The 55,440-nt window shown below is 63.1% G+C and carries 57 protein-coding genes; 16 read left to right on the top strand and 41 right to left on the bottom strand.

Annotation, left to right across the window (positions count from 1 at the left end):
* Positions 1-170: 170 nt before the first annotated feature.
* The gene (locus M1D43_RS18120; RefSeq protein WP_027989162.1) at positions 171-1,919 is read right to left on the bottom strand and encodes a cytochrome c biogenesis protein DipZ; all 1,749 of its coding nucleotides are present in this window, start codon (positions 1,917-1,919) and stop codon (positions 171-173) included.
* Between the two features lie 172 nt (positions 1,920-2,091).
* On the bottom strand, positions 2,092-2,766 hold the full coding sequence (locus M1D43_RS18115; RefSeq protein ID WP_014527572.1) for a type 1 glutamine amidotransferase domain-containing protein: 675 nt from the start codon (positions 2,764-2,766) through the stop codon (positions 2,092-2,094).
* A gap of 193 nt (positions 2,767-2,959) precedes the next feature.
* Here M1D43_RS18115 and M1D43_RS18110 point away from each other — a divergent pair, with 193 nt between their 5' ends.
* The 3 genes from M1D43_RS18110 to M1D43_RS18100 all read left to right on the top strand — a co-directional run bounded on the left by M1D43_RS18110 (position 2,960) and on the right by M1D43_RS18100 (position 5,041).
* Entirely contained in the window at positions 2,960-3,892 is a 933-nt protein-coding gene (locus M1D43_RS18110; protein ID WP_498814355.1) for a LysR family transcriptional regulator, read from the top strand.
* Positions 3,893-4,033: 141 nt separating this feature from the next.
* Entirely contained in the window at positions 4,034-4,747 is a 714-nt protein-coding gene (locus M1D43_RS18105) for an SDR family NAD(P)-dependent oxidoreductase (protein WP_010975106.1), read from the top strand.
* A 54-nt stretch (positions 4,748-4,801) separates the two neighbouring features.
* Positions 4,802-5,041: a tautomerase family protein gene (locus tag M1D43_RS18100; RefSeq protein WP_014527574.1), complete on the top strand. Its 240-nt coding sequence runs from the start codon at positions 4,802-4,804 to the stop codon at positions 5,039-5,041.
* A 68-nt stretch (positions 5,042-5,109) separates the two neighbouring features.
* On the opposite strand, the gene pqqE is transcribed toward M1D43_RS18100, so the two are convergent.
* From pqqE to M1D43_RS18070, 6 genes are all read right to left on the bottom strand, one after another.
* Positions 5,110-6,237, bottom strand: a complete 1,128-nt coding sequence (gene pqqE, locus M1D43_RS18095; RefSeq protein ID WP_014527575.1) for a pyrroloquinoline quinone biosynthesis protein PqqE — start codon at positions 6,235-6,237, stop codon at positions 5,110-5,112.
* Positions 6,234-6,530 carry a pyrroloquinoline quinone biosynthesis peptide chaperone PqqD gene (gene pqqD / locus M1D43_RS18090; protein ID WP_003528708.1) on the bottom strand — a complete coding sequence of 99 codons (297 nt, stop codon included), beginning with the start codon at positions 6,528-6,530 and terminating at the stop codon, positions 6,234-6,236. Before pqqD ends, pqqE begins: the two co-directional genes overlap by 4 nt.
* On the bottom strand, positions 6,527-7,297 hold the full coding sequence (pqqC, locus tag M1D43_RS18085) for a pyrroloquinoline-quinone synthase PqqC (protein ID WP_003528710.1): 771 nt from the start codon (positions 7,295-7,297) through the stop codon (positions 6,527-6,529). The genes pqqD and pqqC overlap by 4 nt, the downstream gene beginning before the upstream one ends.
* Positions 7,294-8,205 carry a pyrroloquinoline quinone biosynthesis protein PqqB gene (pqqB, locus tag M1D43_RS18080; RefSeq protein ID WP_003528712.1) on the bottom strand — a complete coding sequence of 304 codons (912 nt, stop codon included), beginning with the start codon at positions 8,203-8,205 and terminating at the stop codon, positions 7,294-7,296. The genes pqqC and pqqB overlap by 4 nt, the downstream gene beginning before the upstream one ends.
* A 41-nt stretch (positions 8,206-8,246) precedes the next feature.
* A complete protein-coding gene (gene pqqA / locus M1D43_RS18075) occupies positions 8,247-8,342 on the bottom strand; it encodes a pyrroloquinoline quinone precursor peptide PqqA (RefSeq protein ID WP_003528714.1) in 96 nt (31 codons plus the stop codon).
* Between the two features lie 282 nt (positions 8,343-8,624).
* Positions 8,625-9,566: a LysR family transcriptional regulator gene (locus tag M1D43_RS18070; RefSeq protein ID WP_014527576.1), complete on the bottom strand. Its 942-nt coding sequence runs from the start codon at positions 9,564-9,566 to the stop codon at positions 8,625-8,627.
* A gap of 101 nt (positions 9,567-9,667) precedes the next feature.
* Here M1D43_RS18070 and M1D43_RS18065 point away from each other — a divergent pair, with 101 nt between their 5' ends.
* Genes M1D43_RS18065 through M1D43_RS18025 form a run of 9 tightly spaced genes read left to right on the top strand, consistent with a single transcriptional unit; the run spans position 9,668 to position 18,898 of the window.
* Positions 9,668-10,717 carry a class 1 fructose-bisphosphatase gene (locus tag M1D43_RS18065; RefSeq protein ID WP_014527577.1) on the top strand — a complete coding sequence of 350 codons (1,050 nt, stop codon included), beginning with the start codon at positions 9,668-9,670 and terminating at the stop codon, positions 10,715-10,717.
* Between the two features lie 10 nt (positions 10,718-10,727).
* Complete coding sequence (locus tag M1D43_RS18060) at positions 10,728-11,597, top strand: phosphoribulokinase (protein WP_003528721.1); 870 nt, start codon at positions 10,728-10,730, stop codon at positions 11,595-11,597.
* A gap of 10 nt (positions 11,598-11,607) precedes the next feature.
* Positions 11,608-13,692 (top strand): transketolase, encoded by a 2,085-nt coding sequence (gene tkt, locus M1D43_RS18055; RefSeq protein ID WP_014527578.1) that lies wholly within the window; start codon positions 11,608-11,610, stop codon positions 13,690-13,692.
* Between the two features lie 2 nt (positions 13,693-13,694).
* On the top strand, positions 13,695-14,774 hold the full coding sequence (gene fba, locus M1D43_RS18050) for a class II fructose-bisphosphate aldolase (RefSeq protein WP_010975101.1): 1,080 nt from the start codon (positions 13,695-13,697) through the stop codon (positions 14,772-14,774).
* Positions 14,775-14,806: 32 nt separating this feature from the next.
* Positions 14,807-16,267 (top strand): form I ribulose bisphosphate carboxylase large subunit, encoded by a 1,461-nt coding sequence (locus M1D43_RS18045; RefSeq protein ID WP_010975100.1) that lies wholly within the window; start codon positions 14,807-14,809, stop codon positions 16,265-16,267.
* Positions 16,268-16,308: 41 nt separating this feature from the next.
* Positions 16,309-16,698, top strand: coding sequence for a ribulose bisphosphate carboxylase small subunit (locus M1D43_RS18040; RefSeq protein WP_027989161.1), 390 nt, complete (start codon positions 16,309-16,311; stop codon positions 16,696-16,698).
* Positions 16,699-16,709: 11 nt separating this feature from the next.
* Complete coding sequence (gene cbbX / locus M1D43_RS18035; RefSeq protein ID WP_010975098.1) at positions 16,710-17,645, top strand: CbbX protein; 936 nt, start codon at positions 16,710-16,712, stop codon at positions 17,643-17,645.
* On the top strand, positions 17,642-18,328 hold the full coding sequence (gene rpe / locus M1D43_RS18030) for a ribulose-phosphate 3-epimerase (protein ID WP_014527581.1): 687 nt from the start codon (positions 17,642-17,644) through the stop codon (positions 18,326-18,328). Before cbbX ends, rpe begins: the two co-directional genes overlap by 4 nt.
* A 3-nt stretch (positions 18,329-18,331) precedes the next feature.
* Positions 18,332-18,898 carry a thioredoxin family protein gene (locus M1D43_RS18025; RefSeq protein ID WP_014530810.1) on the top strand — a complete coding sequence of 189 codons (567 nt, stop codon included), beginning with the start codon at positions 18,332-18,334 and terminating at the stop codon, positions 18,896-18,898.
* A 353-nt stretch (positions 18,899-19,251) separates the two neighbouring features.
* On the opposite strand, the gene gfa is transcribed toward M1D43_RS18025, so the two are convergent.
* The 9 genes from gfa to M1D43_RS17980 form a co-directional block, all read right to left on the bottom strand.
* Entirely contained in the window at positions 19,252-19,821 is a 570-nt protein-coding gene (gene gfa / locus M1D43_RS18020) for an S-(hydroxymethyl)glutathione synthase (RefSeq protein WP_010975095.1), read from the bottom strand.
* Positions 19,822-19,941: 120 nt separating this feature from the next.
* Complete coding sequence (locus M1D43_RS18015) at positions 19,942-20,733, bottom strand: ABC transporter permease (RefSeq protein WP_003528734.1); 792 nt, start codon at positions 20,731-20,733, stop codon at positions 19,942-19,944.
* A complete protein-coding gene (locus M1D43_RS18010) occupies positions 20,730-21,458 on the bottom strand; it encodes an ABC transporter ATP-binding protein (RefSeq protein ID WP_027989160.1) in 729 nt (242 codons plus the stop codon). The genes M1D43_RS18015 and M1D43_RS18010 overlap by 4 nt, the downstream gene beginning before the upstream one ends.
* Positions 21,455-22,078 (bottom strand): ABC transporter ATP-binding protein, encoded by a 624-nt coding sequence (locus tag M1D43_RS18005; protein ID WP_014527583.1) that lies wholly within the window; start codon positions 22,076-22,078, stop codon positions 21,455-21,457. Before M1D43_RS18005 ends, M1D43_RS18010 begins: the two co-directional genes overlap by 4 nt.
* Positions 22,075-22,836 (bottom strand): ABC transporter permease, encoded by a 762-nt coding sequence (locus tag M1D43_RS18000; protein WP_014527584.1) that lies wholly within the window; start codon positions 22,834-22,836, stop codon positions 22,075-22,077. The genes M1D43_RS18005 and M1D43_RS18000 overlap by 4 nt, the downstream gene beginning before the upstream one ends.
* Positions 22,829-23,800 carry an ABC transporter substrate-binding protein gene (locus M1D43_RS17995; RefSeq protein ID WP_014527585.1) on the bottom strand — a complete coding sequence of 324 codons (972 nt, stop codon included), beginning with the start codon at positions 23,798-23,800 and terminating at the stop codon, positions 22,829-22,831. The genes M1D43_RS18000 and M1D43_RS17995 overlap by 8 nt, the downstream gene beginning before the upstream one ends.
* 54 nt (positions 23,801-23,854) lie before the next feature.
* A complete protein-coding gene (locus tag M1D43_RS17990; protein ID WP_014527586.1) occupies positions 23,855-24,298 on the bottom strand; it encodes a cupredoxin domain-containing protein in 444 nt (147 codons plus the stop codon).
* A 39-nt stretch (positions 24,299-24,337) separates the two neighbouring features.
* On the bottom strand, positions 24,338-25,312 hold the full coding sequence (locus M1D43_RS17985; RefSeq protein ID WP_014527587.1) for a YVTN family beta-propeller repeat protein: 975 nt from the start codon (positions 25,310-25,312) through the stop codon (positions 24,338-24,340).
* A 1-nt stretch (position 25,313) separates the two neighbouring features.
* Positions 25,314-26,501 (bottom strand): ABC transporter substrate-binding protein, encoded by a 1,188-nt coding sequence (locus M1D43_RS17980; RefSeq protein WP_010975089.1) that lies wholly within the window; start codon positions 26,499-26,501, stop codon positions 25,314-25,316.
* Between the two features lie 126 nt (positions 26,502-26,627).
* Here M1D43_RS17980 and M1D43_RS17975 point away from each other — a divergent pair, with 126 nt between their 5' ends.
* Positions 26,628-27,149, top strand: a complete 522-nt coding sequence (locus M1D43_RS17975; RefSeq protein WP_010975088.1) for a DUF3280 domain-containing protein — start codon at positions 26,628-26,630, stop codon at positions 27,147-27,149.
* A 173-nt stretch (positions 27,150-27,322) separates the two neighbouring features.
* Here the strand turns inward: M1D43_RS17975 and M1D43_RS17970 are convergent, their stop codons facing one another.
* The 7 genes from M1D43_RS17970 to M1D43_RS17940 all read right to left on the bottom strand — a co-directional run bounded on the left by M1D43_RS17970 (position 27,323) and on the right by M1D43_RS17940 (position 33,669).
* Entirely contained in the window at positions 27,323-27,868 is a 546-nt protein-coding gene (locus M1D43_RS17970; RefSeq protein WP_498814348.1) for a PQQ-dependent catabolism-associated CXXCW motif protein, read from the bottom strand.
* Positions 27,865-28,731, bottom strand: coding sequence for a substrate-binding domain-containing protein (locus M1D43_RS17965; RefSeq protein WP_014527590.1), 867 nt, complete (start codon positions 28,729-28,731; stop codon positions 27,865-27,867). The genes M1D43_RS17970 and M1D43_RS17965 overlap by 4 nt, the downstream gene beginning before the upstream one ends.
* Positions 28,688-29,218, bottom strand: a complete 531-nt coding sequence (locus M1D43_RS17960; RefSeq protein ID WP_027988613.1) for a c-type cytochrome, methanol metabolism-related — start codon at positions 29,216-29,218, stop codon at positions 28,688-28,690. The genes M1D43_RS17965 and M1D43_RS17960 overlap by 44 nt, the downstream gene beginning before the upstream one ends.
* 77 nt (positions 29,219-29,295) lie before the next feature.
* Entirely contained in the window at positions 29,296-31,101 is a 1,806-nt protein-coding gene (gene xoxF5 / locus M1D43_RS17955) for a lanthanide-dependent methanol dehydrogenase XoxF5 (RefSeq protein ID WP_010975084.1), read from the bottom strand.
* 177 nt (positions 31,102-31,278) lie between these two features.
* Positions 31,279-31,689, bottom strand: a complete 411-nt coding sequence (locus M1D43_RS17950; RefSeq protein ID WP_010975083.1) for a c-type cytochrome — start codon at positions 31,687-31,689, stop codon at positions 31,279-31,281.
* A 13-nt stretch (positions 31,690-31,702) separates the two neighbouring features.
* The gene (gene fghA / locus M1D43_RS17945) at positions 31,703-32,533 is read right to left on the bottom strand and encodes an S-formylglutathione hydrolase (RefSeq protein ID WP_013850139.1); all 831 of its coding nucleotides are present in this window, start codon (positions 32,531-32,533) and stop codon (positions 31,703-31,705) included.
* 8 nt (positions 32,534-32,541) lie between these two features.
* Positions 32,542-33,669 carry an S-(hydroxymethyl)glutathione dehydrogenase/class III alcohol dehydrogenase gene (locus tag M1D43_RS17940; protein WP_010975081.1) on the bottom strand — a complete coding sequence of 376 codons (1,128 nt, stop codon included), beginning with the start codon at positions 33,667-33,669 and terminating at the stop codon, positions 32,542-32,544.
* Between the two features lie 169 nt (positions 33,670-33,838).
* Between M1D43_RS17940 and M1D43_RS17935 the strand changes: the two genes are divergently transcribed.
* On the top strand, positions 33,839-34,480 hold the full coding sequence (locus tag M1D43_RS17935; protein WP_010975080.1) for a hypothetical protein: 642 nt from the start codon (positions 33,839-33,841) through the stop codon (positions 34,478-34,480).
* Between the two features lie 128 nt (positions 34,481-34,608).
* Here M1D43_RS17935 and M1D43_RS17930 read toward each other — a convergent pair whose 3' ends face one another.
* Entirely contained in the window at positions 34,609-35,667 is a 1,059-nt protein-coding gene (locus M1D43_RS17930; protein ID WP_013850141.1) for a quinoprotein relay system zinc metallohydrolase 2, read from the bottom strand.
* A gap of 173 nt (positions 35,668-35,840) precedes the next feature.
* Here M1D43_RS17930 and M1D43_RS17925 point away from each other — a divergent pair, with 173 nt between their 5' ends.
* A complete protein-coding gene (locus M1D43_RS17925; protein ID WP_014527592.1) occupies positions 35,841-36,653 on the top strand; it encodes a quinoprotein dehydrogenase-associated SoxYZ-like carrier in 813 nt (270 codons plus the stop codon).
* Positions 36,654-36,726: 73 nt separating this feature from the next.
* On the opposite strand, the gene M1D43_RS17920 is transcribed toward M1D43_RS17925, so the two are convergent.
* From M1D43_RS17920 to M1D43_RS17860, 13 genes are all read right to left on the bottom strand, one after another.
* Positions 36,727-37,080 (bottom strand): hypothetical protein, encoded by a 354-nt coding sequence (locus M1D43_RS17920; protein ID WP_010975077.1) that lies wholly within the window; start codon positions 37,078-37,080, stop codon positions 36,727-36,729.
* Positions 37,077-37,748 (bottom strand): hypothetical protein, encoded by a 672-nt coding sequence (locus M1D43_RS17915; protein WP_010975076.1) that lies wholly within the window; start codon positions 37,746-37,748, stop codon positions 37,077-37,079. Before M1D43_RS17915 ends, M1D43_RS17920 begins: the two co-directional genes overlap by 4 nt.
* Positions 37,749-37,854: 106 nt before the next feature.
* A complete protein-coding gene (locus tag M1D43_RS17910) occupies positions 37,855-40,098 on the bottom strand; it encodes a PAS domain-containing hybrid sensor histidine kinase/response regulator (RefSeq protein WP_010975075.1) in 2,244 nt (747 codons plus the stop codon).
* A complete protein-coding gene (locus tag M1D43_RS17905) occupies positions 40,095-41,264 on the bottom strand; it encodes an FIST signal transduction protein (RefSeq protein ID WP_010975074.1) in 1,170 nt (389 codons plus the stop codon). The genes M1D43_RS17910 and M1D43_RS17905 overlap by 4 nt, the downstream gene beginning before the upstream one ends.
* A gap of 44 nt (positions 41,265-41,308) precedes the next feature.
* On the bottom strand, positions 41,309-41,998 hold the full coding sequence (locus M1D43_RS17900; RefSeq protein ID WP_014527594.1) for a response regulator: 690 nt from the start codon (positions 41,996-41,998) through the stop codon (positions 41,309-41,311).
* A gap of 225 nt (positions 41,999-42,223) precedes the next feature.
* A complete protein-coding gene (locus M1D43_RS17895; RefSeq protein WP_003532080.1) occupies positions 42,224-42,433 on the bottom strand; it encodes a hypothetical protein in 210 nt (69 codons plus the stop codon).
* 111 nt (positions 42,434-42,544) lie between these two features.
* On the bottom strand, positions 42,545-42,907 hold the full coding sequence (locus M1D43_RS17890; RefSeq protein WP_014527595.1) for a MurR/RpiR family transcriptional regulator: 363 nt from the start codon (positions 42,905-42,907) through the stop codon (positions 42,545-42,547).
* Positions 42,907-43,524 (bottom strand): dual specificity protein phosphatase family protein, encoded by a 618-nt coding sequence (locus M1D43_RS17885; protein WP_013850145.1) that lies wholly within the window; start codon positions 43,522-43,524, stop codon positions 42,907-42,909. Before M1D43_RS17885 ends, M1D43_RS17890 begins: the two co-directional genes overlap by 1 nt.
* Before the next feature lie 61 nt (positions 43,525-43,585).
* Positions 43,586-44,470: an inositol monophosphatase family protein gene (locus M1D43_RS17880; RefSeq protein WP_014527596.1), complete on the bottom strand. Its 885-nt coding sequence runs from the start codon at positions 44,468-44,470 to the stop codon at positions 43,586-43,588.
* Positions 44,471-44,523: 53 nt separating this feature from the next.
* A complete protein-coding gene (locus M1D43_RS17875; RefSeq protein ID WP_014527597.1) occupies positions 44,524-45,654 on the bottom strand; it encodes an ABC transporter substrate-binding protein in 1,131 nt (376 codons plus the stop codon).
* A gap of 22 nt (positions 45,655-45,676) precedes the next feature.
* Positions 45,677-46,801 carry an ABC transporter substrate-binding protein gene (locus M1D43_RS17870; protein ID WP_003532070.1) on the bottom strand — a complete coding sequence of 375 codons (1,125 nt, stop codon included), beginning with the start codon at positions 46,799-46,801 and terminating at the stop codon, positions 45,677-45,679.
* Between the two features lie 41 nt (positions 46,802-46,842).
* Complete coding sequence (locus M1D43_RS17865; RefSeq protein ID WP_003532068.1) at positions 46,843-47,976, bottom strand: ABC transporter ATP-binding protein; 1,134 nt, start codon at positions 47,974-47,976, stop codon at positions 46,843-46,845.
* Positions 47,976-49,826, bottom strand: a complete 1,851-nt coding sequence (locus M1D43_RS17860) for an ABC transporter permease (RefSeq protein ID WP_015008681.1) — start codon at positions 49,824-49,826, stop codon at positions 47,976-47,978. The genes M1D43_RS17865 and M1D43_RS17860 overlap by 1 nt, the downstream gene beginning before the upstream one ends.
* Positions 49,827-50,335: 509 nt before the next feature.
* On the opposite strand from M1D43_RS17860, the gene M1D43_RS17855 reads away from it, so the two are divergent.
* Positions 50,336-51,322, top strand: coding sequence for a LacI family DNA-binding transcriptional regulator (locus M1D43_RS17855; RefSeq protein WP_003532065.1), 987 nt, complete (start codon positions 50,336-50,338; stop codon positions 51,320-51,322).
* A 50-nt stretch (positions 51,323-51,372) separates the two neighbouring features.
* Here M1D43_RS17855 and M1D43_RS17850 read toward each other — a convergent pair whose 3' ends face one another.
* From M1D43_RS17850 to M1D43_RS17840, 3 genes are all read right to left on the bottom strand, one after another.
* Positions 51,373-53,016 carry a Na/Pi cotransporter family protein gene (locus M1D43_RS17850; protein ID WP_498814344.1) on the bottom strand — a complete coding sequence of 548 codons (1,644 nt, stop codon included), beginning with the start codon at positions 53,014-53,016 and terminating at the stop codon, positions 51,373-51,375.
* Between the two features lie 83 nt (positions 53,017-53,099).
* Positions 53,100-54,818: a metallophosphoesterase family protein gene (locus M1D43_RS17845; protein WP_027990001.1), complete on the bottom strand. Its 1,719-nt coding sequence runs from the start codon at positions 54,816-54,818 to the stop codon at positions 53,100-53,102.
* Positions 54,812-55,429, bottom strand: coding sequence for a dual specificity protein phosphatase family protein (locus M1D43_RS17840; protein ID WP_014527600.1), 618 nt, complete (start codon positions 55,427-55,429; stop codon positions 54,812-54,814). Before M1D43_RS17840 ends, M1D43_RS17845 begins: the two co-directional genes overlap by 7 nt.
* Positions 55,430-55,440 lie beyond the last annotated feature (11 nt).

The raw sequence follows: 55,440 nt of genomic DNA, 5'->3' as shown, positions 1-55,440 counted from the left end.
ACAGCATGGACGGAATGTCGCCGTCAACGCCGCGCGGATGCCGCTGGAGGTGCTGGGGCGGCGAAGAGGGCGGCAATCTCGACGGTTCGCGTGGATCCGTATCCCAGGCGCAGGTGCCAGTACCACGAGGTAAAGCCGGTTACAGGAATGTGCATGAACTCTCCTCTTCTTCATCCGAACGTAAAAACGAATGCTTCGACGCCGGGTTCGAGAAAGCGGATCTCGAACGTTCGTTCCCGCACCTCCCCCGACTGCCGTACGAGCTGATAGAGGCGCGTCTCTCCCACCGTTCCATAGCCGTCGGAATCAATGTCCGAACCGTGATCCGGGCCCGGTGCAGCACCGTCGACCTTCACCTGAAAGCGCACCCTCCTGCCGTTTTCCCCAGGGCCGAGGACAAGGTGCAGATCGCGCGCGCTGAACCTGTAGGTGATTGCGCCCCCGGCGCGATTGAGTGTCGCCTGCTCTGCACCAACCGTCCAGTTGCCGGCGAGGCTCCATTGATTGAGCCGAGGCTCGCCGGCGGTATACTCGTGCGCCGCATCGGCTGCGACACGCTCCGGCGACACGAAGTTCGAAGCACGCATGTAGCCGACATAATCCTCGCCGGACTGGAGATTGGCGAGATCGGGCGCGGCTTCGGCACCCGTCGCATCCGGCTGCACGAAACCATTGTCGCCGCGGCGGCTCCCCGCCGCTTCCGCCAGCAGCTCCTGTATGACGCGCTCCGACCGCGCATAATCGCCCTCGCCGAAGTGATGGTGTCTGATCCGCCCTTCTGCATCGATGAAATAGTGCGCGGGCCAGTAGCTGTTGCCGAAGGCGCGCCAGATCGCGAAATCGTTGTCGATCGCAACGGGATAGCGGATATCGAAATCCGTCACTGCGCTCCTGACGTTGGCGATGCGCTTTTCGAAGGCGAATTCAGGCGCATGCACGCCGATCACCACCAGCCCCTGGTCCCGATACTTCTCGGCCCAGGCGCGGACATAGGGGATCGTACGGATGCAGTTGATGCAGGAGTAGGTCCAGAAATCGACGAGAACGACCTTGCCGCGCAGCTGTTCCACGCTCAAAGGCTTCGAGTTGACCCACTCGACGGCGCCGTCCAGCGGCGGGAACATGCCTTCCACCGGCAAGTCGCTGCGGTAGGCCGGTCCCTCGCCGCCGACGGCAGTTGACGCCCTGTCCTCGACGGAGTCGCCCCGCACACCGTCGAGGAGCGACTGCTCGATGGCCGCGGTGCTTGCATAGGAGAGGCGCGCAAGCTGCCCCGTATCGAGCCCGAGCGCGATTGCGGCAACGCCTGCAAGCACGGCAATGCCGAGGCCCTGCCGGAGCCGCTCGCCAAGGCCGAGTGAGCGCTTCATCGCCGCAAACACTCTCCCTCCGGCAAGAACGGCCAAGGCCAGCGAAGTCGCCGCACCGGCAGCATAAGCCGCCAGCAGAAGCGTGGTCTCGACATTGGCACCGTGCAGGGCGGCGCCGGTCAGCACCAGGCCCAGAATTGGGCCCGCGCAGGGCGCCCAAAGAAGTCCGGTTGCAACACCGAGAAGGAGCGACGCTCCGACGCTCGGCGGCTGACCGGCCATTTTTTGTGAGAGCCGGCCGCCGAGTGCGACGGCCGGACGAGTGAACAGGGCCGCGGCCCGCGTCGAAAGCAGGGTCACGCCGAAACCGGCCAGCACTGCGATCGCCGCATACCGCCCGGCCACATTCGCCTGTACCGCCCAGTCACCACCAAGCGCGGCGAGTGTGGCCACGCCCGCGAATGTGAGAACCATGCCGATGAGCATCGGAAGAACGCTCCTGGCGAAGGGCTGGCCGGCCCGCGAAAACACGAAAGGCAAGACCGGGAGGATGCAGGGGCTGAGGATTGTCAGCGCACCTGCGAGATAAGCTATTGTGAAAAGGATCATTTTCGTCCCTCTGCATTGGACCTGCGCCTCTTGCGGCGGCGGTCGCGCTTGACACGCGGAGCATGGGACCAGAGCGAGGTATCCCGATTGTGTCTCGTAACAAGGGGATCTGTATCGAATTGCAGAAGGCCGCACGGGCCTTCTGCAGCGTCATGCCACCCGACGAGGAAGACTACTGCAGAAGCTTCAGCAGTTCGCTGGCGGCGGAAGTGGACGAAGACGGGTTCTGGCCGGTGACCAGCCTGCCGTCCACAACCGTGAAGTCGGCCCAATCCTCGGCCTTCTCGTAGCGCCCGCCGAGGCGCTTCAGTTCGTCTTCGACCAGGAAGGGCACGACATCGGTCAGTTGAACGGCCTCCTCTTCGGAATTGGTGAAGCCCGTGACGCGCCTTCCCTTGACGATGGGCTCGCCGAGATGAGTGACCTGCGTCAGGACAGCCGGGCCATGGCAGACGGCGGCGACCGGCTTGCCCGCGTCGTAGAAGCCTTCGATAAGGGCGATGGAATTCCTGTCATTGACGAGGTCCCACATCGGACCGTGTCCGCCCGGATAGAACACCGCGTCGTAGTCCTCCTGTTTGACTTCACCTAGCTTCAAAGTATTTGCCAATGCTTTCCTGGCGGCGGGGTCGTCCTTGAACCGCCCCATCGCTGCAGTCTGGCTGGCTGGCTCGTCGCTCTTGGGATCGATCGGCGGCTGGCCGCCCTTGGGCGAAGCGAGCGTGACTTCTGCCCCGGCGTCCTTGAACACGTAATAGGGCGCAGCAAACTCCTCCAGCCAGAAGCCGGTCGGCTTGCCCGTGTTGCCGAGCCGGTCATGCGAAGTCAGAACCATCAGGATCTTCATGGTCATTCTCCTTCGTTGAGGCGTTTCCAAACGCAGGATCGCGCGGATACGCAGCCTATTCTCGAGCCGTGACCGTATATTGGCGAGGCTCCCGCAGGATGGCCGGCCAGTACAGCTTTGCCATCATTGCGTATTGCCGTTTTGGGGTGAATACTCGCTCTACAGCAGTCACTGTCCCGGAGATCGGCAGAATATGGACCGCATCGATGCAATGAAAGTTTTCGTCGCGGCGATCGACGAGGGCAGCCTCGCCGGGGCGGCCCGCCGCCTGAAGCGCTCGCCGACGGCGGTGAGCCGCGCCTTGAGCTTCCTGGAAGCGCATGTGGGCGTCGAGCTTCTGCATCGGACGACCCGCACCCTCAAACTGAGCGAAGCAGGCCAACGCTATGCGGCCGCCTGCCGACGGGTACTGACCGATCTCGAGGAAGCGGACATGCTCGCAGGAGGGGAACGCTCCGCCCCTCGCGGGATGTTGACGATTTCCTCGCCACCAATCCTGGGGGAGGAGATACTTCGCCCCATCCTGGATGATTTCCTCGATCTCTACCCGACCGTTTCGGTCCGCCTTCTTCTCCTCGATCGCTTCGTCAACCTGGTGGACGAAGGCCTCGACATTGCGCTGCGCATCGGTCAACTGGCGGATTCATCGCTCATCTCCACCCGGCTCGGCGGCGATGTGCGGCGCGTCGTAGTCGCCTCGCCTCGCTACCTCGCCAATCACCCCCGCATCGGAGAACCGGCCGATCTCGCCAAGCACCAAATCCTGGCCTTCACCAATTTCGGTCTGGAGGCCTGGAGCTTCACACCGGCGAAGGGCTCTTCCATCCCCAGAACGATCCAGTTTACGCCGAGGTGCATAGTCAACAGCGTGCGCGCCGCCGCCGCGTCGGCGGCTGCCGGGCGCGGCCTGACGCGGCTTTATTCCTATCACGTCGCGGAATATGTAAGAGACGGGCGCCTCGAAATCGTGCTCGCCGATGCCGAGCATCCGCCCCTGCCGGCGCATCTCATCGCACCGCAGGGCCGCATGTCGGTCCCCAAGGTCCGCGCATTTGTCGACTTTGCGGCGCCGCGTCTGCGCTCCGAATTTGCGCGCATGGCAGCGGAGGCTGGCACGCTTACCTGATTGTGCCGATATTCGGTTGAGTGTCGATCAAATAGCGGCAATTCTCCCAAGAGACGCATCGATCTAATTTCGATTGCACCAACGCCGAGGGCGGAGGGCGGACGCAGGAAGCGGCCGCTGCAATCGAGAAAGGATCACATCATGCGTAACCAACAGAAAGTCGTCGTCATCACCGGCGCCTCCCAAGGCATCGGCGCCGGACTGGTTCGCGCCTATCGTGACCGGAACTACCGCGTCGTCGCGACCTCCCGGTCCATCAAGCCGAGCGCCGACCCGGATATCCATACCGTCGCCGGCGACATCAGCAAACCGGAGACCGCCGACCGGATCGTGCGCGAGGGAATCGAGCGCTTCGGCCGCATCGACTCTCTGGTGAACAATGCCGGCGTTTTCCTCGCCAAGCCGTTCGTCGAGATGACCCAGGAGGATTACGACCACAATCTCGGGGTGAACGTCGCCGGCTTCTTCCACATCACCCAGCGAGCCGCGGCGGAAATGCTGAAGCAGGGTTCGGGTCATATTGTCAGCATCACCACCAGCCTCGTCGATCAGCCGATGGTGGGCATGCCCTCAGCGCTCGCGTCGCTCACCAAGGGTGGCCTGAACGCGGTGACCCGGTCGCTGGCGATGGAGTTTTCCAGAAGCGGCGTTCGCGTCAACGCGGTTTCCCCCGGGGTAATCAAGACCCCGATGCATCCGGCTGAGACCCATTCGACGCTCGCCGGCCTGCACCCGGTCGGCCGGATGGGCGAAATTCGCGACGTCGTGGATGCCGTCCTCTACCTCGAACATGCGGGATTCATCACGGGCGAGATCCTCCATGTCGACGGCGGTCAGAACGCCGGACGCTGGTAAACGGCATATCGGCCCCGCGACGAAACACGAACCAAAGCCGCAAAGGAGACTGTCATGCCTATCGTCACCGTACAGGTTACCCGCGAGGGAAGCGCACCCGGCCGCAACTCGGTCACCGCAGAGGAGAAGGCCGCGATCATCAAGGGCGTCAGCGAAGTGCTCCTTGATGTCCTGAACAAGCCGCTCGAATCCACCTATGTGGTTATCGAGGAAGTCGAGCTCGATAACTGGGGCTGGGGTGGCCTCCCGACAGTGCAATTCCGCCGGCAGCGCGACGAGACGGCCCGATCCTGAAGCCGGCAAAATCTGCCCGCCACGCTTCACCGTTTCCAACCGGTGAAGCGTGCCGACACCGTTAACGGTTATGCCCGGCCGCGATAATTCATCGGCACGACCGACGGTGCCGAAAGCTGTTCCACTTCGAGCGTCAGGCGATCGCGAAGCGGAGACCGGATGCAAACCGGGTCCGTTGCGCTCGCGTCGCCGGCAAGCGCCATCGCCTGGCAGCGGCAGCCGCCGAAATCCACCTTCTTGCGCTCGCAGCTCCGACAGAGCTCCGGCATCCAGTCCTCGCCGCGATAGGCATTGAACGCATTGCTCTCGTACCAGATGCTGGAAAGCGAGTTTTCGCGCACGTTCTCGAAAGAGAGGCTCGGAATGGTTTCGGCGGCATGGCATGGAAGCACCCGCCCGGACGGCGTGATGTTCAAGCCGACGCGGCCCCAGCCGCCCATGCAGGCCTTCGGATACTTCGAATAATAATCGGCGGGCACATAGTCGATCACCAATATGCCCTGATATTTCTCGCGTGCTTCGGCGACGCTTCGCGTAGCGCATTCGACCTGCTCGCGGGTCGGCATGAGAACCTCTTTGTTGCGCTCGGCCCAACCGTGAAACTGCACGGTGGCGACTTCGATGCGGCGCGCCTTCAGCCGGATAGCCAGCTCAATCATCTCATCGATCTCGCCCATGTTCTGCCTGTGGCAGACGGCGTTCAGCGTCAGCGGTATAGCGGCATCGGCCGCCCAGCCTGCAACCGCCATTTTCCGTTCATAACCGCCTTTGTACCCGCCGATCCGATCGGCGCTTTCGGGAGAAACGCCCTGGATGGAAAGTTGGATATGGTCGAGTCCGGCATCGGCGAGGCTGTTCATCCTCGCCTCCGTCAGTCCCACGCCGGAGGTGATCAGGTTGGTGTAAAGGCCGAGCGAACTCGCCGCCTGCGTCAATTCGACAAGGTCCCGACGCGCGGCAGGCTCCCCGCCGGACAGGTGCAGATGCAGGACGCCGAGATCGGCGGCTTGCGCGAAGACGCCTGTCCACTCCTCTGTCGATAGTTCTTCCTTGGCTTGCGTCAGGGCGATCGGATTGGAGCAATAGGGGCAGGCGAGCGGGCAGCGATGCGTCAGTTCCGCCAGCATGGCCATCGGCGGAAGAATGCGCGGCAAGGTGCGGGCAGTTTCGGCTGGCCGGGCGATAGTGTCGCTCATTGGACGATCTCCAGCATGCGGCGGACGGAGAGCTCCTGGACGAAAGTCCTGACATCCTCGGCGATCTCTTCGACGGGGGCGTCGAACTTCTCGGCAAAGTCGGCGGCGATCCGGTCGAGGTTCCGTTCGCCATCGAGAGCCTGAACGATGGCGACGGCGATGTCGTCCACGGCCATGGCGCGCTCCGGAGCCAGCAGCACTGTCTGGCCGCGGACCGGATCCTCATGCAGCCGGACCCCTCGTGCCAGCTTGACGACGCTCGATCCTGAAATCACGGGCGCGTCGGCCGTCATTCCGCGGCCTCCCGCGCTCTCGGCTCGCGGATCACCCCCTCCCGGCCGTCCCAGGCCCCCGGCGGAATGCGCCCCGGCGTGACATAGGCCGAATAAAGTGCATCGAGCTGGGCCCAGAGAACATCCGTCTTGAAGGTGAGTGCCTGAGCGGCCGCGTCCTGCTTTTCCCGCGTGTCGGCATGGTCAAGGACATAGGCGAGGCCGAACTCGACATCCCGGGGCGCCTCCGCCAGCCTCTGGCGGAAATAGGCGAGTGCGGCGTCATCGGCGAAGGCGTAGTGCTCCAGCAGCCCGGCAATGCGCTCCGAGTGGATCTTCGGCGCAAAAAGCTCCGTCAGCGAGGAGGCCACCGCCTCGAGCAGCGGCTTCTCACGCACAAAGGAAACATAGGCGTCCACGGCAAACCGGGTCGACGGCAGTACGCCCCTTGCGGAGCCGACATAGGCTGGATCTAGTCCCACGGCCTCGGCGAGACGCAGCCAGCGCCGGATGCCGCCGCCCTCCTCGACGCCGCCGTCGTGATCTTCGATGCGGGAGCGCCAGGCCCGGCGCATATCCGGGTCGTCGCAACGCGACAGAAAGGCCGCATCCTTCATGGGGATGCGGCTCTGGTAATAATAGCGGTTGATCACCCAGGCGCGGACCTGCGTCGTCGTGCAACCGCCGCCATGGAGCATCGCATGAAACGGATGCTTGTCATGGTAGCGCTCCTTGCCGATCTCCAGCAGGCGGGCATGGAAAGCTTGTCTGTCAGTTGCCGTCGTCACAGCCGGACCTCCATGCCGTCATAGCCGATCTCGAAACCGCGGGCCTCGACGCGCTCTCGCTCGCTGCCGGCCCGCCAGATCGGGTTGGTGTTGTTGATATGGACATAGATCTTTCTGCGAATGTTCAAGAGATCGAGCGCGTCGAGGCTGCCACCTTCCCCGTCGATCGGCATGTGGCCCATGCGACGGCCTGTCTTGCGGCCGGTCCCGGTCAGGATCATCTCGTCATCGGAAAAGAGCGTGCCGTCGAAGAAGACAGCATCGGCATCGCGCAGGCGCGCGGCGAGGCTATCCGTCATCATGGCGCAGCCAGGAACATAATAGACCCGCCTGCCGGCGGCCTCCAGTTCGAGCCCGACCGTGTGCTCGCCCTCGATGCCCAGATCGGGCTCGCCGTCCTCGAGAAAGAGGGGCACCTTGCCCGGAACGGCGAAGAGCCGTGCATCGAGGCCCGACAGCGGAGAGAAAGCCTCATCGATTTCGATGGTCTTTCTTGACACCAGTTCCGGATCGAGGACCTGGAAGACCGGATTGTCGGAGACGATCCGGCCGACTGCGCCGGTCGAAAATAGGGTGAATGCCTGCTTCTCCCGCAAAACGAGAAGCCCTGCCAGATGGTCGATGTCGCCATTCGTCAGCACCACACTCTCGATGGGGCTGTGGCGCAGCCGGCGTGGCTGAAGCGGGCAATTGTCTTGAACCTGCTGGCGGATGTCCGGGGAGGCGTTGAAGACGGTCCAGCTCTCGCCGTCGAGGCTCACCGCAAGCGACGACTGGGTTTGCGGTCTGAGGCCGGAGGCCGGATCGCGCGCCATCGCGCAGTTGCGACAGCCGCAATTCCATTGCGGGAGACCGCCGCCGGCGGCGGCCCCCAAGACGATGATGCGAAGATCGGACGTTTTGTTCACCGGGATACCTGATGCCTTACCGATCCTCGTCAAGCTGGCCTTCAGAAGAGGATCGGTTCATCCCCGTCCGCAGGAGCATAGCGGGTGATTTCCATAGCGCAGCTGACTTCGATGAATTTCGGTTTATGCCAGGCCATACTTCCTCCATTCGCCCGTGGGGTCGTTGTGCTCGCTCCCGTTCCGGCAGGCGCCCTTGCGGTCGGGGCGGGCATGAAACCAGGCAGGACCTGTAGCAGTCCTGCCCGGGTCAAGGCGCCGGAGCGGCAGTTCGCTGCTCCGGCAGAGCCCGGCGGCGCCGTGGCCGGGCTTTAGGCATCGTAAAATCTCCTCTTGGGCGCATGGTAGCAAGCGATGTGGTGCCCCACAATTACGACCTAGGTGTCGGTCGACGCCGCTTTCCGCCCGCATGAAGCTCGCATCTAGCCAAATGCGTTGGCCGGATAAGGCTTGCTGACCACAGGCAGATAGCGCGCGCCGGATGCCAGCACGAACCGCTCGAAAGCCTGCATAGCCGGGGTGGCGACACGGTCCAGGCGCGACACGGTGAACCACTGCCGGCGGATCGGCGTGTCGATCACATCGAGGATCACGAGCCTGCCGAGCTTTACCTCCTGTTCTATCGTATGCGCCGAGATGAAGGCGATACCGAGACCGGCAATGACGGCCTGCTTGATCGTCTCGTTCGAAGCGATCTCTGTGCCAAGCTCCTCGAGCTCGTGCGGTGTGTCGCTCAGGAAGATTTCGAGCGATATCCGGGTTCCCGATCCTTTTTCGCGCACCAGGAACTGTTCCTGCGCGATCCGCTCCCGTGAAATCTCCAGCACGCCTGCGAGCGGGTGACCGGCCGGGGCGATGAAGACCAGAGGATGATCGCCGAACACCTGCGCCCTCACCTCGAAATCGCGCGGCGGCCGCCCCATCAGAGCGATGTCGATCTCGTGGTCCCGCAGTTTGGCGATGATTTCGGCACGGTTGCCGATGAAGAGATTTATCTCCACGGCGGGGACCTGATCGCGAAAGGCAGCAATCAGCTGCGGCGCGAAATATTTGCCGGTCGACACGACCCCGAGGCGCAACCGCCCGGTTCTGAGGCCCTTGATGGCGTCGATCGAATCCTCGAGGGCGGTAAGGCTGTCCTCGATCGCCCGCGCAGCCTCGAGAAAGGCGAGGCCGTAGGCCGTGGGCACCATGCCGCCGCGCGTGCGGTCGAAGAGCGCAATGCCGGCGTCCCGTTCCAGATGCTGGATCTGCAGGGTGAGCGCCGGTCCGGTCAGTCCCAAGGCTTCGGCGGCAAGGTTGATCTTCCCCAACCGGCAAACGGCTTCGACGGTGCGGAGCTGGCGAAAGGTCACATTGCGCATGCGCCAAAGTAAGGAAATCTAACTTATGAAGTCAAATGAATAAATTTTACAAACTCCCCTTTTGCGCCATCCTTCCCTCGACAGCGTGTGGAGGAGACATCATGTCAGGCGCGACTCTCGAAGCTTACCTCGCTTCATGCACGGCCCGCGGCGACGACCTTTCAGGGGACGTCGCCGCCGTGATCCAGAGGCTGGCGAAGGCCGCCCTTGACATCCGCAAGCTCGTCAACCAGGGAGCGCTCGGCACCGCTTTCAACGGCACCCACGGCGGCAGCAACACGGATGGCGATCTGCAGAAGGATCTCGACATCCTGTGCGACGACCAATTCCTGACGTGTCTGCAAGGCGCCCCCGTCGCATGCTACGCCTCGGAAGAACTGGAAAATCCGGTTCTGCTCGACCCGTCGGCGCGCCTCGCAGTTGCCATCGACCCGCTCGACGGCTCTTCGAACATCGATAACAACGTTTCCATCGGCACGATCTTCTCGGTGCTTCCCGCCGCCAAGGGGCCGGACGTGGACCCCTCCCAGTCCTTCCTGCAACCTGGAAACCGGCAACTGGCGGCGGGCTTCTTTATCTACGGACCGCAGACCGCTCTGGTCCTGTCGCTCGGCAAGGGGACGGAGATCTTCATCTTCTCCAGCAGGCTCGGATGTTTCGTCGAGGCCTACAAGTCGGCCATCATCCCGGAGCGCTCGCACGAATTCGCCATCAACATGTCGAACTACCGGCACTGGGAAGAAGCGATCCGGCTCTATGTCGACGACTGCCTGGCAGGCTCCGAGGGCCCGCGCGAGCGGGATTTCAACATGCGCTGGATCGCCTCGCTCGTCGCGGAAACCTATCGCATCCTCATCCGCGGCGGGATCTTTCTCTATCCCGCCGACGGCCGGAAGGGATATAGCCAGGGCCGGCTGCGGCTCGTCTACGAGGCCAACCCGATCGCCTTCATCATCGAGAATGCCGGCGGCGCGGCCACCACGTCCATCGACCGCATTCTCGATCTCGTTCCGGAAAATCTGCACCAGCGCGTGCCTCTGGTTTTCGGTTCGCGCCGCGAGGTGGCGCGCATCACCCGCTATCACGTCGACCCGAACATGATTGGCGAACGCGCTCCGCTCTTCGGCAAGCGCGGTCTGTTCCGGGCCTGAGGAGAAAAATATGTCGGCCAAATTCCCCATCATCTCCATCACGGGTTCGTCCGGCGCCGGAACCACGACCGTCAAGGACACCTTCGAGAAGATATTCAAGCGCGAGAACATTTCGGCGTCCTTCATCGAAGGCGATGCCTTTCATCGCTTCGACCGGGAAACCATGCGCAGCAAGATAGCGGAGGAGAAAGCCCGAGGCGTCGACTTCACGCATTTCTCCGCCGAGGCGAACGAACTGGAAATCCTTGAAAGCGTCTTCGCCGAATATGGCCGGCGCGGGGTCGGCCGCACCCGTCACTACGTGCACGACGAGGCCGAGGCCGCGAAATTCGGTTCGGACCCCGGCACGTTCACCGACTGGGAAGAATTCCGCGACAGCGATCTCCTCTTCTACGAGGGGCTGCATGGCTGCGCCGTCACCGACACGGTCAATCTCGCCCAGCATTGCGACCTGAAGATCGGCGTCGTGCCCGTGATCAATCTCGAATGGATCCAGAAGATCCATCGCGACAAGGCGACCCGCGGCTACTCCACCGAGGCCGTGACCGACACCATCCTGCGGCGCATGCCCGACTACGTGAACTATATCTGCCCGCAATTCTCCCTGACGGACATCAATTTTCAGCGCGTACCGATCGTCGACACATCCAATCCCTTTATCGCCCGCTGGATACCGACGCCGGCCGAATCCATCCTGGTCATCCGCTTCGCCAAGCCACAAAGCATCGATTTCCCCTACCTGCTGTCGATGCTGCACAACAGCTACATGTCGCGCGCCAATTCCATCGTGGTGCCGGGCGACAAGCTCGATCTCGCCATGCAGCTGATCTTCACCCCGCTCATCCACAAGCTGCTCGAGCGCAAGCACCGCATGTCGTGAGGAGGACATCATGAATGTTTCGCAGCAGATCGGACCGCGCGCCGCCGCCTCGGAGCGCAGCATGGCCGATGCCATCCGGTTTCTTTCCATGGATGCCGTCGAGAAGGCCAATTCCGGTCACCCCGGCATGCCGATGGGCATGGCCGACGCGGTGACGGTCCTCTTCAACCGCTTCATCAGGATCGATCCGTCACACCCCGACTGGCCGGACCGCGACCGTTTTGTGCTTTCGGCCGGCCATGGCTCGATGCTGCTCTATTCGCTCCATCACCTCATCGGCTTCGCCGATATGCCGATGGCCGAGCTTTCATCCTTTCGCCAGCTTGGCTCGAAAACGGCCGGCCACCCCGAATATGGCCATGCCCTCGGTATCGAGACCACCACCGGCCCGCTCGGCCAGGGGATCTCGACCGCTGTCGGCATGGCGATCGCCGAACAGATGATGGCCGCCCGCTTCGGCAGTGCGCTCTGCAACCACTTCACTTACGTGGTAGCCGGAGACGGCTGCCTGCAGGAGGGGATCAGCCACGAGGCGATCGACCTTGCCGGACATTTGAAATTGCGCAAGCTCGTCGTGCTGTGGGACGACAACCGGATATCGATCGACGGCTCGACCGATCTCTCCACCTCGATGAACCAGCTTGCGCGTTTCCGCGCCGCCGGCTGGGACGCGCAAGCAGTCGACGGCCACGACCCCGACGCGGTGGAAAAAGCGATCGAACGGGCGCGCCGGACCCGAAAGCCGTCGCTGATCGCCTGCCGCACCCGTATCGGCAAGGGTGCCGCCAGCATGGAGGGCTCGCACAAGACCCACGGCGCGGCGCTCGGCGAAAAGGAGATCGCTGCCACACGCGAAAAACTCGGCTGGCCGCATCCGCCCTTCTTCGTTCCGCCCGAGATCAAGGCCGCCTGGGAAAAGGTGGCGACGCGGGGCCGCACGGCCCGCGAGGCGTGGGAAATCCGCCTTGACGCTTCGCGCTCGAAAAAGCGCTACGAGCAGACCGTAGAGCGGCAGCTCGACGGCGAGGTCGGCGATCTGCTTGCAAGATTCCGGGGCGCGCATCGCACAAGGGCTACGAAGGTCGCGACGCGTCAGGCCTCGCAGATGGCTCTGGAGGTCATCAACGGCGCCACCGCTTTGACCATCGGCGGCTCGGCCGACCTGACCGGTTCGAACCTGACGCTGACCTCGCAGACCCAGCCCATCTCGCCGGGTAATTTCAAGGGCCGCTACCTGCATTACGGCATCCGCGAGCACGGCATGGCGGCCGCCATGAACGGCATCGCGCTCCATGGCGGCTTCATCCCCTATGGGGGCACTTTCCTGGTCTTTTCCGACTATGCCCGCGGTGCGATGCGCCTTTCGGCCCTGATGGGCCTGCCGGTCATCTATGTGCTGACCCATGATTCCATCGGGCTCGGCGAAGACGGACCGACGCACCAGCCGGTCGAGCATCTGGCCATGCTGCGCGCCACGCCCAACCTCAACGTCTTCCGGCCGGCCGACATCATCGAGACGGCGGAATGCTGGGAGATCGCGATTGGCGAGAAGAACACGCCGAGCGTCCTCGCCCTTTCGCGGCAGGCCCTGCCGATGCTGCGCCGGACGGACGGGAACGAGAACCTGTCGGCGCTCGGGGCCTATGTCCTGATGGAGGCGCGCGGCGACCGGGACATCACGCTTCTCGCCACGGGATCCGAAGTCGAGATCGCCGTTGCCGCAGCGGAGCGCCTGCAGGCCGAAGAACGCATAGCAGCGGCGGTGGTCTCCATGCCGTGCTGGGAGAAGTTCGAGGCTCAGGACGCGGCCTATCAAAGGCAGGTCCTCGGAGATGCACCGCGCATCGCCATCGAGGCGGCGGGCCGCCTCGGCTGGGACCGTTGGATGGGCCCCGACAGTGCTTTCGTCGGGATGACAGGCTTCGGTGCCTCGGCACCGGCCGGAGACCTCTACCGCCATTTCGGCATTACCGCCGACCATGTCGTCGCAGAAGCCCTGGAGCTCCTCCGCCGGGCATGCCCGGAAACGCCGCCCATAGGTGCCCGGACCGGCAAACCGGTCGCCCACATCGTCAGATCATCCGAGGAGGCATGACAATGGCCCGCATCACGCTTCGCCAATTGCTCGATCACGCCGCCGAACGCAGCTATGGCGTGCCGGCATTCAACATCAACAACATGGAACAGGGGCTTGCGATCATGGAGGCGGCGCGAGCCTCAGATGCTCCCGTGATCCTCCAGGTCTCGCGTGGCGCCCGCTCCTACGCAAACGACGTCATGCTCGCCAAGATGATGGAAGCTCTGGAAGAGATGTATCCGGACATTCCGCTCTGCATCCACCAGGATCACGGCAACAATGTCGCGACCTGCCTCACGGCGATCCAGCACGGATTCACCTCGGTCATGATGGACGGCTCGCTGAAGGAGGATGCCAAGACCCCTGCCGATTACGACTATAACGTCTCGATCACGGCAGAGGTAAGCCGCCTCGCGCACATGGTCGGCGCCTCGGTCGAAGGCGAGCTCGGCTGCCTCGGATCGCTCGAGACCGGCCACGGCGAGGCCGAGGACGGCCACGGCTTCGAAGGCGCGCTCGACCGTTCGCAACTGCTTACCGATCCGGACGAAGCCGCCCGCTTCGTCGCCGAGACCGGCGTCGATGCACTGGCCGTCGCCATCGGCACCTCGCACGGGGCATACAAGTTTACCCGCAAGCCGACCGGCGAAGTCCTCGCCATGGACGTGATCGAGAAGATCCATGAGCGGCTGCCGGACACTCATATCGTGATGCACGGCTCCTCCTCCGTGCCGCAGGAATGGCAGGACGTCTTCAACGCCCATGGCGGCCAGATGCGCGAGACCTACGGCGTCCCCGTCGAGGAGATCGTACGTGGCATCCGCTTCGGCGTGCGCAAGGTCAATATCGACACCGACCTGCGCCTTGCCGCGGCCGCTGCCTTTCGCCGCGTCGCCGACACGAGCCGCAGCGAATTCGACCCGCGCAAATTCCTGAAACCCGCCATGGACGCCATGTCGGCGGTCTGCAAGGCCCGTTTCGAGGCCTTCGGCACCGCCGGAAACGCATCCCGCATCAAGGTCGTGCCGATGCCGGAGATGGCCCGCCGCTACGCAAGCGGCTCCCTGAAACCCCAGTCTGCGCGGTCGGAAGCCGCCTGACCGCATCCATTCAGAGGAAAGGACCCCATACTATGAACGCCGACGCAAAGACAGAGATCAAGGGCCGCGAACGTTACAAGGCAGGCGTGCTGAAATACGCCCAGATGGGCTACTGGAACGGAGACTACGAGCCGAAGGACACCGACCTGATCGCGCTCTTCCGGATCACGCCGCAGGACGGCGTCGATCCGATCGAAGCGGCCGCCGCCGTTGCCGGCGAAAGCTCGACGGCCACATGGACGGTCGTCTGGACCGATCGCCTGACGGCCTGCGATCAATACCGCGCCAAGGCCTACCGGGTGGATCCGGTGCCGGGAACGCCGGGGCAGTACTTCTGCTATGTCGCCTACGACCTCATCCTCTTCGAGGAAGGGTCGATCGCGAACCTGACGGCATCGATCATCGGCAACGTCTTCTCGTTCAAGCCGCTGAAGGCGGCAAGGCTCGAGGATATGCGCCTGCCCGTCGCCTACGTGAAGACCTTCAGGGGTCCGCCGACCGGCATCGTCGTCGAGCGCGAACGGCTCGACAAGTTCGGCAAGCCGCTGCTGGGCGCCACGACCAAGCCGAAGCTCGGCTTGTCTGGCAAGAACTATGGCCGAGTCGTCTATGAGGGGCTGAAGGGCGGTCTCGACTTCATGAAGGACGACGAGAACATCAATTCGCAGCCCTTCATGCATTGGCGCGACCGCTACCTCTACTGCATGGAGGCCGTCAATCACGCTTCCGCCGTCACCGGCGAGGTGAAGGGGCACTACCTCAACATCACTGCCGGCACGATGGAGGAAATGTACCGGCGCGCCGAATTCGCCAAGGAACTCGGCTCGGTCATCGTCATGGTCGATCTCATCGTCGGTTGGACTGCTATCCAGTCAATATCGGAATGGTGCCGGCAGAACGACATGATCCTGCACATGCACCGGGCCGGTCACGGCACCTATACGCGGCAGAAGAACCACGGCATCTCCTTCCGCGTGATCGCCAAATGGCTGCGGCTCGCCGGCGTCGACCACCTGCATGCGGGCACGGCCGTAGGCAAGCTCGAGGGCGACCCGCCGACGGTGCAGGGCTATTACAATGTCTGCCGCGAAATGAAGAACGAGGTCGACCTTCCGCGCGGTCTGTTCTTCGAGCAGGACTGGGCGGACCTCAAGAAGGTCATGCCCGTCGCCTCGGGCGGCATCCATGCCGGTCAGATGCACCAGCTGCTCGATCTTTTCGGCGACGATGTCGTACTGCAGTTCGGCGGCGGCACGATCGGGCATCCGATGGGCATCCAGGCAGGGGCCACCGCCAATCGCGTCGCCCTGGAAGCCATGGTGCTTGCCCGCAACGAGGGCCGCGACATCGCCCACGAAGGTCCCGAGATCCTGCGGGCGGCGGCGAAGTGGTGCAAACCGCTGGAAGCGGCCCTCGATATCTGGGGCAATATCAGCTTCAACTACACCCCGACCGATACGTCGGATTTCGTGCCGAGCGTAACCGCGGCCTGACAGACCCTAACCTGACGGACAAGAAGAGAAGGAGAGACGACATGCGTATCACCCAGGGATGCTTCTCGTTCCTGCCGGACCTGACCGACGAGCAGATCACGGCGCAGGTGGAATATTGCCTTGGAAAGGGTTGGGCTATCGGCGTCGAGTATACCGACGACCCTCATCCCAGAAACACCTATTGGGAAATGTGGGGCAATCCGATGTTCGACCTCAAGGATGCCAAAGGCGTGATGATGGAGCTGGAGGATTGCCGCAAGGCCCATCCGCAGGACTATATCCGCCTCAACGCCTTCGATTCCAGCCGCGGCCTGGAGACGGTGACGATGTCGTTCATCGTCAACCGTCCCGAAAACGAGCCGAGTCTCAGGATGACCCGGACGGAGAGCAACGGCCGCAGCCAGCACTATCTGTGGGAAACGCAGCGATAGGAGGAGCGACAATGCTGATGCCGGATGCTCCGTCGAACACCGAAAGCCTGCCGACCTCGGTCGACCTCGCTGGGGAATACCAAGCCTCCGGCGTCGCCGAAATCCTCGACGAACTGGACCGGGAACTCGTAGGCTTGAAACCCGTGAAGCAGCGTATCCGCGAGACGGCGGCGCTGCTTCTCGTCGAGCGGGCCCGCCGTGCAATGGGCCTCAGCCATGAGCCGCCGTCGCTGCATATGAGCTTCACCGGCAACCCCGGCACCGGCAAGACGACGGTGGCGCTGCGCATGGCCAACCTGCTGCACAGGCTCGGCTATATCCGCAAGGGCCATCTGGTGTCGGTGACGCGCGACGATCTGGTCGGGCAATATATCGGCCACACCGCACCCAAGACCAAGGAGATCCTGAAGAAGGCGATGGGGGGCGTGCTCTTCATCGACGAGGCCTACTACCTCTACCGTCCCGACAACGAACGCGATTACGGCCAGGAAGCGATCGAGATCCTGCTGCAGGTGATGGAGAACAATCGCGACGACCTGGTCGTGATCCTTGCCGGCTACGCCGACCGCATGGACCGGTTTTTCGAGAGCAATCCCGGCTTCCGATCGCGCATCGCCCACCACATAGACTTCCCCGACTATGATAACGGGGAGCTTCTGTCGATCGCCGAGAGCATGCTCAGCCGGCAGGGGTACCGCTTCGACAGCAAGGCGTCTGCGGTGATGAGCGACTACATCGCGCGCCGCCGGCGCCAGCCGCATTTCGCCAATGCGCGCTCCATCCGAAACGCGCTGGACCGGGCCCGGTTGCGGCAGGCGAACCGCCTATTCGAGGAAAGCGCCGGACCGGTCGATGCCGAACAACTGTCGACCATCACGGCCCGGGACATTGCCGCGAGCCGCGTGTTCGCCACGGTCGAACCCAGTCATACGGAGACATCGCCATGAATGAGAAGACCATCATTGCGCCTTCGGTTCTATCGGCCGATTTCTCGCGGCTCGGCGAAGAGGTCGAGGCCGTGTGCCGGGCCGGTGCGGACTGGATCCATCTCGACGTGATGGACGGCCACTTCGTGCCCAACATCACCTTCGGCCCCCCGGTCATCAAGGCGCTGCGGGACCGCACCGACAAGGTGTTCGATTGCCATCTGATGATCGAACCACCCACGCCCTATCTCGGCGCTTTCGCCTGTGCCGGCTGCGACATCATCACCGTGCATGCGGAGGCGACCACGCATCTCGATCGCTCGCTGCAGGCCATCCGCGACGTCGGCTGCAAGGCGGGCGTATCGCTCAACCCCTCGACGCCGGAGAGCGTCATCGAATATGTGCTGGACCGGCTGGACCTCGTCCTCCTGATGACGGTCAATCCCGGCTTCGGCGGCCAGGATTTCATTCCGGCCGTGGTCGACAAGGTGCGGCGGGTGAAGTCGATGATCGGCGGCCGTCCGATCCACATAGAGATCGACGGCGGCGTGACGCCGGAGACCGCGCCCCTCGTTGCCGCGGCCGGGGCCGATGTGCTGGTTGCCGGCTCGGCGGTCTTCAAGGGCGGTAGCGAGGAGCACTACGCCAGGAACATCGCGGCTATCCGCGCCGCCTCCGACGGCGCCATCAGGAAGGCAGCGTGAGCCATGGCCGCTACACCACCCCTTTGTGATTTCGGCTGGCCCGCGTTCGACGCCAGGCTTCCGGGCGTCGATGGCTTCACCCACTCCATATTCAGCCAGGCCGGCCCGAAAGGGCTGGTCGTTGCCTTTATCTGCAATCACTGCCCCTATGTGAAAGCGGTCATCGCCCGGATCGTTCGGGACGCGATCGACCTCAGGGCTCATGGAATCGGCTTCGTGGCTGTTAACTCCAACGACGCCGGCAATTACCCGCAGGACTCGTTCGAAAACATGAAGCGCTTCGCTTCGCAAAATGCCCTGCCCTTTCCTTATCTCCACGACGAGGGCCAATCCGTCGCCAAGGCCTACCGCGCCGTCTGCACGCCCGATTTCTTCGGCTTCAACAAGGACATGAAGCTGCAATATCGCGGACGGCTGGACGCCTCGCGCAAGGAGATCGGTCCTGCCGATCTCAGACGCGATCTCTACGAGGCCATGGTCATGGTCGCGCTGTTCGGCAAGGGACCGGCCGAGCAGCAGCCTTCCATAGGCTGTACCATCAAATGGAAGATTTCGGCTTTTCAGGTTTGATGGACGTTCACGATCTCGCCACGCGTCTTCTGATACGCCACCATGCACGACAGCCGAGCAAAGGCTCCCTCCTTCTACCTCATCCCTGTGCTTGTCACAGAGATCCATCGGCGCCGCGTCTGCGGCGCGGGAATGTCTTTTCAACCCAAGGACTTGGTCTGGCTGGATTCCTGTGAAAAGCACAGGAATGAGGATGTAAGGATACCAAGGCAGACGAGCGCACAGGCTGGGGCCCGTCGAGAAAAACGCCTCAGCCCCCGCCCGTCGAAATGCCTCTCCAACAAGAGGCGACGGGCGGGGTCCGAGGGAGGAGACGGTCGGCTGGTGGCGCGGTGTCCCCAATGTGCAAAGGGTCAGGCCGGCAGGGCGCCGGTCTGTTTGGCGATATGCGTGGCGATCGCGTCCATCAGCGGCGGAGACAGACAATCATAGGGCTGCAGGCCGAGCTCGGTCAGCCTTGCGCGTATCTCCGGCATGCTCTCCGGGTTCACACCGCTTTCGATGATCGAAGAAACGAAGGCTGCGAATTCGGGCGGCGACCAGCCCGTTTCGTCGCTGAGTTCGGTATGGACGAAGTCGAGGCCGTAGAAGGGATGCTTGGTGTTTTCGATCCTGCCATACATGTGCGTGCCGCAATCGCGGCAGGCGTAACGCTGGATCGTCGCGCTCGGATCGACGACCTGCAGTTTTTCCGCACCTGAGGTGACGTTCACGTTGTCGCGGCCGACGACGGCGATCTGCGCGAAGATGGCACCCTCGGGTTTCCAGCACTTGGTGCAGCCGCAGGCGTGGTTGTGCGCCGTCTGCGAGCCGATCCGCACGGTCACCGGATTTGAGGCGCATTTGCATTTCAGCGTACCGCCGGCAAAGCCCGGACTGGCAGGCGGGAAGCCGTTGTCGATGGACGGATGTAGCTTGAGCATTGGTTCCTCCTCGGCTTTGAACGTCCTTCGTTCACAAGCAGGATCAGTGCAAATGCGGCTCGCGGCAATATAGCGGAAAGTGTCGGTTTTCGGCGCCGAACATCCGAATAAGGGCAGGGCTCAGCCTTTCGACCGGAGCATGGCGCGGGCTGGATTATAGCCCCAAAGGGCAGCGAGCATGAACAGGACGAAGCACGCGCCGACCCAGGCGAGAGCCGTCAGGTTGAGTTCGCCGTAAAGCGCGAAACGTATCAGTTCCACCGCGTAGGTAAACGGATTGAGAGCACAGATGTCGCGCAGAAGCGGCGAACTCTCGGCCATCTTCCACAGCGGATAAAGTGCCGAGGAAAGGAAGAACATCGGAAAGATCACGAAGTTCATGACGCCGGCGAAGTTCTCGAGTTGCCGGACGGTCGAGGATATCAGCAGGCCGAAGGCCCCGAGCATCAATCCGCTGATGACCAGGGCGGGCAGCACCGCGACATAGCCGACGGGCGGCACGGTGATGCCGGTCAGCGCAGCGATGGCCAGGAACACTGCCACCTGCAGGATGGAGACTATCACACCGGCGAGAAGCTTCGAGAACAGCAGCCACCAGCGCGGCAGGGGCGAGGTCAGCAGGAGACGCATGGATCCCATCTCCTGGTCATAGACCAGCGCCAGCGACGATTGCATGCCGTTGAAGAGCTGGATCATGCCGCAGAGCCCCGGAAGGATATAGACTTCATATGTAATATAGGTCTGGTAGGGCGGGATGATCGACACGCCCAGCGCCGCGCGGAAGCCGGCGGCAAAGACGATCAGCCAAACGAGCGGGCGCACGAGTGCCGCCAGAAACCGCCCGCGCTGGCGGACGAAGCGCAGATTTTCGCGGGTGACGATTGCGGAAAGCGCGACCAGCCATGCCTTCATGCCGGAACCTCCCGGCCCTCGGCCGTCATCGACAGGAACGCCTTGGCGAGCTCCTGCCCGCCCGCGAGTTCCGCGGCGGTACCGTCGCTCAGCACCTTGCCGCGATGCAGAACGACTACCTGGTCCTCCGGCCGGATCTCGTCGACCAGATGCGTCGCCCAGAGGACCGCAAGCCCGCTCTCGGCAAGCAGATGCACATGGTCGGTGATCGCCTGCCGGGAGGCGGCGTCCAGTCCGACCGTCGGCTCGTCGAGCAGCAATATCTGCGGCTTGTGGATCAAGGCCCGCGCGATCTCCATGCGCCGCCGGTGACCGCCGTTGAGCGCACGCACCTGCTCGTCGGCCCGCTCGGCCATGCCGAGCTGCGTCAGCGCCGCTTCGATCGCCACAGCGGCCTGCCGCCCCGACAAGCCATGAAGTCCGGCGAAATAGCGCAGGTTGCGGCGCACCGACATGTCGAGATCGAGGGTAGGCTGCTGGAACACCACCCCGATGCGTGCGAGCGCCGCACGCGGCTCGCGCGCAATGTCGAAGCCGGCCACGCCGATCGTGCCGGCCCTTGTCGCGAGCAGCCGCGTCAGAAGAGCGAAGAGCGTCGATTTGCCGGCGCCGTTCGGCCCGAGCAGTGCGCAGAAGCGGCCGGTCCTGACGGAGAAGCTGACATCGTCCAGCGCCCGGGACTTTCCGTAGCTGTAGCTGACATGGCTGATCTCGAGCCCGATCATGATGCCCTTCCCGGCGCCGCCGCAAACTCTTCTATAATCGTCGCCGGTTTCCCGGCAAGGCGGAGGTAGCGCCGGGCGAGCCGCCGCGCCTCGGCCTCCGAATGGGTCACGAGAATGACGGCAGGGGCCGTTTCCGCGATCAGCGCCTCGGTCAGGGCCAGCATGTCCTCGGCCATCGCAGGATCGAGCGACACATAGGGCTCGTCCAGGACGAGAAGCTCCGGCCGGCCGGCAAAGGCCCGCGCCAGCGCCAGCCGCCGCTGCTGGCCGAGCGACAGCTGGCCGGGAAAGAGCCCGGCCCTGTCGGCAATGCCGGTCCGCTCCAGCGCTGAGAGTGCAGCTTGCGACCCGAGTTGCGGATGCACCAATGTCAGGTTCTCGATGACGCTTCTCCACGGCAGAAGGACAGGCTCCTGGAAAACCATGGCAATGTTTTCCGGCCGGGTGATCTCGCCCTCGAAAGCGGTGTCGATGCCGGCGACGAGACGAAGCAGCGTCGACTTGCCGACGCCCGACGGACCGAGAATGGCGACCGTCTCGCCGATCTCCATCTCGAAGCGGATGTCGCGCAGGACCTCCTCTTCGCCGAATGCCTTTCGTCTGACATCGATCCTGATCACGCCGTCCTCCAGCGCCGCACCCGGCGTTCGGCCGGCTGCAGGAAGAAGGCCTCCACCAGCAGCATCACGCCGATGAAGGAAAGCGCATAGACAAGCACCATGGCGACGTTGAAAAGCTGGAAATAGAAATGGATCTGGAATCCGATCCCGCTGGAGCGGCCGAGAAACTCGACCACCAGCACGATCTTCCATATCACCGCGATGCCGGACCGGGCGGCAGCGGCAATGAAGGGCGCAAGCTGCGGCATGATCACGTGTCGCAGCCGCGCCAGCGGACGCATGCGGTAAACCGCCGCCATGGAGTCGAGGTCCGGGTCGAGCGCCCTCGCGCCCTCGCGCAGAAGCGTTGCGACATTCGGGATCTTGTTGAGCACCACCGCGGTAATGGCGGCTGTCTCGTTGAGGCCGATCCAGATGTAGCACAACACGATGAGCACGAGCGCCGGCAGGTTCAGAAACACGACTAGCCATGGGTCGAGCCATCGATCGACGGCGGCAACGCGTCCCATCAGAAAGCCGATCGCCACGCCGATCACCATGGCCGGCACGAATGCGCAGATCACGCGCCAGAGCGTCATTCCCAGGTGATAGGGCAAGGCGCCGGAACTGACCGCTTGCACGAAGGGTTCCCAGAGCGACCAGGGCTGCGGCAGGACCGACGCGTCGTCCGTGAAGCCGGCGGCCGCTATCCACAAGAGCAACAGCAGCCCCAGCGACAATGCGCGCACCAAGGCAGGATGTTGCAGCGTCTTATTCAAGGTGCAGGAACAATCCACTGGGCAGGCTTGTTGCCTTGCCGACGAGCTCTTCTCCACCAAGTTCCGCCATTAGCCGCAGAAACCGGTCGGCGGCCGCCTCGTCGATCGGCTTGCCGCTCGGAATGCCGGCGCGATAGCCGTCGCGCAGGGCAATGAATTCAGCGTCGTCGGCCGCATTCATCTTGTCCCGCAATTCCTCCCACACCTCGTCGTTCTCGCGCAGCAGATCCTTGGCCGCGCGCGAGGCCTTGTAAAGCCCCTTCACGATTTCCGGATGGGTCGCGGCATATTCGCCCTTCAACACGTAACCGAGGAGCGGCGTATCGGGATCGAGCTTGAGCGCCGCCGCAGCATCCGAGACGGAGACCAGTTCATGCATACCCTTGGCCCTCATCTTCGCGAGAAAGTGCCAGAAATTGATCGTACCCGCCGTCTCGCCCGAAAGCGCCGACTTGAAGATCAAAGGCGGAGCGCCGAACACCTGCTCGGTTTCGGCTGCAAGGTCCATGTCATGCTGCTGCCTGGCATAGGCGCGCAGGATCAGCCAGCTCTTGTCGAGCGGACCTCCGGCAATGCCGATCTTCTTGCCGGCAAGATCCGGCAGTGCCTTGATGCCGCTGTCGTCCTTGACCATCAGGCCGCCGACTGCCCGCGAATAGGGGATGAAAACATAGTCCTTGCCGGAGGCACGCTGGTTGGCCACCCAGATCCAGTCGGCCACCATGGTGTCGGCCTCGCCGCCCTCGAAGGCGACGCGCGTCGCGCCGTTGTCCGCATAGTCCTGGACCGTCAGCTCAAAACCGTTCTTGCGGTCGAATTCATGAGTCTTGATGGTGGATATTTCCCAGGTGACGGTTCCCGATGCCAGCATGGCCGCCCGCAATTGCGGCAGCTCCTCGGCTGCGGCCGCTGCCGGTCCGAATGCGAACAGGCAAGCGGCCACGATCAGTCTCAAAGTCTTCATTTCTTCCTCCCCGGAACCGCCGCTCCTGTCCCGCGGACTTCTCGGGCGACCGTTTCACTGTATGGAAATCGATACTTTCTGGCTGTCGCCGGAGGTTTCCGGAATCTTCACCTCATAGCTGCCCGGCTTGACGGCGATGAAGGACAGGGTTGCCGTCCCGGCCTCGTCGAATTCCAGACTGTCGATCGCCATTGGGCGAACTTCTATGCCGTTGACAACGATCTCGTTCATCCAGATCGCACGAAAGAACGGCGCACCGGTAATCGCCAGCTCCGCCGATCCGTCCGCCGTGATCTGCATTTCGTAGTATGCGCCGGACTGAAGCGTAATGGCACCCTTGCCGAGCGGCTTTCCGGACGCGAGCGTGATCTCGATCGGCTCGCCGCGGTTGCATTTGGCAAGCAGGCCGGCAAAGCCGAGGTCGCTGCAAAGCGGCGCGGCAACGGCCGGGCTCGCCAGAGAGAGCGCGGCGAGCGCCGCAAGAACCGATTTATGCACGATGAACTCCTCCCCGTTGATATTTGCAAATTGCACCGTTCAATCCGGCGCGACCACGACCCCCCAGGGCTGCTCGCCCACCTGAACCGAGCGGATCACCTTTTCCGCCTTCACGTCGATGATGCTGACATCATTGGAATTGCCGTTGGTGGTGATCAGGAATTCCTCGCCCGGCGTGAATGCCATCTGCCAGACCCGCTGTCCGACAAGGAGGTAATCGAGCACCTCGTCGGTCTTCCCGTCGATTACTGCGACGCGGTTTGCGGGTCCAAGCGCCACGAAGATGCGCGAGCCGTCCTTGGTGGCCTTGACGCCGACCGGCTGCAGCCATTCCGGCAGAACGCCCGGCACTTCGAAAGTGATCTTCTTGGTGATTTTCGGCTCGGCCGCCGACACGTCGATCACCGAAACCGTGCCGCCGATCTCGGCGCTGACGTAGAGCTTCTTGCCGTCTGCCGTGAATTCCGCATAGCGCGGCCGCTGGTCCACCAGCACGTTGTGCACGATTTTGTAGGTCGAGGCGTCGATGAAATGCGCCATATTGGTGGTTTCGGACGTATTGATGATCGTCTTTGCATCCGGGCTGACCGCGACGCCTTCCGGCTCGACCCCGACGGGCACCTCGGCCAGTACCTGGCGCGTCTTGACGTCCACGACGGTCACGAGATTGTCGTCCTCATTGGCGATGTAGAGCGGATTGCCCGAAGGATCGAGGGCGAAAAGCTCCGGATCCGGGCCTGACGGCAACGTGTGCAGTTCCTTATAGGTCTCGGGATCGAAAACCCGAACAGTGTCGTCATCCGACGCGCAGACGTAGAGTTCCTTGCCGTCCGGACTGATGGTGATGCCGCGCGGCCTGTTTCCGGCCGGAAACGTGGCGATCACTTCCCAGCTTTCACTGTCGAGCACGGTTATGTTGTTGCCGCGCTCGTTGCTCACGAAGACTTTGTTGGCCTCGGCCGAACCGGCAGACAGCAGAACGGCAGACACAATCGCCAGTGCGGGTCTGAGCATCTTATCCTCCAAATGCGTGACAGGCTGTCTCGGGCGCATCGATACCCAGCGTGTCGAGCGGCGAATGCTGGTGCAGGTAGCCGTCCTGCGGCGATACGGAAACGGTCACCCGGCCCTCGGTCAAAAGAACCGGCTGCCGCAACTGCCCGTTCCAGGTGCGGAAGGTCAATTTCTGGCCCTTGAACGCAGCCAGTTCGAAATCCTTGGAAAGGGCGTAGGCCCGCACGGTTGCGGGATCGGCCTTGCCGGACCGCGTCACCGCCTCCCCGATCACCCGCATCGCAAGCCATGCCTGGTAATCTTCCTCGCGCATGTAGCGGCCGGTGAGTTTTTCGAAGCGGCGCTGGAACTGGGTCGCACCCCAGGCCTCGTGAGCAGGATGCCAGGAGACCGGACGCAGGCCCGCAGAGCCGGCAACCGGCCTCGGGTCCCAGCTGTGATAGGGCAGATAGGGCGCGAAAACGCCCGCCTCGTCGGCCGCGACGATGACGTCGTATTCCTCGGCCTCCTGGGTGAAGACGGGAATTTGCTTTTGCACCATGACATGACCGGTATCCGTGCGCCGGCTGCCGCCGGTGTCGACGAACTCCCGCTCCTCGACGATCTCAGCGCCGAACTTGGCGGCCGATTTGCGATAGCTGTCGGCAAGCAGCTTGTCTTCGGGATGAGAGCCGTGGATCAGCAGGATACGCTGCCATTTCTTCCACATGAGAAACTGAACGATGCTGTCGCTGAGCATCGAACGGCTCGGCGAGACGTGCAGCACATTGGCCCGGCAGTCGGCGTCGCGCAGCCCGTCGTCGCGAGCGCCCGCATTGAAAAGCAGAACTTCCGGTCCGGCCTTGTCGGAGAGCGCCTTCAGTATGTCGCCTTCGGCGATCACCGCGATGAGCCCGATGCCTTCCGCCTTCAGCCCATCGAGCGCCGCCACTGCCTCTTCCGGCGCAACCGCCTGCGTTTTCACGGTGTAGTCCATGCCGGTGAAAGCGCCGGTGGTCCGGTTGTCCTCGTTGCCCAGCATGGCGCCGGCAAAGCCCAGGTCGGCGGGCGGCGCATCGAGCCGCGAGATCGGCGGACCGACGACACGATCGATCCGCAGCACAGCCGTCTTCACCTCCGCCGCCGGCAAGGGAGACGTGAGCAGCACCGTCGCCCAGAAAACGGCAAGCAAAAGCTTTAGGTTAGGCATTGCCGGAACGACCTCCCAATCCTCCTGACACTCCCTCGGAAATGGAGACTAGCAGCGCAGTATGGGTCGCAAAACCGATACTTAAGGAGCGTAGTTTAGCGACATGCGTGTGCTAGGCTGAATTTCATGCGGCACATCCTGACAGTCCTTGTCTCCATCCTTGTCCTGGCACTGTTGCCGGCGCTCGCTCGTGCCGCGCTGGACAAGCCGCTCACGCCGGGCGCCAAGGTAGCATTCCTCGGCATGACCTTCATCGATCTGTCGACGGAGGGCGCCTATAACGGAGTGCGCGCCGACGAGACCGCGCGGCTCGAGCTCATGGAAGGCGCAGCGCGCGACCGCTTCGTTCAGGAAGGCTTCGTCATTCTCACGAACGAGCCAGTGGCGGCCGAACTCGCCAGCACGGTCAATCCCGCCGACTGCAACGGCTGCGACCTGAGCATGGGCGAGCGGCTTGGCGCCGACTACGTGCTGGTCGGCGAAGTGCGGAAGATCTCCAACCTTATCCTATCGGTGGAGCTCGTGCTGCGCGACGTGGACTCCGGCGAGATGCTGCGCGGCCTTGCCGTCGACATCCGCTCGAACACCGACGACAGCTGGCTGCGCGGCATCCGCTACATCCTGAAAAACCACTTCTTCAAATCCTGAAGGATTCCCGATCAAGGCCCTTTGAGGTTCGGGATGACCCGCCGCGGCTTGTTTGATCTCCTCATCCCTGTGCTCGTCACAGGGATCCAGCCAGACCAAGTCCTTAGGCTGGAAGAACTCTTCCCGCGCCACGGAAGCGGAGAGATTGCAGTCCTCCGACACGTCCCCTCATTTCACCGGCCGGCGGGCTCCGGCTCGATGCGCTCCGTGGGATAGCCGGCGGCCGTCCAGCCATCGGTGCCCTGCGGATACCAGAAGACACGTGTGTAGCCATATTCCAGGGCGCGCTTTCCGGCATTCCAGGACATCCAGCAGCCGTCGAGGCAAAAGAACAGCACCGGCCGGTCCTTGTCGCCACCGGTTGCCTTTTCCAGGCCGGCGCGAAAATAGGCGTGCATGGCGTCGGCCAGCTGGCCATAGCCGACATTCGGCAGCCATAGGGCAGATGGAATGGACAGGCGCGGCTTTTCGTTCCAGACCGTCCCCTCGGGGAGATTGGTCGGCTTCGGCGGCCGCGGTAGAACGTCGATGAAAGCGACCTGACCGGTCTTCCACAATGCATGGGCAGCTTCGGTCGACACGACCGTCGCACCGGAAAGCGTCGCCGGCACCTCGGCGCGGTACTCGCTCTCGCGGTAGCCGGCAGGCTCCTCGGCCGCCGCCGCCGGGAAGGCGGCAAGCAGGAGCAGGACCAGCGAATGGAGCCGCAGGCGGGTCATTGCTGCGCCTCGAGCGGGCCGGTTCCCATGTCGTTCAGGAGCGGCACGCCGGCATCGGCGAGGATCGCGTTGATCTCGGACTGATTTCGACGAATGAGAGAATTGAGCTTGCGCTCCCAGACCTTCTCGCCTTGCCGCACGCCCATCGTGATGCGGTAGAAGAGCTTTGGCGGCGTGGTCTCCGACAGAAGCGGGGTCGCCTTCAGCTTCGGGTGGCTTGCCTTGACGAGCGGACCGCCGATCGGCCCCCAGAGGATGGCTGCGTCGAGGGCGCCGGATTCCAGGTCGGCGAGCATGTCGTCGGCCGGATCCTCGTAGCGCCGGTCGACCATCAAATGATAGCCTTTGGCCTTAGGCAGCAGTCCGTTTCTCGCCATATGCGTCGCCGGCGGCGTTCCCGCGACGATGCCGATCCGCTTGTCCTTGAGAAGAGGGTCGGCAAGCGTCGTGACACCGCCCAGGGGACCTTCCGAGGCAACGATCAGCACATAGGACGATGTATAGTAATGGTTGGTGTTCAGGACCAGCTCATCGCCCTGGGCAAAACCGATGACCACGTCGCAGGCATTGGCCTGCAGGGTCTTGCGCACGAAGCCCGTCGCCATCGGAAACCAGGTGTACTCCACCGGCAAACCGAGCTTGGATGCCATCAGTTCGGCGATCCTGTTCTCGTAGCCCTTACCCGAACGATCCGACATCGGCAGATTGGCCGGATCGGCACAGACTCGAAACGCCGTCTTCGAAACAAGATCCGATGTCTGGGCCGCCGCCTGCTGAGAGCCGGCGGCCGCCATGAGAGCGCCGGCGGCTGCCAGGAGGCTACTCGTGACCGAGACAAGCCGTTTCAGCTTCCTTGATCGCATCGGATTTCGCTTCCTTCTTGGCCGGACGTCCCCGCGGCAGCGCATCGGCTCCGCGCGCTTTCAGATAGACGTAGATGTCGTCGAGATAACACATCACGTTGACGTTCTCGCCGAAGGCAGGCATCACCGAGTTCTCGGCAGCGTTCACCTTCTTGCGCCCGTTCGTGACGACATCGACGAAATCGTAGTAGTCCATGTTGATCGCGGAGGTCTTCAAGGCCGGCGCATAGCTCGACCCCTCGCCCTCCGGGCCATGACAGACGTGACATTCCGAGTGGTAGCGGCGAAAGCCCGAATAGGTGAGCCAGTCGACCGTGCCGTCCTCGGCGATCTTGAAAGTGGGAACGTCGTCGGCGGTGTAGTAGCGCCCGTTTTCGTCGCGCACAGCGGTGATGTTGTCCTTTGGCGCATCGTCTGCGCCTGCGGCGCTCGCCATAAACGTCAAAAAGGCGAGGATCATCGGTACGGCTGGTCTTGATCTGGTCATCTTGCGTCCTTTGGGGGCTGGTATGAGTTGGCGCGGGCTTTATGAGCCCGCGCCAACTCCCGGGCGAAGTTTGCCCCTTACTCCGGCAGCTTGAACACGGTGAGCGTGCCGCCGAGTGCGGTGTAGTTGCTGAGGGCCGAGTAGCCGCCGACGGCTCCCAGACCTTCAGTCGGGTTGGTCAGGCCCGCTGCCAGACCGATACCGGCCCAGCCGCCGACACCGGAGAGCACCGCTACGTACTGCTTGCCTTCACGGGCATAGGTCATCACGTTGCCGATCACCCCGGAAGGCGTCTTGAAGCGATAGAGCTCCTTGCCGGTTGCCGCGTCGACCGCCTTGAGATAGCCCTCGAGCGTTCCGTAGAAGACCACATCGCCGGCTGTCGCCAGAGCGCCGGACCAGACCGAGAAAGGCTCCGGCAGAGACCACTTGATCTTGCCTTCCTTGTTGTCCCAGGCAATGAAATTGCCCATGCCGCCGTGGCTGTCCTTCGGCGGGTACATCGAAAGCGTGGCCCCGACATAGGGCTGGCCGGCGGTGTAGCTTACCCGGAACGGCTCGTAGTCCATGCAGACGTGGTTGGTGGGCACATAGAACAGCTCGGTCTTAGGCGAATAGGCCGCAGGCTGCTGGTCCTTGGTGCCGAGTGCCGCCGGGCAGACGCCGGTGGTGTTGGTGTCTTCGCCGTTTTGCTCGGTCGAATACTGTGCCACGACCTGAGGCCGACCGTATTTGTCGGACTTCGGATCCATGACCACTTCAGTTGCCCAGTTGACCGTGGGATCGTATTTCTCGGCCACGAGCAGTTCGCCAGTGACGCGGTCCATCGTATAGCCGAAGCCGTTCCGGTCGAAGTGGGTCAGCAGCTTGCGGTCCTTACCGTCGATCTGCTGTTCCGTCAGGATCATCTCGTTGACGCCGTCATAGTCCCATTCGTCATGGGGCGTCATCTGATAGAGCCATTTGGCCATGCCGGTATCGACATCACGCGCGAAGATGGTCATCGACCACCGATTGTCGCCCGGCCGCTGGGTCGGGTTCCAGGTCGAAGGGTTGCCGGTTCCGTAGTATACCAGATTTTCTTCCGGATCGTAGGAGTACCAGCCCCAGGTCGTGCCGCCGCCGATCTTCCACTGATCGCCTTCCCAGGTGGTGAGGCCGGAGTCCTTGCCGACCGGCTTGCCCAGATGGGTGGTCTTTTCAGGATCGATCAGCGTATCGCTGTCCGGCCCCATGGAGTAACCACGCCACAGGACCTTCCCGTCTGCCATCGAATAGGCCGTCACGTGACCGCGGACGCCGAACTCGCCGCCGGATATGCCGACGAGAATCTTGTCCTTCACCGGCATGACGGTGGCGGTATTCGTCTCGCCCTTGGTAGCATCGCCGTTCTTGACGCTCCAGATGACTTTGCCGGTCTTGGCGTCGAGTGCCACGACTGTCGTATCGGCCTGATGCAGGAAGATCTTGTTATCCGCATAGGCCACGCCGCGATTGACGGTGTCGCAACACATCACCGGGATCACGTTCGGATCCTGCTTCGGCTCGTATTTCCAGACGATCTGGCCATCCTTGCTGAGATCCAGCGCGTAGACCGTGTTCGGGAACGGCGTATGGACGTACATCAGGTCGCCGATGACGAGCGGCGAACCTTCGTGACCACGCAGAACGCCGGTCGAGAAGGTCCAGGCAACCTGAAGTTTGCCTACGTTGTCCTTGTTGATCTGGTCGAGCTTGGAGTAGCGCAGGTTGGCATAATCGCCGGTCTGGATGGCCCATTGATTGGGGTCATCGATGAGCTTCTGCAACTCATCGTTGGCGAAAGCGACCTGTGCACCGCCGCCTATCGACATAATGGCAAGCATTGTAAGAAGTCGTTTCATTTCATCCTCCTCTTGGGTGCTGCCGATAGGGCCGTTGAACCCGCTCGCTCCGGGAAAACCTCGCGGTCTCCTCATCTCCCGGTATCGGCTTGCGACTCTGCCCCTGCCGCTGGAGAAAGCTCCGTCTGCTACAGGGGTACCTTGCTTCTGTCCTTGTTTTCGCCTCCTCCTCTTCGATCAGGGAAAGGTTGCCAGATACGCGATTATATCGGCGCGCTCCTGATCCTTGCGCAGACCCGCAAAGGTCATCTTGGTGCCGGGTAGGAAGCCCTTCGGACTCGTCAGAAACTCAGCGATCTTCTCCGGCGTCCAGGTAAGCCCTGCCTCGGCCGCCTTGCTCATCGCCGGCGAGTAGGCGTAGCCTTCGGCTTTGCCGGCCGACCGGCCGATTATCCCGTTCAGCAAGGGTCCGGTCTTCGATTTGGCATCCGGACCGACGGCGTGACAGGCCTGACACTTGCGGAAGACTTTCTCGCCTGCCCCGGGATCTCCGACCGAGGGATCCAGGGCAAGAGCCGGCGCAGCAGCGCCAAGAGTTCCACCGAACAGGACGAAAGCGGTCAGCAGGGTACCAAGTCTAAAAGCCATTCTTTCCTCTCCCTTACGCGGCGTTCAGCCGCTCTGCATGCCAGCGCACGTGGTCCTCGCCGAAGCTCGCCACGAAATAATAGCTGTGATCGTAACCCGCCTGCAGCCGGACCACGCCGGCCTGCCGCCGCTCCGCCAGCAAGCGGGCCATCGCCTCGGGCTGCAGCTCGTCCAGAAACTGGTCCGCAGCGCCCTGATCGATCAGGATATCGCCATGCCAGCCGAGCTCGCCGAGAAGCAGGCAGGCGTCATAGCTGCCCCAGTCGGCCTCGTCGTCGCCGAGATAGGCCGAGAACTGCTTGCGCCCCCAGTCCGACCGGGTCGGATTCACGATCGGCGCGAAGGCCGAAACGGAGCGGAACAATTCCGGATTGCGGAAGGCGATCGTCAGCGCGCCGTGGCCGCCCATCGAGTGCCCGGTAATGCCGTTGACGCCGTTGAGCGGCAACTGCTCCTGCAGAAGGGCGGGCAATTCGGTGACGATATAATCATACATGCGATAGTGCGGCGACCAGGGCTTCTGCGTCGCATTGACATAGAAGCCCGCACCCTGACCGAGATCATAAGCCTCGTCGTCAGCCACGCCCTCGCCGCGCGGCGAGGTGTCGGGGAAAACCAGCGCCAGCCCCTGCTCGGCCGCGTGCCGCTGCAGGCCCGCCTTGATCATGGCGTTCTCATGCGTGCATGTCAGGCCCGAGAGATACCACAGGAGCGGTACCGAACGCGTCCGCGCCTGTGGCGGCATGTAGAGGCCGAATGTCATCTCGACGCCGCAAACCTCGGAGGCGTGGCGGTAGACCGACTGGGTTCCGCCGAAACATTGGCTTTGCGTTACGAGTTCCATCTTCGCGCTCAATAGAGGACCACGCTTCGAATGCTCTCGCCGGAATGCATGAGCTCGAAACCCTTGTTGATGTCCTCGAGCGGCATGGTGTGGGTGATCATCGGATCGATCTCGATCTTGCCCTCCATGTACCAGTCGACGATCTTCGGCACGTCGGTGCGGCCGCGCGCGCCGCCAAACGCGGTGCCCATCCAGGTGCGGCCGGTGACGAGCTGGAACGGCCTGGTCGAAATCTCCTGGCCGGCGCCGGCGACGCCGATGATCACCGACTTGCCCCAGCCGCGATGCGAGGCTTCGAGCGCCTGGCGCATGACCTTGGTGTTGCCGGTGCAGTCGAAGGTGTAGTCGGCGCCGCCGATCTGGTCGGCACCGCGCTTCGTCAGGTTGACGAGATAGGGGACGATGTCGTCGCCGACCTCCTTCGGATTGACGAAGTGGGTCATGCCGAACTTTTCGCCCCAGGGCTTCTTGTCGTTGTTGAGGTCGACGCCGATGATCATGTCGGCGCCGGCAAGGCGAAGCCCCTGGATGACGTTGAGGCCGATGCCGCCGAGACCGAAGACGATGGCGGTGGCGCCGATCTCGACCTTGGCGGTGTTGATCACCGCGCCGATGCCGGTGGTGACGCCGCAGCCGATATAGCAGATCTTGTCGAAGGGGGCGTCCGGATTGACCTTGGCGAGCGCGATCTCCGGCAGCACGGTGAAGTTCGAAAAGGTCGAGCAGCCCATATAATGGTGGATCTTGTCGCCGTTGATCGAGAACCGCGAGCTGCCGTCCGGCATCAGCCCTTGCCCCTGGGTGGCGCGGATGGCGGTGCACAGATTGGTCTTGCGGCTGAGGCAGGAGGGGCAGGAGCGGCATTCCGGCGTATAGAGCGGGATGACGTGGTCGCCCTTCTTCACCGAGGTGACGCCGGGGCCGACATCGACGACGATGCCGGCGCCCTCATGACCGAGGATCGCCGGGAACAGCCCCTCCGGATCGGCCCCCGACAGCGTGAAATCGTCGGTATGGCAGATGCCGGTCGCCTTCACCTCGACCAGCACCTCGCCGGCCCGCGGACCTTCGAGCTCGACTTCGGTCACGACAAGGGGTTTTCCGGCCTGAACGGCCAGAGCAGCGCGAGTGCGCATGGATGCCTCCGGTACTACGTTATGTCAGCGGCCTTGTGAGGCCTTGTGCACAGATTACAGACGGGCCAAAGCACAAAGACAATTGCGACCTTAGTGTGTAAAACGCGACCTTTGGCTTCTCCCCCGGTCACCCTATACTGACACCGGTGAGAACACGGAGACATCAAGGATGAGAGTCGCCTGTCATGCGCTTCGCCGGATGCGCGGTTTGCCGCTCAATCTGGCGCTAGGGCTGGCGCTTTGCCTGACGCAAGCCCCCGGCATCGCAGGAGCAATGGATTTTTCCGATCCCGACTGGCCCTGTATCCAGCGCAAGGTCGAGAACCTGTCGGCGAGCCTGATGTGGCCCGCGCCGGTGACCCGCACGCCTCTTTCGCCCGAAGCAACCGATCTCGTGGAAGCATTGTCGCTTCGCCGGGTCAGCCTGGAAGAGGCCGACGCGCATGTCAGGGCTTTCGTCGAGCGGAACAAGCAGGCCGACGGTCAACTTCTCGGCAACATCTTCTACGGCGTGTTCGACAATATCGCCGAGACCCGACAGCGGCTGATCGCCGGGATAGCCCGATATTCCCGCAGCCAGATCGCGCTCTCGTCGCGCATCGAAGGCGCGCGCGTCGAGATGGCGAAGCTCTCGCGGGAGAAAAGCCCCGATTTCGACCGTATCGACAAGCTGGAGGAACAGATCGACTGGGACGAGCGCATTTATCGCGATCGCTCGCAGGCGCTCACCTATGTCTGCGAAACGCCGGTGCTTCTGGAAAAACGCGCCTATGCCATCGCACAGATGCTGCTGAAGCATGTGCCTGATTGACGCCTGAACGCATCGGATCTGCGCATCGTGCCTCCCGAGAGGATCAATTCCGCATTTGTCACCCCGCTAGCGCTTTGAAACTACGCACTTCCCGCACGGGAAACCGTCACACTTTCGCGGGAGTGGCTCTAAGGATCCCATTCCATCTCCGTATAGGCTGCCGTGGCGTTTTGCGGGTTCAAGAGATCGAACAGGCGCCATCGGCCCGATTCGCTTTGACCGATGACCTCGTTTGCTTCCCCGAGCGCCAGGCCGTCGTCGAGCGCTTTCTTCGTATCGGACTCCAGAACACGCAGGTAGCGTTCGAGCGGCGCGGCGGCCTGCGGCCAGTCGAGCAGCGGCCCTCCATGGCCCGGCACGACCTTCGGCGCGCCGAGGTCCTTCATTTCGGAAAGAACGGCGAGCCAGCCGCGCAGCGAACCGTCGAGGGCTGGCGCGTGCCTGTCGAACAGAAGATCGCCGGCGAAAAGGATACCGGACGTCCGGTCGAAGACAGTGAGGTCGGTAGAGGTGTGCGCCGTTGGCCAGGCGCGCAGCTCCAGCACCCTGCCGCCGAGGTCGATCGCCTCCTGCTGCGCTATCGTCCGATCCGGCGCGACTATGCGGCTGCCCAGGAAGGCCGCCTCGCCGATCCGACGGGCGTAGCTTGCGCGATAGTCTTCGGCGCGGTCGGAGAGCGCACGCGGCAAATTCGCCTGGCCGAGCACTGCCGCGCCTGCCTCGCGGAGCGGCTCGGCGCCGAAGACGTGGTCCGGATGCATATGCGTCAGGACCAGATGGCTGATCGGCAGGCGACTTCGTTCGCGGATCGCCAGATAGATCTCTTCTCCGAGCTTGCGCGCGCCGCCGGAATCGATCACGGCGATGCTGCGCGACCCTACGACGAAGCCAAAGTTGGACACGTCGCCGCCGTTTTCCGCATCCGGCTCCGCCACCCGGCCGCGATGCAGGAAGACCCCTGGGGCCGCCTCGCTGAAGGAAAGAGCCGACTTCGGCCTCGGGGCACAAAATGGCGGCTTCTCGGTCCAGTCGTCCGGCTTGCGTATGACGGAGTGCAACGCATGCTCGCACCCCGCTTTCGTCTCCGCCGCAAAGCCGGGCAGCAATGCCGCCCGGCACATCTCGCTCGGCGGCGCGTCAGGAACGGCTGCAGCAAGGATGCACATCGTCACGAATGCTTCGAACACCTCGAGCCCCCGGCATTTTCGAAAAAGTGGGCGATACACGAACTCGGCGATCTACAAGATTGCGGCCGCCGGTCGCGCCAGACAACATATCCGAAAGGCTCGCTTCTGCTCCCGGGCATCTCGTTCTATGCTATAAGATACTCGCAGCCTGTCCAAAAAGGGGGCTTTGAACCATGAAGCTCATTCTCGCGCTTATTCCCGTCACGCTGACGGCAAGCCTCGCACTTGCCGAGCCGGAGAAGCCGAACAACCCGCTAGCAGACGGCACGACCTGGCGCGATTTGAAGGGCGACGTCGTCGGCGAGGCGGCCATTCTCGACGGCTCCGCCCTGTTCTCCGTCACCGCGCCCTACCGCGCCAACGACGCCGCGACGGTGCCGGTAACGATCGAGCAGACGGACGCGGCGGCGGACCCGATCGAATCCCTCAAGCTGGTGATCGACGAGAACCCGGCGCCGGTAGCCGCCGAAATCCGCTTCGGCCCTGCGATGGCACCGTTGAAATTCGAAACCCGCGTGCGCGTCAACCAATATTCGAACATCCGAGCGATCGCCGAAACGCCGCGGGGCATTTTCATGAATGGCCGCTTCGTCAAGGCATCCGGCGGCTGCTCGGCGCCCGCCACAAAGGATCCGGTCGCGGCGCTGAAGGACATGGGAGAGATGCGGCTGAAGCTCTTCGGTGGCAAGGGCGAAGTACAAAAAGCCCGCCGCGAGGCGCAGATCATGATCCGCCATCCGAACTATTCCGGTCTCCAGCGGGACCAGATCACCCAGCTCTTCGTCAGCGCGAAATTCATCACCGAATTGGTCGTGAAGCAGGGAGACGAGCTTTTGTTCGCGCTCGACGGCGGGATATCGATCAGTGAAAATCCCGTGTTCCGCTTCAGCTATACCGACAATGGTGCCCCGGACTTCACGGTCCATGCGGTCGATACGGACGGCAATGTCTTCGACCGCGTCCTGCCGAAGACGCCGCCCGCCTGAATGGGAGCTGAATTAGCCTGAGGCCACGCACTTCCCGACGAAGAACCGCCGCACACTTTTCCTGGAGGTGCTTTTAGAAACACAGCATCTCCGCCTCCGCCTGGGCGCGTCTCAGATCCGCGACCATGGTGCGTGGCACAACCGCCGACTTGAACATGGCCAGCTGTTCGCCGCTCCCCTGCTGGAGAGACAGCACCGTTTCAGCCTGGACATATTTGTCATAGGGCAGGATGGATGCGATCACATCGATCGAACAGGCGCATTTGCCCAATACTTCCCGACTCTGGCCGTTGGCGGCCATGCAACCGAACACATAGTCGGCCCGGACCTCGGTGGGATAATCGTTGAGGCGCTCAGACATGCTCTGCCCGCTTGCGGGCGTTGCCGCCAACGCGGCTGCGAGCGCCGCCAAGGCGGCGCGCGTCATCGCCGGCCCTCCGCAGCTTCTTTCAAGGTGATCGCGTGGGAATAGCCGGCCTCGGCCCCGCCCGCCGCCGAAGGAACGGTGGCGACCAGCGAATAATACCAGCCGGGAATCTCTTCCGACACGGTGACGGCGAGCGACAATTGCGAGATCCGCCCCATTTGGGCGCGCGCCTTGTCGTGTTCGAACGGCCGGATCGTCACCTCACGCGCGGCGATTTCACGGTCGTGATAGCGCAGCGATACCGGCTCGATCTGCGCATCCCGCAGCAGGGCTTCCTTGACGCGGTTGCGCATGTAGAAGGGACTGCCGCCGGATTGTGCCGCAAGATCGGAAAGCACGCTTTCGAGAAAATACATGATGAGCGGATTGCCGACCGAGGTTGGATAGTTGCCGAGCCCCCGGGACTGGCTGCCCTGGTAGAGCGTCATCGCGACATTGTCGTCGACCTTGAGACCGACCGTGAAGCTGCCGGCTCTCTGCCCTGCATCGGCGCCCGACACGACCTTGTCGTAGACGAGCGAGCTCTGCTCCGCTTCGGAACCGTGCTTCGCCGCGTCCAGCCCTTTCAACGCCGCCGAATGGAAGAGGAGCTCGTAGGTCTCCGCAGCAGCCACGGGTCCGTGCCCCAACCCCAGCAGGAATAGAGCGATCAGGAGAAAAATACGCATCGCAGATCCACCGTCCGATTGTGGCCCGTTCCGAGGCTCCGTTTACCGGCTTCGAGCCTAGCAGCGGCCACGGCAATGTCATCGGAGACCTTTGTCTGTGTTTGTCTCACGCCACGCGGGCCCGGGTCTTCCAGTCGATCAGCGCCCTGAGCCGCACCAGCTGCACCGGCTTGGTGAGCACGGCGAAGGACATTTCGTTACAGAGCTGCAGGAATTGCCGCTGCCGGTTGGCGGAAATGATGATCGCCGGTATTTCGGCTCCTGCGAGCGCGCGCAGCGTATGGATGGTTTCTATGCCGTTGTCCTCATCATCCAGCTGATAATCGACCAGCAAGATGTCGGGGGCCGTGCCGATTTCCTGCATCAGCGCCGCCGCATCCGCAGTCGAGTCCGCTGCCAGAACGCTGGCTCCCCAGCTTTCCAGAACCTGCGTCATCGCGTGCAGCTCGTCGGCATCGTTCTCGACGATCATCACGATCAGATCGAGGCTGCCGTCGAGCATCGGCTCCATCCTCGGGTCCTCGCTGACGCTGGCATGGCCAGGCGCGGCCAGCGGCACTTCGATCGAGAAGACGGAGCCCCGGCCCGGCTGCGATGCCAGCCGGATGGGGTGATCGAGATGCCGGCATGCCCGCTCGACGATCGACAGGCCAAGTCCCATGCCTGGGCCTTTCGCCGCGCCACTTGCCCGGGTGAACTCCTTGAATATCCGTGTCCGGTCTTCCTCGGATATTCCGACGCCGGTATCCCATACCTCTATCCGCACGGCATCGCCCGTCAGCCGGCAACCGACCAGCACACGACCGCGCTCCGTATATTGAATGGCGTTCACGACAAGGTTTTGGACGCAGCGCATCAGGTAGCGCTGATCGCTGCTGACCCATCGTGAGGAAGGCACGATCCGAAGGTCGATCCCCCTTTCCGTCGCCAAGGGCGCCAGATCCTCGGCCACGCCCTGCAGCAGGTTCCCGAGATTGAACGAGGTGACGTTGAACTCGGCTCCCGAACTGTCGAGGCGCGAAATGTCGAGAAGCGCCTGCAGGAGCGATTCGATCGAGGTGAAGGATCGCTTCAGGCGCCTGACCACTTCCTCCGTGCCCGGCTGCCCCACCTTGTCCGTCAGCATCGACAGATAGAGTTTCGCGGCGTTGATCGGCTGAAGGAGATCATGACTGGCCGCCGCCAGAAAGCGGGTCTTGGATGTGTGGGCTGCCTCGGCAGCCTCCTTGGCGTGCCGAAGCGCCGCCTCGATCTTGGTCTGCTCGTCGGCGTGTATCTGCAGCAGGCGATTGGCCTCGGTCAATTCGGCCGTGCGCTCCTGCACCCGCTGCTCCAGAAGCGCCGAGGCCTGCGTCTCCGCCGTCACGTCCATGATCGAAACGATGAAACCGTCGTCGGGCAGGGAATGGATGCGGATGTCGAGGCTCATGCCGTCGCGCCGGCGGAAGCGCTCCTGCACCGCCTCGCCGCGGCGCACCGCCTTGAACCAGCCGGCGACCCGTGACCGGCGCCCTTCGCGGTCGAGAATTTCGTGACGCTCGACATGTTCTACGATGCGCTGGAAGGGACTTCCCTTTTTCAGGAGTGAAAGCGGCACGCCGAGAAGCTCACCGAAGCGCTCGTTGCGAACCAGCAACTCGCCGCCTGACGAAAACGTGCAGATGCCGAGCGACATGTGATCGAACGCCGCCTGCAGCAGATGGGACTGCTGGTCGATCAGGCGGTTCTTCTCGCGCCGGTTCTCCCGCACGATGTCGGTGATTTCGGTCTGCAGGACCGTGATGTTGCCGGAACTGGTCTGCCGGTAGGAAATCTGAAACCAGCGATCGTTCCGCAGCACCATCACGAAGGACGAAAAGCGCTGGCCGGATCCCTGCTCCCTCGCCACCGGGTGAGGCCGTGCCGCCAAGCCATTCTCCTCCCGGTTCAGATACTTGCTTGCGTTGACCGCCGCGAGATAGTCGTCGAAACCGAGGCCGGGCTTGATCAGCGGCTCCACATCGGGCAGCAAATTGCGGAACTGGGCATTGCAGGCCTGCAGTCGCTCTTCGGAAAAGAGTGCGAAACCGTCCTCCATCGCCACCATGGCATCGGCGAGGTTTCTCTGTATCCGCTCCTGCGCCTGGTAGGCGACCTCGAGCTCGCTCGAGGCCCGGTCGAGCGTATCGAGGGCCTTTTCGAGATCCTTGGTCTTTTCCCAGACCTCCGCCTGAAGGGCGATGGCGGATTCGAAGAGCGAATAGGCGGAGCCACCGACTTCGTGGCCGCGCTCGGCCCGGTTGACCAGCGCCTCGATGATCCTTGCCTGCTTGGCGATCTGAAGTTCGTAGGGCTCGTTCGGATCGATCATAGCGGCGCGCCCGCCTTCGGCCGGAAAAAGGCGACGCCGACAAAGGTCTGGTTCACGTGCACGCCGAGATGCTGTTCTCCATAGGTGTTGAAGCCGACGACGCGGCGCTGCCGCAACTGCTCGGAAACCTCGCTGTCCAGACCCTTGCGCTCGATCTCGAGCTTGCGCAGATAGCAATCGAAACCGAGGATGAAATCCGGGGCCTCACCGTCATGGCCGCTGACCGCCAGCCCCGTCTCGAGCGTGCGGATGATCTCCTTGCCGCGGCCGAGGCGCAACAGCAGGCCATCGTCGATCGCCGACAGGAAGGTGAGCCCGTGCTCGCCTTGAATCTGCTGGATCGCCCGCACGTGATAGAGGTTGCCGTTGCGCACCAGCACCGGATTCTCGGCGAAGACCATCGGCGACAATTCGCCGACCGGCACCTTGACCAGCCGGGCATATTCCTCCGCCGCCGGCGAGCCGTTGATCTCCAGGACCAGCCGTTCCTCCGGGACAGCGCGGGTAACCACCATGCGCTTGTCGGTGGGCTGAAAATGGTCGAAGCCGAGACCGCTGAACTCCAGATCGGTTTCGAGCAGCAGGAGGAGCGCGGCATTGCTGTGGAATTCACCGTTGCGAAGCACCTGGGTGCGCTGGAACCGCAGCCCGTCGCCGGCCGAACCGCCAAAGACGGGAATGTCCTTCAGCCCCGCCTCCAGGGCCGCCACCAGAATATCCTCTTGTTTGGACAGTCCGTCGGCAAAGATCAGCGCCAGCCGCTTCCGGCCCGGCGTCACGCGAAACTGCGTGGCGAGCCGCTCCGTCTGGGAAACGACATCGGCGATCGAAACCGGGGAAATCGGTTGGAACAGAATCGAGGCCACCCGAAAATGATGCCGCTGGAAGGCGACCGCCAGCAGAGTATCGTTTTCATAGCCGCGCGGCGTGATCTGGCCGGCTGTCGTGCAGCCGAAGACGACCGTGTTCGGCAGCGACTTTCTGAGCGCAGCGGCAAGGTCGTCCGGCTGCAGCCGGTTCGGCACGAACAGAAAGATGAAGCTCGGCCTCGCCGTGGCGAGCTGCCGTCTGATTTCGGCGAGGGCAGTGAACGCATCGTCGGCGCGTGATGTCGCGAGCCGCACCGCCTCGGCGGGTTTGCGGTCAAGATCGTCGACAGCCGTCATGCACCGTCACCCTCCAACTCCCATCCCGGCAGGCCGGGCACACCTCACTGCAGGCTGTGGCGGATCGATACTTCGCGTACCAGCATCGCCGCCTGGGTGCGATTGTGGACGCCCAGCCGGCGCAGAAGCGCTGTGATATGCGCCTTGACGGTCGCCTCGGCCAGCTGCATCTCGTAGGCGATCAGCTTGTTCGGCATGCCTTCGCAGATCAGGCTCAGAATGCGGGTCTGCTGCTGCGACAGATGGGCGATCTTGCGCGAGATCGTCTCCACCGACTGGTCCGTGGCCGTCGCGCGCGCCGGCACCGCGTAGCCCGGCGGCACATAGGTCTTGCCGTTCCAGATATCCTGCATCGCTTCCTGGAAATTATGACGGTCGATGTCCTTGGGGATGAACCCCGCGGCGCCGGCGGCGATGACCGATTGAACCACGTCCTTCGACGTGAAGGCGGAGATCACGATGACCGGAATATCGGGCATCTTCTCCTTGATTTTCAGAAAACCGCTTAAGCCGGACGCATCGGGCAGGTTCAGATCCAGCATGATCAGATCGGGCGAGAAGCGCATCCTGAGCTGCTGCAGCGCTTCGCTCAACGACGTCGCCGTTCTGATCCGGCGTGTATTGAAGGTGCTTTCCATCGTCGCGGCCAGAGCATCGCAATAGAGCGGATGATCATCGATCACCAGGGCCGACTTTATCGAAAGCGAATGAACGGGCACGGCTGTCCGCGGCATGGCTCTCCTCCCGAGATACTTCCAAGCCAAACCGAGCGACTCAAAGCCACTCCGAGTTCACCGAGAATATCTCTCTCCCAGGCCGTCGTACTCTCCCCAGCACGACGCGAATCGTTGTCGCACAGTTTTCCACCCCGGGCAATTCCGAGATTTGCCATGCGACGCTACACTGTCGGCGATACGCGCACGAGATTCAAGCGCCTCGTTGCGGGTGTGCCCAGGAAATCAGACGGGGCGGCTCGCATCCGCAACCCTGCATCGCCACTTCTTGACGCGAAGCGCCGGATGCTGCTCGGACCATTCGGCGATGTACACCGCAGACTGGAACATGCATTGATTCAACGACCTCAGGTCCTGAAACTGCAGCGTTTCCTCCCGGCACTTTTCGGGTGCCATTGAAAGGCATACGGTCAGTACGAGCGTCACCGGCTCCATGACTTCTCCCGTTTCGGATGAAGTTTACGCACGGGCTAATATAGCCGTCAACGCGTGAATGTGCCAGCCGCCGGCCAAAAGCGCTGGGCATGCACGGCGCGGGGGTCATCGTCATCGAGGACGCCAGCGGAGCATCCGTTGCTGTAAGGCGCGCGTTTCTTTCAGATGATCGCGAAACAGATTCTTGAAATCGCGGAACTTCCTGAATCCGAGGTGACCCGCCAGACGCACGACCGTGGCCGAGGACACGCCGCACGCAGCCGCTATCGAGGTCGCCGTGCCGAAGGCGATGATCTCGGGATGGTCGAGTATGGCGCGCATGACGCGCTTACGTTCGCCGGGAAAGACCGCCTGCTTCTTGGCAATCATGGCCTTGAGCTCGCGAAGGTTGGAGGGAGGCATTCTTCCGCATCGGCAGCTCATTGCCTTGCGATCGGCTTTTTCCTCGTCGGCCGTGGCGGACAGCAAAGCCATCAACGGACACCCTCGATCAACCGTACCCACTCCGCCGCACGGCCTGCGGCCTCGATGAGAACGGGTTTCGGGGCTTTGTACCACTCTGCGCGCGCGAGTTGGCGGCGCTCGCGAATGTGCGCGATTGCGGCAGCGAGGGTAACGAATTCCGAAGGAAGCGTCAGGTGTAGAAACAGCGCCATGACGATCACCGAACGCGACCGTCCTCCCCGGCAATTGACGAGGACGTTGCCCCGGTCCCGCCTCGGATAAGACTGCTTCTCCGGCAATATCTGCTCCAGCGCAGCACGCAGAATGTAATAGGCGGCGACCATCTGCGTGTCCGGGTTTCCCGAACCGTCAATCAAGCCGATCTTGTAATAGCGGATCTCCCCCGGTCCGTAGGCGCTGCCTTCGTGATCGGATACCAAGTCCGCCTGCCGCACATAGTTGAAATCCAGGTTGACCGCGCAGTTGACCACGGTGGTGACACCGTTCTGGCGCAGGAGATCGAGATCGCTCGCGGCTTCCTTTCCGCTGATGAAGAGATCGACGCCATAAAGCGGATGCTTCTCGTAGACCAGGCTGAGCTTCGGAAGTTCGGCGGCGATCGATTGCGGGTCTGTTTCAAACTGCATGCTTTTTCTCCGGCGCCGACATCAGGTCGTCGCGCTGTGTCCGATCGCATTGAAACGCCTGTTACTGTCCGGCCTTTGCGATCCGGGACGTCGAGATCGACCGGGCGACCCGCTCGAGGGTTGGATAATCCGCCCCCCTTCCGGTGGCGATATAGCCCGGGCACATGAAATCCGCGGCATCGACCGCCACCTTGCCGAGGGTGAGCGGCTCGTATCGCCCGCCGGCATTCTTGAGGATGAGCGTTGCGGCGGCGACGTCCCAGGCGTTGACGCCGAAGCCGGCTGCGGCGTCCGCCCATCCGGCCGCCACATGGGCGATGCTGAGTGCCGCGCTTCCGGGCCGGCGCAGCGTCGAAAAGGTTTCGGTCAATGCTCCGAAATTGGCAAGCGTCGCCTCGCGGCCGTCGAGCCGGAAATCACGCGCAACCGGGTAGCCCGTGATGAGAGTGGCGCGCTTTTCGTCACCGGCGGCGCGCGAAGCGAGTGCCTTGCCGTTCAGCTCCGCGTTTTCGAGATCCGCCGAGAACATGAGGTCCGCCACCGGGTCGTAGACGGCGCCGGCGAGCACGGCCCCATCCCTGACCACGGCCACCGACACGCACCAGAAGGCAATCCCGCGAGCGAAATTCGCCGTCCCGTCGATCGGGTCGACATACCACTGGAACTCTCCGTCGCCCGTCTGGCCGCCCTCCTCGCCCATGACCGCCGAGTTCGGCTCGTGCTCGAAAATATAAGCGCGAATGATCGCCTCCGCCCGCCGGTCATGGACAGTTACGATGTCGTGCAGATCGGCCTTGTAGTCCACCGCCATTTCGGAGCGGAACGCCTCGAGAAGCGGCGCGCGAACCGCAAGGGCTGCTCCCCGCGCAGTCTCCGCAAGGCGCTGCGAGAGAGCGACGGCATGGCGATCGGCGATAATCGGCCCGGGAGGCGCACTGTGCTGCATTGGGTATCCCAGTCTGTTGGAGGAAGCCCGGCGCGAGGCGCGCGCCGGAACAGTCACTTGCTGTAATTGGCGCGCCAGAAGTCCTGCCACTCCTCGCGCCGGTCGAAGTCGCTGAGGCCGGTGGATGAATCGTAGCCGAAGAGCCGATCGGACACGGCCATCAATCCGGACGGCTCGTCGGCGGGCATCTTGATGTCGGTGTTGGTCGGCAGCTTGCCGTCCTTCATCTGCGGCGCGATGCCTTCTTCCGTGAGGATATAGTGGACGAAGAGCCTGGCGGCGTTCGGGCTCGCAGTCTTGGAGGCAATCAGCCCGAGCTTGACGTAGGTCCAGCCGATCCAGGGGTCGAGATCCTTGCAGATGCCGAGCTTGTAGCCCTTTGCTTCGTTGTCGCGGAACTTGGCCGAACTCAGGAGACCGAAGAACGGCGCCTTCTGCCCCGGCGCGCCCACGGCCTCGGCCACGGGGTCGTCGCCGTCCGTCGCAAGCGGCGCGTTCTCAGCCAGCGCCTTGATCCAGGCGGCGGATGCGCTTTTCTCTTCCGTCTGCAAATCCTGGCCGAAATGCGCCTTGTAGGCGGCGGCGACCTTGTCGTCGCCATGCGCCTCCATCTGGTTGAACCAGTCGGTATAGGTGCTCTTCGTCAGCGGGTCGACGAGCGCGACCTTGCCCTTCCACTTCGGATCCGTCAGTTCCCATATGTTAGAAATCGGGCATTTGTCATAGGCTTCGGTGTTGTAGGCCCAAACATTGGCATTGGTCGAAATCGCCAGCGGATTTCGAAACTCCGCCGGTATCTTGGCAGCCATGTCCTCCGGCAGATAACTCTGCACGAATTCCTCCGGCAGGAGCTGCGCCAAGGCTGCCGGTGCATCGGTGATCAGGACAACGTCGCCCTGCACATTGTCCGCCTGCGCCTCACGGATGATCATTTCGAGTTGGCTGTTCGCCGACACCTTCATGCCGGTCGCCTTCAGCCCGTACTTGGCGCTGAAATTTTCCGCCATCTCGACGATCTTGCCGGTGCTGTCATAGATGGTGATCGGTTTTTCGTTTTTTGCCGCCGCGATCACGCGATCGAGGTCGAACCCGTCTGCTGCAGCAGCCGTTGTCGAAATCACTCCGGCTGCGACTCCGAGCGCGGCCACCGCCGTCCGCCCTATTCTGTGAATATGCATTCTCATCATTTCCTCCCGCTTCTGGCCGTTATTTCTGATAGTTCACGCGCCAGAAATCCTGCCACGTCTCACGCGCGTCCCAGTCGTCGAGGCTGGTCTCCATGCTGTAGGGCAGAAGCTGATCGAGAACGGTCGCGATTCCCGACGGTTCGTCCGACGGCAGAGCCACTTCCCTGTTGGTCGACATCTTGCCGTCCACGGCCTGGGGAGCGATCCCTTCGGCGGTCAAGACGTAGTGGATGAAGAGGCGCGCAGCATTTGGGCTGTCCGTGCCCTTGGTGATCAGCCCGACGCCCGGATAGAGCCAGCCGACCCATGGCTTCAGGTCCTTGCAGAGGCCGAGCTTCATGCCCTTTTCCGCATTGTCGCGGAACTTCGCGGAGCTCATCAGTCCCATGAAGGGTTCCGATTGGCCGGGCGCCCCGACCGCATCGGCCGCGGCGGCGTCCGCATCGGTCAGGAGCGGCGCGTTGGCGGCAAGCGCCTTGACCCAGGCCGCGGTCGCGCTTGCTTCCTCGGTCTGGATGTCCTTGCCGTAGAGCGCCTTATAGGCGGCAGCGACCTCTGTGTCGCCGTGCTTGGCCATTTGGTTGAACCAGTCGACATAGGATGCCTTCCCGAGCGGATCCTGCATGGCGACCTTGCCCTTCCACTTGGGCTCGGTCAGCTGCCAGATATTCGTGACCGGGCACTTGTCGAAGAGTTCGGTATTGTAGGCCCAGACATTGGCGCTGGTAACCACCGTCAACGGGTCCTGGTACTGCGCCGGGATGTTCGCCGCGAGATCCGGGGGCAGCCAGCTCTCGGCAAATCCCTGCGGGATGAGCTGCGCCATGGCGGCCGGAGCGTCGCTGATGATGGAGACGTCGCCCTGAATGTTGTTGGCCCGGGCCTCGCGGATGATCATCTCGAGCTGGGCCGACGCCTTCACCTTCGAGCCCTCCGCGCCGACGTCGTATCTGTCGGCGAAGTTCTTGGCCATCTCGACGATCTTGCCGGTGCTGTCATAGACGGTGATCGGCTTTTCCTTGCGGGCCGCCTCGACGAGGGCGTCGATATCGAAAGGCTCCTCCGCCCGTGTTCCGGTACCAAGCACGTAAAGCATCGCAGTCGCGCAAAGCAAAAATCTGCCGCTTCTCACACTCCGCTTCATATTGTTTCTCCCTCCGCAGGTTTTTCCTGATGTTGTCGTTGTCAGTTGTAGGCTAGGCCTCTCAGTCGCGCGTCCGCCTCCGCAATCCGGCGGCCATCTGTATCGAAGACATGCAACGCCTCCGGCGGCGCGAAGAAGAACACTCTGGCGCCCTGCTCGATCCGCGGCAGAACATGGGTCGTCAGGAACAGGGTGTGGCTCTCGCTCCTGAGCTCCAGGATCCAGTTGCCCCCCGTCGGCAGAACGCCGGTCACGGTCGTCTCCCCGGAGAAGCTGCCCTTCGGCACGTCCTCGATCCGCGTTGCATAGCCGATCGCCTCCGGGCGGATTCCGACGGAGCCTACCCCCGCGAGGTGCGGACAACGGGCGGCAAGATAGGCGTCCGCCTTGTCGGCCACGTCGGACGTGCCCGTCTGACCGAAGGTCAATATGTTTATCGGGGGGCTGCCGACAAACTCTGCGACGAACCGGTTCGCCGGACGATCGTAGATGTCGTTCGGCGTGCCCATCTGCTGCAGAGTCCCCTCATTCATGACCGCGATGGTCGTCGCGAGCGTCATCGCCTCCCATTGATCATGGGTGACGAAGACGATGGTCGTCTTGAATTCCTTATGTAGCCGCTTGAGCTCCGCCCGCATCTCCAGGCGCAACCGCGCATCGAGATTGGAGAGCGGCTCGTCGAGGAGCAGCACGCCGGGGTTGATCGCCAGCATGCGGGCAAGAGCCACTCGCTGCTGCTGGCCGCCGGACAGTTGCGACGGATAACGGTCCCGGTATTTGGCGATATCGAGCGCCTGCATGATGCGCTCGACGCGCTCCTCCCTTTCGGCTTTGGGGAGCTTCCGCAGTCTGAGGCCGAAGTCCGTGTTGCGCTCGATCGTCAGATGCGGCCACAAGGCATAACTTTGGAAGACGAGGCCCATCTCCCGCTTCTCCGGCGGTACGAAGACCCCGCCGGCCACGCAGTCGACCACACATTCGCCGATCCTGATTTCGCCGCCCGACAGATTCTCGAGTCCGGCAATCATTCTGAGCGTCGTGGTCTTCCCGCAGCCCGAGGGGCCGAGAAGGCACATGAATTCGCCGTCGCGGATCTCGAGGTCGAGGTTGGACACGGCGTTCGCGGAATTCACGCCGTAGTTCTTCTGCGCACCGCGCAGGTTGATCGTGGGCATCAGCTTCCAAGTCCTTCTGCAAGATTTGTGCGGGTCAGCTTCTGGGCGATGAGCGTGCCGCAATAGGCGATGGCAGCGATGATGAGCACCACGGCGTTCGCGGCCTGCGTGTAGTGATAGTCGACCAGCCGCAACGAATAGGTGGTCAGCACATCCGTGCTCGGCACCGCCAGGATGACGAATAAGCTGAGCCCCTTGATCCCGGAGATGAACGGCAGCAGCACGCCGGTCACGAGCGAGCCCTTCTGGATCGGAATGACGATCGAGATCATCCGCCTGAGCCAGCCGGCTCCGGCGACCTGGGCTGCCTCCTCCGGGTCCTTGCCGAGCTGCGTCATGGCCGAGATGCCGGCGCGCGAGGCGTAGGGCATCTGGTCGGCGATGAGCGCCAGCACGAGGATGATGACCGTGCCATAGAGCGCCGGCAATGGGCCGCGGGGAACCGCGAACAGCGACAGATAGGCAGCAGCAAAGGCGATGCCGGGCACCAGATAAGGCAGGAAGGTCACCTGCCGAAGATAGACCGACAGGAGGCGCACCGGCGTGCGGATGACCACGTAGCCGACCAGCAGGCCGAGAATGCCGGAGGTTACCGAGGCGATCCCGACGATCGTCAGCGTGTTCCTTGCAGCGTCCCAGAGGTCGGGGCTCAAAAGGATGCCGGTCTTCAGGGCAATCGTGTCGAGATCACGACCGATCCAGTAGTCCAGCGTGAAGTTGTCGAGCGTGAACCTCGCAGGCATCTTCATGACCGTCGACAGCAACAAAGTGAGGAGTGGCAAGCCCACGCTCAACAGAAAGACCGTGGCGGCGAATCCCGCCGCCGGCAGGCGCATGCGGCCAAGCCGGCTCTGCCGGTTCATCGACCCTTTCGAACCAATCGTGACGAACCGGCGAGCCTCGCGCACCAGCCGCGCATCGATCCACAGAGTGATGATGCCTATCAGCATGATCGAGCCGGCGATTACCCCGGCGACGCCCGTCTGGCGCGAGGCGATGCTGCGGAAGAGCGACGTCGAAAGAACTTCGAACTTGACCGGCAGGCCAAGCACATAGGGCACGCCGAATTCTCCCAGGCACTTGGCGAAGATGAGCACCATCGAGGAGAGCAATGCCGGGCGCATCAGGGGCAGGATGATCTGCAGCGCCACCTGGTGGCGCTTGGCACCGAGGATGCGTGCCGAATCCTCGAGCTGGGAATCGAAGCGCCTGAGCGCCGAGCCGAACAGGAGAATGACGAAGGGCGTGTAGTGCAGCGCGAGGATGATGGTGATCGGAAACCGGCCATAGGCGAGCCAGTCGGGCGGTGTCAGCCCCGTCGCTTCCAGCCATCCGGGCTGGCCGCCGACCGTACGGTTCTTGAAGAGCGTCGTCCAGGCGAGCGCGAAGGTCCAGGCCGGCAGCATGTAGGGCACGATCAGCGCGGTCGCGAACCAGCGGCGCCCGAACATGTCCGTTCGGCTTATGAGCCAGGCAAGCACAGTGCCGACCAGCAGCGAGAGCGATATGGCGCCCACGGCAACGGAGAGCGTGTTGAAAAGCGGGCGCCAGAACAGGTCCGCCGACACCGGCGAGAACAGCGCTCTGTCGAGATAATAGAGCGTGAGATCGCCGACATCCTTGCTCAGGCGCCGCTCGTGCCCGAACTGCACGCGAACGGCGTCGAGCACGATGGAAATGATCGGAACGACGATCAGGTACGTGAACAGCAGCGCCGTCAGAACACCGATCAGGGTCGTGGGTTCACGCAGGGCAACCTTCAGCCGATAGCGCCATGCCTGCCAGGCCGAAGGCGCGGCAGACCGGGTTTCAGCCGCCGCCGCCTTTGCCGGTTCACTCAGAAGAGCCATTATTCCTCCCATGGCCGCTTATGCTTATTTCGCCGGCATCGATGTCCGTCACCGCGCGCTGAAGCCGAAAGCTCTCGCCTGTTGTACGGCACCGGCAGCCCGCCTCCGTTCCTCCCGGGCCATGCCGTTGCTGTGACGTCGCCGGCAGCAGCGTCGCGGCGTCTCCTCTCACTGAGACAAACCGCGATCTCGTCCGGCCCGTTGGCGGAATAAAATTCCAAAATCCGCGTCTTTATGGAACGTATGATCGATTCAGACCGTCCGTTTGTCAACAGAAAAATGCACACGTGAGCAATCATCTATCGTCTTGTATTTGCTACGTCTTTTTGATACGCACACGTGTTCAGTTGCGTTACCGTTCCGGAACGGGCCCGGTGTGGCTGCCGGGGTCCAGGAAAGACAGCTGGGAATGAGAGCCGACCGGCCGCGGCCCGCGCAATTTTCCGCTTGGAACTTTTCGCGGTTCATGGCCTCTGGTAGAGGGCTGATCGATGCCGAAAGGAGGACGGATGGCGAGGACTTTTGTGACGGCCGAGGAGGTCGCAAAGCGTGCGGGCGTCTCGCGCTCGGCGGTATCGCGTACCTTCACCCCCGGTGCCAGCGTCTCGAAGACGGTCCGGCGCAAGGTCCTAAAGGCTGCCCGCGAGCTGGGCTATCGCGTCAATCGGCTGGCCCAGGTCTTGAACAATGACCGCTCCAACCTGATCGGCGTCGTCGGCGCCAATCTCTCCTCGCCCTTCATTTCCAAGCAGCTGGACCTGCTGAGCATCGGGCTCTTGCGCCAGGGCAAGCAATGCCTCCTTCTGAATGCCGCCGACGCCCGCCAGGACATAGCCCCTCTGATCGAGCTTCTGTTCGAGTTTCGCGCCCAGGCGATCGTCGTTCTCTCCGGCGAGCCGCCCGCCTCGATCGTCGATGAATGCATCGCCAATGGCGTGCGTCTCATCCTCATCAACCAGCGTCTCGACCGCACGGATACGAACATGGTGCTGAGCGACGATTCCCACGGCGCCGACCTCGCGGCACTGCGGCTGATAGAGTCGAGGTGCAAAAAGGTCGCCGTCGTCACGAGCGGCAGCCAGACCCCCGCCCAGTTGCGCCGGGCGAAAGCGTTCACGCAGCGAATGCAGGCCGAGGGGGTGGACGTCGTCGCCTGGTCGGGCGGTCCGACGAGCTACGAGTCCGGGGTGCAGGCGGGGCGTGAGCTTCTGGTCGACAAGGCGATCGACGGCGCCTTCTGCGTGACCGACCTTTTGGCGCTCGGCTTCCTCGATGCGGCGCGGCTGGAAATGAACCGGCGGGTACCGCAGGACGTCTCGATCGTCGGCTTCGACGACATCCCGCAGGCCGGTTGGAAAAGCTACGGGCTCACGACGGTTGCCCAATCCTTTCAGGCCCTGACGGAAAAGGTACTTTCAGCTCTGGACAGCGACGAACCGGAAACCCGGATGCAAGTCGTGCCGGTGACCTTGGTGGAGCGGCAGACGGCGCGCTAGGTGTCGAAAACCCACTTCAGGACGGAAAACCGCTGTACACTTTTCCGGCTTCAGACGGGCTGGCGGATGCGGCTCTCGATCAGGAGGCCGCTGTCGTCGAGGATCGGGTGGGCGACCGAGGCGACATGGGCATTGATCCGCTTCAGGTCGCGCAGCATGTCGAGATGCAGCGAACTCGTCTGCATGCTGTCCAGCCGCCCTTCGCGCAGGCGCTGCAGATGGCATTCCGCCGATTGCTTCTCGAGCCGGCGCACCTCTTCCTTCACCTCCACGAGACGCCGCGCCAGCTCCGCGTCGCCGGTCGCGAAAACAGCCTGAGCCATGCGCATGTTGTCGAGCGTGATCGCGAAGAGCCTTACGAGTTCGCCCTGACCGTCCTCCGAAAAGCGCAGGCCGCGGCTGATCTTTTTTGCGATCTCGGGATGCAGCCCCTTCTCAATGATATCGCCGATATGCTCGAGGTTGATGGCATAGTCTACGATATGCCGGGCCCGGCGGTGGTCGTCTTCCGTCATATCGTCCTTGCCGACCCGCGACACGTAGAGCTTGATTTCATGCTGGATCCGGTCCACCCGCCCTTCGAGCATGCTGATATCGGCAAGCATTGAGAGGTCGTTCCCTTTGAGCGCGTCCAGGGCCCGCACCAGCATGCCCTCGATCAGGTCGCCCACCGCCATGACCTCGCGCCCGGCCCCGGCAAGTGCGGCGACGGGTCTCGCGAGGGCCTCCATGTCCAGATAGCGTGGCCCGATGTCGCTCTCGGTCTCCTGCGGGATGAGGCTGGCCGTGAGCCGGTAAAGGAGAGGCGACACTGGAAAGGCGATCATCGCCACGGCCAGGTTGAACAGAAGATGGGCATCGACGGCGAGCTTTTGCGGCGAAAGCCGTGCTAGCTCCATGAATTCCGCACAATAGCCGGCCAGCGGCAGGGCGATGACGCAACCAATAGCCCGGACGATGAGATTGCCGATCGTTAGGCGCCGCGCGTCTGCGGAAGCGCCGAGCGTCGCAAGCACCGGCGGCACAGCCCCGCCGAGGTTGGCGCCGAGGACAAGAACGACGACGAGCGCGTTCGAAATGCCGCCCGCAGAGGCCAGCGACAGGATGAGCACCACGATGGCGAGACTGGAGGAGGCGAGAACCGCAAGTGCGGCGGCGAAGAACAAAGCCACCGGCCAGGCATTGTCGAGCATCGCGAGAAAGGCGCCGAGTGCCGGCGACTGCAGAAGCGGATCGGTCGCGTTTGCGAGCAGATGCAATGACAACAGCATGAGGCCGATGCCAACGACAGCGCTGCCGGCACCGCTGCGCGCGCTGGACCGCGTTCGTCCGAGGGCAACTCCGGCGAGAATAAGCAGCGGCGACAGCCAGCCGAGGCCGAGCGCCACGATCCAGGCCGTGGCGGCCGTCCCGACATTGGCGCCCAGCAAAACGACCTGTGCCATCGCCGGCGCGATCAGCTCCTTTTCCACGAAAGAGGCGACCATGAGTGCGGTCGCAGTCGAACTCTGAAGGGCCACTGTGGCGACGAATCCTGCAGCGAACGAACGCAGCCCGCCGCGCGTGCCGGCGGCGAGGCCGGTTCTCAGCCGCGCGCCCCAGGCCCTCGACATGCCGTCCTTGACCTGTGCCAGTCCGTAGAGCAGCAGCGCGACCGCGCCGAAAAGATTGATCCCAACAATGGCCGATTCCATGAGCCCACCTTAGCTGCCTGCCAACGCGCTTGACGCGACGGTGCGCCTCTCTTCCCGCGCGGCATAGCCCATCCGACTGCCACTCACGCGGGGGCGTCCTGCCGTACGGGATTCGAGACAACGACGATCTGCGCCTCACCATTTTCCGCGCGGTCCAGAAACAGACTCAACGCTCCCAGGAATATGGCGACGAAGCCTTTCACCGAACTGTGTCGGGTCCTCGGCTCGCATCCGAACCGTTCGGCCAGAAAGCGATAGAGGGGCAGCCGCGATTTTTCGATATGCGGCAAAGCGAGTGATGCCCCCTGCCGAAGACAGTACCAATCGGCGACGAGCTCGATCATCGGCAGGCTTCTCAGCTCGGCGATGTCGATCGCCGAAGCGTGCACCAAAGCGGAAAGCATCGGCACGCCGCCGGCGGTCTCTTCGGTGAAGAGGCACGCGATCTCCTCGAGCGTGAGGTCTGCCACGCGCTCGACGACTGCCGGCGGCCATTCCTCGGGAAAATAGCGGTGACTGACCAGTGCCCGCTTGTGTGCCCTGAGAAAGGCTCCGTAAGTGGAGACCGAAAAGGCGGCCTCCGGCTCTTCGCCGAGCAGCGCGACTTCTCGTTCATAGGCGCTGCGGAGCCGCTGGTCGGCAGGCAGTCCGGACAGCTCCACCGTCTCCACGACGACGCTCCCCTCTCCCGGATGCGCGATCTTGAGAGCCGGCGGAAAGGCGACGAGCGACGGGACCGCGATATTGGTCAGCGACCGGTCTCCGCTGCCGCGGCGCGTGACGCCTTCCACATGAAGATGCCCGCTGAAATGGAGCGACAGTCCGGCCGCAAGCAACGCCCGCTCGACATCTTTTCTGGGTGTACGCCGGGCGATGTTGGTCTCGCCGAACAGCGCTGCCTCTGCGCCAGTCGCACCATCGAAAGGGTCGAGCACCGGATAGTGCGAAAAGGCAAGCAGAGTTTTCCCGAGCCTCCGTGCCCGTGCGCAGACGTCGGCGATCCAGGAGACGACAAAAGGCTTGCAGCGGATCATCGCGTTCCAGCCGCCCGAGGTGCTGTCGATGAAAGCCGCTTCCTCACCCCATTCAAACGTCCCGTTCACAGGCTCGAAGACATTGGCATCGATCATCAGCAGCCAGAGGCCGGGCTCGGGTTCGACCAGATAGGATGCGTCCATCAGCTCGTAGTGGTTGCTGCCGTCCGGTGAGGCCACCCCGTATCGACGGTCTTCGACCGCATCGGAGGTGCCGAACGGGGTCTCCCAATGGAGATATTCGGACCTGCGGAAATAGCCGAAGGCCGCCATCGGATCGAGGCCCGCCGGATAGCCTTCGCAATACATGCGGTCACTGACGGCAGCGCCGCTGCCCGCGCTGTTCGCATCGCTGGTGACGAGAATGCCCCGGCCGTCGCGGCCGAGGAATTGCTTTGTGTGATGCCTGCCCCGCGGCCCGAAGATGTCGTGATTGCCGGGAAGCGCATAGAACGAGATGTCGAACGCATCGGCATGCTCACGGAGAATGTCCCGCAGAGCGCTCGTGGTGGCGCGCTGGCCGTCGTCCGTATAGTCCCCGAGCAGCACGACGTGTCGGATGCCGCGCCGGCGCACCTCGGCAAGGGCCGCCAGAAACGCTTCCGCGCTTTCGTTGAAGACGCGTGTGGATTGCCGGGTATCCGCCCAGCTGCGCATGGTGATTTCCCGACCCTCAACTTCCACTCTGGCGAAGCCGAAATCCGCTTTGAGATCGTGGAAATGCGCGTCGGCGATTACGGCGACGGCCGGCCGGGTGCGCTTCAACATGGCCTCTCCTTCTGCCGTTCGCGCTCGATCATGTCGATCCAGACGGAGGCTCTCCTTGCTGCCTCGTAGAGCATCGGCTTGGGCGTCTCGAACCATTCGTCCGGCATCAATTGCCTGCGCGCGCGGATCGCCGCCACGGCATGGTCAAGCGTCGGGTAAAGGTTCGGTTGCTGCTTGTGCAGGAAGCGTGCGACGAGCGAGACGGAACGGCTTCGTCCGCCGCGGCAGTTGACGAGAATGTTACCGCCGTCCCGGAACGGATAGGTGGGCCGCTTCGGCATCGACTGGCGAAGCGCACCGTCGAGTACGTAATAGGCTCCCAGAATCATGGTGTCTGGACTGCCCTCGTCATCGATCATGCCGATCTTGTAGTAGCGTATTGCCGCGAACCCGGACGCCCTGCGCTCGCCATCCGCCTTGTCGGAAGGCACCTCGACATAGTTGATGTCGAGGTTGATGGCACAATTGACGACGGCGGTGATGCCGTTTCGTCGCAGAAGCCCCAGGTCGCGCGCGCCTTCGCTTCCGCCGATGTAGAGAGCGGAGCCGTGCGGCCCCAATCCCTCGGCAATCAGGCTGATGGCCGGTCGGGTATGGACAGGTGCATCCATGCAGTCTCCTT

The sequence above is a fragment of the Ensifer sp. R1-3 genome, from assembly GCF_056739175.1.
This window is presented reverse-complemented; position numbering and strand designations above follow the sequence as displayed.

Coding starts and splice junctions, on each gene's coding strand:
- M1D43_RS18120 (WP_027989162.1), bottom strand. CDS start 1,919: ATGATCCTTTTCACAATAGCTTATCTCGCAGGTGCGCTGACAATCCTC.
- M1D43_RS18115 (WP_014527572.1), bottom strand. CDS start 2,766: ATGAAGATCCTGATGGTTCTGACTTCGCATGACCGGCTCGGCAACACG.
- M1D43_RS18110 (WP_498814355.1), top strand. CDS start 2,960: ATGGACCGCATCGATGCAATGAAAGTTTTCGTCGCGGCGATCGACGAG.
- M1D43_RS18105 (WP_010975106.1), top strand. CDS start 4,034: ATGCGTAACCAACAGAAAGTCGTCGTCATCACCGGCGCCTCCCAAGGC.
- M1D43_RS18100 (WP_014527574.1), top strand. CDS start 4,802: ATGCCTATCGTCACCGTACAGGTTACCCGCGAGGGAAGCGCACCCGGC.
- pqqE (WP_014527575.1), bottom strand. CDS start 6,237: ATGAGCGACACTATCGCCCGGCCAGCCGAAACTGCCCGCACCTTGCCG.
- pqqD (WP_003528708.1), bottom strand. CDS start 6,530: ATGACGGCCGACGCGCCCGTGATTTCAGGATCGAGCGTCGTCAAGCTG.
- pqqA (WP_003528714.1), bottom strand. CDS start 8,342: ATGGCCTGGCATAAACCGAAATTCATCGAAGTCAGCTGCGCTATGGAA.
- M1D43_RS18070 (WP_014527576.1), bottom strand. CDS start 9,566: ATGCGCAATGTGACCTTTCGCCAGCTCCGCACCGTCGAAGCCGTTTGC.
- M1D43_RS18065 (WP_014527577.1), top strand. CDS start 9,668: ATGTCAGGCGCGACTCTCGAAGCTTACCTCGCTTCATGCACGGCCCGC.
- M1D43_RS18060 (WP_003528721.1), top strand. CDS start 10,728: ATGTCGGCCAAATTCCCCATCATCTCCATCACGGGTTCGTCCGGCGCC.
- tkt (WP_014527578.1), top strand. CDS start 11,608: ATGAATGTTTCGCAGCAGATCGGACCGCGCGCCGCCGCCTCGGAGCGC.
- fba (WP_010975101.1), top strand. CDS start 13,695: ATGGCCCGCATCACGCTTCGCCAATTGCTCGATCACGCCGCCGAACGC.
- M1D43_RS18045 (WP_010975100.1), top strand. CDS start 14,807: ATGAACGCCGACGCAAAGACAGAGATCAAGGGCCGCGAACGTTACAAG.
- M1D43_RS18040 (WP_027989161.1), top strand. CDS start 16,309: ATGCGTATCACCCAGGGATGCTTCTCGTTCCTGCCGGACCTGACCGAC.
- cbbX (WP_010975098.1), top strand. CDS start 16,710: ATGCTGATGCCGGATGCTCCGTCGAACACCGAAAGCCTGCCGACCTCG.
- rpe (WP_014527581.1), top strand. CDS start 17,642: ATGAATGAGAAGACCATCATTGCGCCTTCGGTTCTATCGGCCGATTTC.
- M1D43_RS18025 (WP_014530810.1), top strand. CDS start 18,332: ATGGCCGCTACACCACCCCTTTGTGATTTCGGCTGGCCCGCGTTCGAC.
- gfa (WP_010975095.1), bottom strand. CDS start 19,821: ATGCTCAAGCTACATCCGTCCATCGACAACGGCTTCCCGCCTGCCAGT.
- M1D43_RS18015 (WP_003528734.1), bottom strand. CDS start 20,733: ATGAAGGCATGGCTGGTCGCGCTTTCCGCAATCGTCACCCGCGAAAAT.
- M1D43_RS18010 (WP_027989160.1), bottom strand. CDS start 21,458: ATGATCGGGCTCGAGATCAGCCATGTCAGCTACAGCTACGGAAAGTCC.
- M1D43_RS17995 (WP_014527585.1), bottom strand. CDS start 23,800: ATGAAGACTTTGAGACTGATCGTGGCCGCTTGCCTGTTCGCATTCGGA.
- M1D43_RS17985 (WP_014527587.1), bottom strand. CDS start 25,312: ATGCTCAGACCCGCACTGGCGATTGTGTCTGCCGTTCTGCTGTCTGCC.
- M1D43_RS17980 (WP_010975089.1), bottom strand. CDS start 26,501: ATGCCTAACCTAAAGCTTTTGCTTGCCGTTTTCTGGGCGACGGTGCTG.
- M1D43_RS17975 (WP_010975088.1), top strand. CDS start 26,628: ATGCGGCACATCCTGACAGTCCTTGTCTCCATCCTTGTCCTGGCACTG.
- M1D43_RS17970 (WP_498814348.1), bottom strand. CDS start 27,868: ATGACCCGCCTGCGGCTCCATTCGCTGGTCCTGCTCCTGCTTGCCGCC.
- M1D43_RS17965 (WP_014527590.1), bottom strand. CDS start 28,731: ATGCGATCAAGGAAGCTGAAACGGCTTGTCTCGGTCACGAGTAGCCTC.
- M1D43_RS17960 (WP_027988613.1), bottom strand. CDS start 29,218: ATGACCAGATCAAGACCAGCCGTACCGATGATCCTCGCCTTTTTGACG.
- xoxF5 (WP_010975084.1), bottom strand. CDS start 31,101: ATGAAACGACTTCTTACAATGCTTGCCATTATGTCGATAGGCGGCGGT.
- M1D43_RS17950 (WP_010975083.1), bottom strand. CDS start 31,689: ATGGCTTTTAGACTTGGTACCCTGCTGACCGCTTTCGTCCTGTTCGGT.
- fghA (WP_013850139.1), bottom strand. CDS start 32,533: ATGGAACTCGTAACGCAAAGCCAATGTTTCGGCGGAACCCAGTCGGTC.
- M1D43_RS17940 (WP_010975081.1), bottom strand. CDS start 33,669: ATGCGCACTCGCGCTGCTCTGGCCGTTCAGGCCGGAAAACCCCTTGTC.
- M1D43_RS17935 (WP_010975080.1), top strand. CDS start 33,839: ATGAGAGTCGCCTGTCATGCGCTTCGCCGGATGCGCGGTTTGCCGCTC.
- M1D43_RS17925 (WP_014527592.1), top strand. CDS start 35,841: ATGAAGCTCATTCTCGCGCTTATTCCCGTCACGCTGACGGCAAGCCTC.
- M1D43_RS17920 (WP_010975077.1), bottom strand. CDS start 37,080: ATGACGCGCGCCGCCTTGGCGGCGCTCGCAGCCGCGTTGGCGGCAACG.
- M1D43_RS17915 (WP_010975076.1), bottom strand. CDS start 37,748: ATGCGTATTTTTCTCCTGATCGCTCTATTCCTGCTGGGGTTGGGGCAC.
- M1D43_RS17910 (WP_010975075.1), bottom strand. CDS start 40,098: ATGATCGATCCGAACGAGCCCTACGAACTTCAGATCGCCAAGCAGGCA.
- M1D43_RS17905 (WP_010975074.1), bottom strand. CDS start 41,264: ATGACGGCTGTCGACGATCTTGACCGCAAACCCGCCGAGGCGGTGCGG.
- M1D43_RS17900 (WP_014527594.1), bottom strand. CDS start 41,998: ATGCCGCGGACAGCCGTGCCCGTTCATTCGCTTTCGATAAAGTCGGCC.
- M1D43_RS17895 (WP_003532080.1), bottom strand. CDS start 42,433: ATGGAGCCGGTGACGCTCGTACTGACCGTATGCCTTTCAATGGCACCC.
- M1D43_RS17890 (WP_014527595.1), bottom strand. CDS start 42,907: ATGGCTTTGCTGTCCGCCACGGCCGACGAGGAAAAAGCCGATCGCAAG.
- M1D43_RS17885 (WP_013850145.1), bottom strand. CDS start 43,524: ATGCAGTTTGAAACAGACCCGCAATCGATCGCCGCCGAACTTCCGAAG.
- M1D43_RS17880 (WP_014527596.1), bottom strand. CDS start 44,470: ATGCAGCACAGTGCGCCTCCCGGGCCGATTATCGCCGATCGCCATGCC.
- M1D43_RS17875 (WP_014527597.1), bottom strand. CDS start 45,654: ATGAGAATGCATATTCACAGAATAGGGCGGACGGCGGTGGCCGCGCTC.
- M1D43_RS17870 (WP_003532070.1), bottom strand. CDS start 46,801: ATGAAGCGGAGTGTGAGAAGCGGCAGATTTTTGCTTTGCGCGACTGCG.
- M1D43_RS17865 (WP_003532068.1), bottom strand. CDS start 47,976: ATGCCCACGATCAACCTGCGCGGTGCGCAGAAGAACTACGGCGTGAAT.
- M1D43_RS17860 (WP_015008681.1), bottom strand. CDS start 49,826: ATGGCTCTTCTGAGTGAACCGGCAAAGGCGGCGGCGGCTGAAACCCGG.
- M1D43_RS17855 (WP_003532065.1), top strand. CDS start 50,336: ATGGCGAGGACTTTTGTGACGGCCGAGGAGGTCGCAAAGCGTGCGGGC.
- M1D43_RS17850 (WP_498814344.1), bottom strand. CDS start 53,016: ATGGAATCGGCCATTGTTGGGATCAATCTTTTCGGCGCGGTCGCGCTG.
- M1D43_RS17845 (WP_027990001.1), bottom strand. CDS start 54,818: ATGTTGAAGCGCACCCGGCCGGCCGTCGCCGTAATCGCCGACGCGCAT.
- M1D43_RS17840 (WP_014527600.1), bottom strand. CDS start 55,429: ATGGATGCACCTGTCCATACCCGACCGGCCATCAGCCTGATTGCCGAG.